The sequence below is a fragment of the Roseibium sp. MMSF_3412 genome (genome assembly GCF_030733265.1).
Classification (GTDB): Bacteria; Pseudomonadota; Alphaproteobacteria; order Rhizobiales; family Stappiaceae; genus Roseibium.
Genome location: NZ_JASHJI010000023.1, coordinates 56,348 through 103,048, shown reverse-complemented (window position 1 = coordinate 103,048; position 46,701 = coordinate 56,348). Strand labels below are relative to the sequence as shown.

The 46,701-nt window shown below is 59.2% G+C and carries 43 protein-coding genes and 1 pseudogene (1 of these 44 running past the window's edge); 22 read left to right on the top strand and 22 right to left on the bottom strand.

Annotated elements, in window-relative coordinates:
* Positions 1–687 (top strand): annotated as a pseudogene (locus RBB49_RS26865) (hypothetical protein); the annotation flags it as partial.
* A gap of 27 nt (positions 688–714) precedes the next feature.
* Here RBB49_RS26865 and RBB49_RS26860 read toward each other — a convergent pair.
* From RBB49_RS26860 to RBB49_RS26845, 4 genes are all read right to left on the bottom strand, one after another.
* The gene (locus RBB49_RS26860; RefSeq protein WP_306146045.1) at positions 715–1,215 is read right to left on the bottom strand and encodes a hypothetical protein; all 501 of its coding nucleotides are present in this window, start codon (positions 1,213–1,215) and stop codon (positions 715–717) included.
* A gap of 103 nt (positions 1,216–1,318) precedes the next feature.
* The gene (locus RBB49_RS26855; protein WP_306146044.1) at positions 1,319–1,489 is read right to left on the bottom strand and encodes a hypothetical protein; all 171 of its coding nucleotides are present in this window, start codon (positions 1,487–1,489) and stop codon (positions 1,319–1,321) included.
* An 11-nt stretch (positions 1,490–1,500) separates the two neighbouring features.
* A complete protein-coding gene (locus RBB49_RS26850; protein WP_306146043.1) occupies positions 1,501–2,631 on the bottom strand; it encodes a type III PLP-dependent enzyme in 1,131 nt (376 codons plus the stop codon).
* Between the two features lie 553 nt (positions 2,632–3,184).
* Entirely contained in the window at positions 3,185–4,075 is an 891-nt protein-coding gene (locus RBB49_RS26845) for a LysR family transcriptional regulator (RefSeq protein WP_306146042.1), read from the bottom strand.
* A 105-nt stretch (positions 4,076–4,180) separates the two neighbouring features.
* On the opposite strand from RBB49_RS26845, the gene RBB49_RS26840 reads away from it, so the two are divergent.
* The 5 genes from RBB49_RS26840 (at position 4,181) to RBB49_RS26820 (ending at position 7,246) form a co-directional block, all read left to right on the top strand.
* On the top strand, positions 4,181–4,471 hold the full coding sequence (locus RBB49_RS26840; RefSeq protein ID WP_306146041.1) for a putative quinol monooxygenase: 291 nt from the start codon (positions 4,181–4,183) through the stop codon (positions 4,469–4,471).
* 61 nt (positions 4,472–4,532) lie between these two features.
* The gene (locus RBB49_RS26835) at positions 4,533–5,543 is read left to right on the top strand and encodes a zinc-binding alcohol dehydrogenase family protein (protein ID WP_306146040.1); all 1,011 of its coding nucleotides are present in this window, start codon (positions 4,533–4,535) and stop codon (positions 5,541–5,543) included.
* A 74-nt stretch (positions 5,544–5,617) separates the two neighbouring features.
* On the top strand, positions 5,618–6,169 hold the full coding sequence (locus tag RBB49_RS26830) for a thioredoxin family protein (RefSeq protein WP_306146039.1): 552 nt from the start codon (positions 5,618–5,620) through the stop codon (positions 6,167–6,169).
* A gap of 14 nt (positions 6,170–6,183) precedes the next feature.
* Complete coding sequence (locus RBB49_RS26825) at positions 6,184–6,564, top strand: VOC family protein (RefSeq protein WP_306146038.1); 381 nt, start codon at positions 6,184–6,186, stop codon at positions 6,562–6,564.
* Positions 6,565–6,658: 94 nt separating this feature from the next.
* On the top strand, positions 6,659–7,246 hold the full coding sequence (locus RBB49_RS26820; RefSeq protein ID WP_306146037.1) for a YceI family protein: 588 nt from the start codon (positions 6,659–6,661) through the stop codon (positions 7,244–7,246).
* A 6-nt stretch (positions 7,247–7,252) separates the two neighbouring features.
* Here RBB49_RS26820 and RBB49_RS26815 read toward each other — a convergent pair whose 3' ends face one another.
* Positions 7,253–8,251 (bottom strand): hypothetical protein, encoded by a 999-nt coding sequence (locus tag RBB49_RS26815; protein ID WP_306146036.1) that lies wholly within the window; start codon positions 8,249–8,251, stop codon positions 7,253–7,255.
* Between the two features lie 157 nt (positions 8,252–8,408).
* A complete protein-coding gene (locus RBB49_RS26810) occupies positions 8,409–9,368 on the bottom strand; it encodes an EF-hand domain-containing protein (RefSeq protein ID WP_306146035.1) in 960 nt (319 codons plus the stop codon).
* A gap of 253 nt (positions 9,369–9,621) precedes the next feature.
* Between RBB49_RS26810 and RBB49_RS26805 the strand changes: the two genes are divergently transcribed.
* Together RBB49_RS26805 and RBB49_RS26800 are read left to right on the top strand one after the other, a co-directional pair.
* Positions 9,622–10,350 carry a response regulator gene (locus RBB49_RS26805; RefSeq protein WP_306146034.1) on the top strand — a complete coding sequence of 243 codons (729 nt, stop codon included), beginning with the start codon at positions 9,622–9,624 and terminating at the stop codon, positions 10,348–10,350.
* Complete coding sequence (locus RBB49_RS26800; protein ID WP_306146033.1) at positions 10,347–11,789, top strand: ATP-binding protein; 1,443 nt, start codon at positions 10,347–10,349, stop codon at positions 11,787–11,789. The genes RBB49_RS26805 and RBB49_RS26800 overlap by 4 nt, the downstream gene beginning before the upstream one ends.
* A gap of 4 nt (positions 11,790–11,793) precedes the next feature.
* On the opposite strand, the gene RBB49_RS26795 is transcribed toward RBB49_RS26800, so the two are convergent.
* The 5 genes from RBB49_RS26795 to RBB49_RS26775 form a co-directional block, all read right to left on the bottom strand.
* Positions 11,794–12,993, bottom strand: a complete 1,200-nt coding sequence (locus RBB49_RS26795) for an alpha/beta fold hydrolase (RefSeq protein WP_306146032.1) — start codon at positions 12,991–12,993, stop codon at positions 11,794–11,796.
* Positions 12,994–13,386: 393 nt separating this feature from the next.
* A complete protein-coding gene (locus tag RBB49_RS26790; RefSeq protein WP_306146031.1) occupies positions 13,387–13,794 on the bottom strand; it encodes a cupin domain-containing protein in 408 nt (135 codons plus the stop codon).
* 16 nt (positions 13,795–13,810) lie between these two features.
* Complete coding sequence (locus RBB49_RS26785; RefSeq protein ID WP_306146030.1) at positions 13,811–14,722, bottom strand: DMT family transporter; 912 nt, start codon at positions 14,720–14,722, stop codon at positions 13,811–13,813.
* 11 nt (positions 14,723–14,733) lie between these two features.
* Positions 14,734–15,078, bottom strand: coding sequence for an antibiotic biosynthesis monooxygenase (locus tag RBB49_RS26780; RefSeq protein WP_306146029.1), 345 nt, complete (start codon positions 15,076–15,078; stop codon positions 14,734–14,736).
* A complete protein-coding gene (locus RBB49_RS26775; RefSeq protein ID WP_306146028.1) occupies positions 15,075–15,407 on the bottom strand; it encodes an NIPSNAP family protein in 333 nt (110 codons plus the stop codon). Before RBB49_RS26775 ends, RBB49_RS26780 begins: the two co-directional genes overlap by 4 nt.
* 79 nt (positions 15,408–15,486) lie before the next feature.
* On the opposite strand from RBB49_RS26775, the gene RBB49_RS26770 reads away from it, so the two are divergent.
* The 3 genes from RBB49_RS26770 to RBB49_RS26760 all read left to right on the top strand — a co-directional run bounded on the left by RBB49_RS26770 (position 15,487) and on the right by RBB49_RS26760 (position 17,626).
* Complete coding sequence (locus tag RBB49_RS26770) at positions 15,487–16,182, top strand: helix-turn-helix transcriptional regulator (RefSeq protein WP_306146027.1); 696 nt, start codon at positions 15,487–15,489, stop codon at positions 16,180–16,182.
* 74 nt (positions 16,183–16,256) lie between these two features.
* Entirely contained in the window at positions 16,257–16,823 is a 567-nt protein-coding gene (locus RBB49_RS26765; protein WP_306146026.1) for an MAPEG family protein, read from the top strand.
* A 161-nt stretch (positions 16,824–16,984) separates the two neighbouring features.
* Positions 16,985–17,626 (top strand): LysE family translocator, encoded by a 642-nt coding sequence (locus RBB49_RS26760; RefSeq protein ID WP_306146025.1) that lies wholly within the window; start codon positions 16,985–16,987, stop codon positions 17,624–17,626.
* A gap of 488 nt (positions 17,627–18,114) precedes the next feature.
* Here the strand turns inward: RBB49_RS26760 and metH are convergent, their stop codons facing one another.
* The 3 genes from metH to RBB49_RS26745 all read right to left on the bottom strand — a co-directional run bounded on the left by metH (position 18,115) and on the right by RBB49_RS26745 (position 23,960).
* Complete coding sequence (metH, locus tag RBB49_RS26755) at positions 18,115–21,843, bottom strand: methionine synthase (protein WP_306146024.1); 3,729 nt, start codon at positions 21,841–21,843, stop codon at positions 18,115–18,117.
* 193 nt (positions 21,844–22,036) lie between these two features.
* Positions 22,037–22,948, bottom strand: a complete 912-nt coding sequence (gene metF, locus RBB49_RS26750; RefSeq protein ID WP_306146023.1) for a methylenetetrahydrofolate reductase [NAD(P)H] — start codon at positions 22,946–22,948, stop codon at positions 22,037–22,039.
* 1 nt (position 22,949) lies between these two features.
* Complete coding sequence (locus RBB49_RS26745; RefSeq protein WP_306146022.1) at positions 22,950–23,960, bottom strand: metalloregulator ArsR/SmtB family transcription factor; 1,011 nt, start codon at positions 23,958–23,960, stop codon at positions 22,950–22,952.
* 287 nt (positions 23,961–24,247) lie between these two features.
* Between RBB49_RS26745 and RBB49_RS26740 the strand changes: the two genes are divergently transcribed.
* Positions 24,248–24,886, top strand: a complete 639-nt coding sequence (locus RBB49_RS26740; RefSeq protein ID WP_306146021.1) for a VOC family protein — start codon at positions 24,248–24,250, stop codon at positions 24,884–24,886.
* A 36-nt stretch (positions 24,887–24,922) separates the two neighbouring features.
* Here RBB49_RS26740 and RBB49_RS26735 read toward each other — a convergent pair whose 3' ends face one another.
* The 4 genes from RBB49_RS26735 to RBB49_RS26720 all read right to left on the bottom strand — a co-directional run bounded on the left by RBB49_RS26735 (position 24,923) and on the right by RBB49_RS26720 (position 30,624).
* Positions 24,923–25,789 carry a hypothetical protein gene (locus tag RBB49_RS26735; protein ID WP_306146020.1) on the bottom strand — a complete coding sequence of 289 codons (867 nt, stop codon included), beginning with the start codon at positions 25,787–25,789 and terminating at the stop codon, positions 24,923–24,925.
* A 20-nt stretch (positions 25,790–25,809) separates the two neighbouring features.
* Positions 25,810–26,817 (bottom strand): hypothetical protein, encoded by a 1,008-nt coding sequence (locus RBB49_RS26730; protein ID WP_306146019.1) that lies wholly within the window; start codon positions 26,815–26,817, stop codon positions 25,810–25,812.
* 153 nt (positions 26,818–26,970) lie between these two features.
* Complete coding sequence (locus tag RBB49_RS26725; protein ID WP_306146018.1) at positions 26,971–29,337, bottom strand: mechanosensitive ion channel domain-containing protein; 2,367 nt, start codon at positions 29,335–29,337, stop codon at positions 26,971–26,973.
* A 201-nt stretch (positions 29,338–29,538) separates the two neighbouring features.
* On the bottom strand, positions 29,539–30,624 hold the full coding sequence (locus tag RBB49_RS26720; protein ID WP_306146017.1) for a DUF2336 domain-containing protein: 1,086 nt from the start codon (positions 30,622–30,624) through the stop codon (positions 29,539–29,541).
* 508 nt (positions 30,625–31,132) lie between these two features.
* Here RBB49_RS26720 and RBB49_RS26715 point away from each other — a divergent pair.
* Positions 31,133–31,369, top strand: a complete 237-nt coding sequence (locus tag RBB49_RS26715) for a hypothetical protein (protein ID WP_306146016.1) — start codon at positions 31,133–31,135, stop codon at positions 31,367–31,369.
* Between the two features lie 159 nt (positions 31,370–31,528).
* Here RBB49_RS26715 and RBB49_RS26710 read toward each other — a convergent pair whose 3' ends face one another.
* Positions 31,529–35,047 carry an indolepyruvate ferredoxin oxidoreductase family protein gene (locus tag RBB49_RS26710; RefSeq protein ID WP_306146015.1) on the bottom strand — a complete coding sequence of 1,173 codons (3,519 nt, stop codon included), beginning with the start codon at positions 35,045–35,047 and terminating at the stop codon, positions 31,529–31,531.
* Positions 35,048–35,193: 146 nt separating this feature from the next.
* Between RBB49_RS26710 and RBB49_RS26705 the strand changes: the two genes are divergently transcribed.
* On the top strand, positions 35,194–35,673 hold the full coding sequence (locus RBB49_RS26705; protein ID WP_306146014.1) for an Lrp/AsnC family transcriptional regulator: 480 nt from the start codon (positions 35,194–35,196) through the stop codon (positions 35,671–35,673).
* A 250-nt stretch (positions 35,674–35,923) separates the two neighbouring features.
* Here RBB49_RS26705 and RBB49_RS26700 read toward each other — a convergent pair whose 3' ends face one another.
* Positions 35,924–36,205 carry a PepSY domain-containing protein gene (locus RBB49_RS26700; RefSeq protein WP_306146013.1) on the bottom strand — a complete coding sequence of 94 codons (282 nt, stop codon included), beginning with the start codon at positions 36,203–36,205 and terminating at the stop codon, positions 35,924–35,926.
* A gap of 146 nt (positions 36,206–36,351) precedes the next feature.
* On the bottom strand, positions 36,352–37,620 hold the full coding sequence (locus tag RBB49_RS26695; protein WP_306146012.1) for an FAD-binding oxidoreductase: 1,269 nt from the start codon (positions 37,618–37,620) through the stop codon (positions 36,352–36,354).
* Positions 37,621–37,732: 112 nt separating this feature from the next.
* Between RBB49_RS26695 and RBB49_RS26690 the strand changes: the two genes are divergently transcribed.
* The 6 genes from RBB49_RS26690 to RBB49_RS26665 all read left to right on the top strand — a co-directional run bounded on the left by RBB49_RS26690 (position 37,733) and on the right by RBB49_RS26665 (position 44,475).
* Positions 37,733–38,707, top strand: coding sequence for a sodium:proton symporter (locus RBB49_RS26690; protein ID WP_306146011.1), 975 nt, complete (start codon positions 37,733–37,735; stop codon positions 38,705–38,707).
* A 60-nt stretch (positions 38,708–38,767) separates the two neighbouring features.
* On the top strand, positions 38,768–39,538 hold the full coding sequence (locus RBB49_RS26685; RefSeq protein ID WP_306146010.1) for a DUF2259 domain-containing protein: 771 nt from the start codon (positions 38,768–38,770) through the stop codon (positions 39,536–39,538).
* A 154-nt stretch (positions 39,539–39,692) separates the two neighbouring features.
* Entirely contained in the window at positions 39,693–40,361 is a 669-nt protein-coding gene (rpe, locus tag RBB49_RS26680; protein ID WP_306146009.1) for a ribulose-phosphate 3-epimerase, read from the top strand.
* Between the two features lie 220 nt (positions 40,362–40,581).
* The gene (locus RBB49_RS26675; RefSeq protein WP_306146008.1) at positions 40,582–41,337 is read left to right on the top strand and encodes an FkbM family methyltransferase; all 756 of its coding nucleotides are present in this window, start codon (positions 40,582–40,584) and stop codon (positions 41,335–41,337) included.
* A gap of 153 nt (positions 41,338–41,490) precedes the next feature.
* Entirely contained in the window at positions 41,491–43,101 is a 1,611-nt protein-coding gene (locus RBB49_RS26670; RefSeq protein ID WP_306146007.1) for an APC family permease, read from the top strand.
* Between the two features lie 57 nt (positions 43,102–43,158).
* Positions 43,159–44,475 (top strand): MFS transporter, encoded by a 1,317-nt coding sequence (locus tag RBB49_RS26665; RefSeq protein ID WP_306146006.1) that lies wholly within the window; start codon positions 43,159–43,161, stop codon positions 44,473–44,475.
* A 22-nt stretch (positions 44,476–44,497) separates the two neighbouring features.
* Here the strand turns inward: RBB49_RS26665 and RBB49_RS26660 are convergent, their stop codons facing one another.
* Positions 44,498–44,980, bottom strand: a complete 483-nt coding sequence (locus RBB49_RS26660) for an NUDIX hydrolase (RefSeq protein WP_306146005.1) — start codon at positions 44,978–44,980, stop codon at positions 44,498–44,500.
* A gap of 167 nt (positions 44,981–45,147) precedes the next feature.
* On the opposite strand from RBB49_RS26660, the gene purB reads away from it, so the two are divergent.
* Positions 45,148–46,476 carry an adenylosuccinate lyase gene (purB, locus tag RBB49_RS26655; RefSeq protein ID WP_306146004.1) on the top strand — a complete coding sequence of 443 codons (1,329 nt, stop codon included), beginning with the start codon at positions 45,148–45,150 and terminating at the stop codon, positions 46,474–46,476.
* 143 nt (positions 46,477–46,619) lie between these two features.
* Positions 46,620–46,701, top strand: partial view of a metallophosphoesterase gene (locus RBB49_RS26650; protein ID WP_306146003.1) — the start only. The gene runs 668 nt beyond the window's last position; the window shows 82 of its 750 coding nt (coding positions 1–82); the start codon lies at positions 46,620–46,622; its stop codon lies off the right edge, out of view.

Genomic DNA, 46,701 nt, shown 5'->3' with positions numbered 1-46,701 from the left:
GGTTTCGCCGCTGCACTCTTCGGCGCGGCCTTGGTAGCTGTCGGTTTCGCCGCTGCACTCTTCGGCGCGGCCTTGGTAGCTGTCGGTTTCGCCGCTGCGCTCTTCGGCGCGGCCTTGGCAACTGCCGGTTTCGCCGCTGCACGCTTCGGGGCCGCCTTGGCTGCCGCAGGTTTCGCCGCCGCGCTCTTCGGCGCGGCCTTGGTAGCTGCCGGTTTCGCCGCAACACTTTTTGGCGCGGCCTTGGCCGCAGCCGGTTTCGCCACTGCACGCTTCGGGGCCGCTTTGGCTGCTGCCGGTTTTGCAGCTGCGCTTTTGGGAGCGGCCTTGGCCGTGGCAGGTTTTGTCGATGTGTTCTTTGGTGCGGCCTTGGACGCGGTCGGTTTCGCCGCTGCACGCTTTGGCGCCGCCTTGGCTGCCGCGGGTTTTGAAGCTGTGCTCTTTGGCGCGGCCTTGGGTGCTGCCGGTTTGGACGCAGTGTTCTTTGGAGCTGTTTTGGATGCCGCAGCTTTCGTTGCCGCCGGTTTGCGCGCTGCCCGCGTTCTTGACGCGGTCTTTTTCGGCGTGCCGCCGTTGGTCTCGTCGGTCATTATCTGGTCTCCAGTCCTTTTCGCCGCCCGATTTCATTCGGTTGATCTGCAATTTGGCTTCACCAAACCAAGGCGCACATATTGCGCTTCACAGACTTAAATTCAAGTCATCGTTGGAACAGCTGGTCTAGTGTTGCTGTTCGAGCTCGTCTCCCGAACCTTCGTCAGTGTCCTCAGAACTGGTATCGATAGACCCGAGCAGGTGGGTAAAAAAATCCTCATCGTTTGAAACAAAGATGTTACCTGCATAATCAAACGTGTAGACATCGTCGGATCCGTCGCCCAGAAAACAGTAAAACCAACTCGCGCCAGAGTGAGCAAAGACGACTACCGTTTCGGGAGGGTAAGACCACCCCTTCGGATTGTCCTCGAAATCAAAAACCGTTGTTTCATCATATGGATAGTAACCAGCTGCAGACAATTGCTCAGTGAGAAGGCAAGGCAATTCATAGTCCCGAAAACCCGGTTCTTCATCAATGCCGAACCTTTCAAGAAAGGCGATGAACTGCTTTGATATTCCCGGAAACTTGTCTTTTATTTCAGTGATCGTTTCGCGGCTCACAGGAGCATTTTCACGATAGCGGCCTTGCAGTCTGATTTCTTCAAGAAGCTTCTCAGGAAAGATCATTTTGAAAACCTGTGACATGGCTTGGAAAACAGTAGCTAGTTCCAGCAATCATGGCAGGCTTGTCAATGGACCAAGCGCACCGAAAGCAATTGCACATCGGTTTTCAATTGGTACAAGGCACACCACTATCGTGCACAGTCTGAAGCTGTCCGAAAACCGTGTGCCAGTCCAGCCGTTCGCACGTCTTGAGGTGACGGTCTTCGCCGAAGCTTTGATCGAGCAGGACCTCACGGGCGCTGAAATGCTCCAGCGCCTCGTTCACGATCGTGATCATGATGTCCAGCCCTAGATGACGTGTGATGCCAGCGGCGCGAAACCGTTGAAACCGACGGACGAATAGGTCGTGGTATAGGCGCCGCAGGCCTCGATCAGAACCTTGTCGCCGATGGACAGGCTGACCGGCAGTTCATACGGCGTTTTCTCGTAAAGGACGTCAACGCTGTCGCAGGTCGGTCCGGCCAGGACGCAAGGAGCAGTGCTGTCACCGTCGCGCGGCGTGCGGATCGGGTAGCGGATCGCCTCGTCCATGGTTTCAGCCAGCCCGTGGAACTTGCCGATGTCGAGATAGACCCAGCGAATTTCCTCATGCGCGGACTTCCTGGATATCAGAACGACTTCAGCTTCGATCATGCCGGCATTTCCGACCATACCGCGGCCCGGTTCGATGATCGTGGACGGCAGCCGGTTGCCGAAATGCTTCGAAAGCGCCTGGAAAATCGCCTCGCCATAGCGCGGCACGCCGGGCACGTCCTTCAGGTAGCGGGTCGGGAACCCGCCGCCCATGTTGACCATCTTCAGTTCGATGCCGCGCAGCGCCATTTCCCGGAAGACGCCTGCCGCCATGGCGAGAGCGAAATCCCAGGCTTCGAGATTGGCTTGCTGGGAGCCGACATGGAAGGAGACGCCATAGGCTTCGAGACCGAGCCGGTGGGCGTGCTCAAGAACGTCGGGTGCCATGTCCGGGTCGCAACCGAATTTGCGCGAAAGCGGCCACTCGGCACCGACACCATCGCACAGGACGCGGCAGAAGACCCGTGATCCCGGTGCAACGCTGGCGATTTTTTCGACTTCTTCGATGCAGTCGACGGCAAAGAGCCGGACGCCATGGTCAAAGGCACGCGCAATGTCCTTCTCCTTCTTGATGGTATTGCCGTAGGAAATCCGCTCTGCATCGGCCCCGGTTTCAAGCACCATTTCGATTTCGCCGACGGACGCGCAGTCGAAGCACGAGCCAAGGCTTTCCAGCAGCGACAGGATTTCCGGCGCGGGATTGGCCTTCACGGCGTAATAAACGGACGTATCCGGCAGGGATCTGGCGAATGCGTGAAAGTTGTCGCGGACGATATCGAGGTCGACAACAACGCAGGGTCCGTCATCATCGCGTCGTCGCAGGAAGTCGCGGATGCGCTCGCTCATGGGGATTACCCCTTTCAAATCTGGCTACAGACGCGCGAATTCCGGTTGGCGCGCTGCAGTTCTCGTCGCAGGGTGCTGCAATGCGCACCGGGCCTCCCCCGGGATGGAACCGGAGGCCGGGTTGACTGCAGCGACGGTTGGGCGATTGCAGCATCATGAATGCACACAAGCGCTTTCCCGCGTCGGGAATGCCGTTGATTGGATCGGAGATACCGAGCCGCACGTCGGGCAAGGATGTAACAAGTGCCTCTTCAGTGACGCCGGAGATTGGAAACCCCGGCAGAGACCAAAAAAGCCCTCTTACGTCGTTGCTTTAAGCCGTCCGGATCTGCTGCCCGCCCCTTGGCGGTTTTTTTGGCAGCGGCCCCTTAAGAGATGTTGTTCGAACACCCCATGAACGACCTCGGGCACGTGCGAATTTGGGCGAGCGCTATATGCGCTTGTTTGGGATGCCGCGCAAGTGAAATTTCAGGTGGAGACGTATTTTTTTTGAGACCGGTTCAAACCGGCAGGAAGCAGACCTTCAGGACGGAAGGAATTGTTCAGAATGTACTCAATGAAGGGCCCTGATCGTCTTGGTGAGATGGTCGGCAAAAACACGGACCCGGCGCGGCTGTGCCCGGCTCGGAGGAAACAGGATCTGCAAGGGCGAGCCCGGCGGTTCGAAGTCGGGCAACAGGGCAATCAGACGTCCGTCTCGAATGTCATCGGCTGAATCGAATTCCGACTTCAGTGCGATCCCCCGCCCCTCCAGGGCCCACTCACGCACAAGGGCGCCGTCATTGGCAATCAGGTTGCCGGACACCGTGACGACGTGCTTCACGCCACCTTTCACGAACGTCCAGGAATTGTCGATATTCTGTCCAAACCGCATCAGCAGGCAATTGTGGTCTTTCAGATCAGCAGGCGCTTCGGGTGCGCCGTGTGTTTGAACATACGCCGACGATGCACACAGGATGCGCTTGCGCGAGCCCACATGCCTGACCCTCAACGAGCTGTCGCTGATCGATCCGAATCGGACCGCAAGGTCGATCCCGAGACCGACAATATCGACATAGCCGTCCGAGAGATGGAGATCGATCGAAATCAACGGGTGTTCGGCCTGAAACCTTGCAATAGCACCGGAAATGACATGGCGCCCGAGATCTTCGGGCGCGCTCACACGGATGAGCCCGGACAGCATGGTTGCGCCCGTCCGTATCCGGCTGTCGAGTTCCTCGACTTCGCTGAGCACCGTGCGCGCGCCTTCAAAGAGCGCCCGCCCCTCTTCCGTAAGGCTGATGGATCGTGTCGTCCGGTTGAGAAGGACGACTTCATAATGCGCTTCGAGCGCTGCCAGCCTTTCCGAAACGGTTGTCGGCGACAGCCCGGCTTCGCGCGCCGCCGCGGCCAGGCTGCCTTTTTCAACGATCAGCAGAAACAGGGATATATTGTCGATAAGCATTATACGGATTTTCCGGATTGTCTCTGCGCATACTGCCGGTTTATCCGAAACGGTCAAGGAATTAGATATCGCATTGAACACAGCACCGGACACGGAGAAGCAAACATGACCCAACTCACCATCGTCGCCAACATCAAGGCCAACCCGGACAAGATCGACCTCGTGAAAGCCGAGCTCCTCAAGCTCATCGAGACAACCCGAAGCGAAAACGGCTGCATCAATTACGACCTTCACCAGGACAACGAAAACCCGGCCCATTTCATGTTCTACGAGAACTGGGAAAGCCGGGAACTCTGGCAGATCCATATGAATGCGCCGCATCTGGCCGCCTACATGCAGGCAACCGAGGGCGCTGTCGCGGAATTCACGCTGAACGAGATGACCGTGATCGGCTGACCCGGCGAACACGCCTCCACTCAACCTGAAAACGCACGTGAATCACTTTGAGAACAAGACAATGAAAGCCGTTGCACTGACTCGTTATTTACCGATCGACAATCCGGAAAGCTTCATGGATGTCGATCTTCCGAAACCCGTGCCCGAAGGACGCGACTTGCTGGTCGCAGTCAGGGCCGTTTCCGTCAATCCGGTCGATACCAAGGTGCGAGCGCCCAAGGACACGGTGGAGGAGACACCGCGTGTTCTTGGATGGGATGCGGCCGGTATCGTTGAAGCCGTTGGCCCGGACGTGACGCTGTTCAAACCGGGTGATGAGGTTTACTACGCCGGCGACATCACCCGTGCCGGTTCGAACTCCCAATACCAGCTCATCGACGAACGGATCGTCGGTGTAAAGCCGAAGACCCTCGGCTTTGCCGAAGCAGCGGCTTTGCCGCTGACAACCCTGACGGCCTACGAATCCTTCTTCGACCGTCTCGGGATCGACCGCGATGGCGGCAACGCGGGCGACAGCATCCTGATCATCGGTGCAGGCGGCGGTGTCGGTTCAATCGGCATCCAGCTTGCCAAGGCGGCCAGACTGAAAATCATTGCAACCGCATCGCGTCCGGAAACCTCCGCCTGGGTGACGGAGCTGGGTGCGGACCATGTCGTCAATCACAGAGAAGACATGGTCGCACAGGTTCGCGCCCTCGGTTTCGACACTGTCGACCACATCGCCATTTTCAATGACATGCGCCATTGGGATACGGCGGTGGAGCTCATCCGTCCGCAGGGCGGCATCGTCACCATCGACGACACCAATCTGCCTATGCCGATGGACAAGATGAAGATGAAAGCCGCAAGCCTTCATTGGGAGTTCATGTTCGCACGCGCCATGTTCCAGACACCGGACATGATCGAGCAGCACAAGCTGCTGACCTATGTCGCGGGCGAGATCGACGCCGGTCGGATCCGCACGACGCTCGATACGGTTCTTTCACCGATCAATGCGGAAAACATGCGCAAGGCGCATGCGCTCATTGAAACGGGCACCGCAAAGGGCAAAATAGTGCTTGAGGGATACTGAGCGCGGGTTGGCGCGGCCGGGTGACCGGCTGCGCCTGATCTGCCGGAGGCTTCAGCCAAAAGAGGGACATTCACATGGCCGCATTGCAACCGCCTGTCTGCGACTTCGATTGGCAGGCTCCCGATTTCACCCTCTTGGGCACCGATGGCAGGCATCACAGCCTGAGCGAGGTGGCCGGCGAGAATGGCACGCTGGTCATGTTCATCTGCAATCACTGCCCTTTCGTGCTGGCGATACTCGACAAGATCCTCCGCGATGCACAAGAATTGACGGAACACGGCATCGGCGTTGCCGCGATCTGCTCCAACGACCCCGTCTCCTACCCGGCGGACAATTATGAAAACATGCAGCTGATGGCCGAAAGACACGACTTTCCGTTTCGCTATCTGCACGATGCGGATCAGACCGTTGCAAAGACCTACGACGCCGTCTGCACGCCCGATTTCTTCGGTTTCAACAAGGATCTGGGCCTGCAATATCGCGGCAGGCTCGATGCAACGCGCATGGGCGCCTCGCCTGCGGACTTGCGCCGCGATCTCTTTGAGGCCATGAAACAGATAGCGGAAACCGGTCGCGGTCCTGAAGATCAGATCCCCTCGATCGGCTGCTCCATCAAGTGGAAATAAACCCGGGCGGAAACATGCAGATCCACCAACTCAACCACGTCAACCTGCGCACCACGCAGCTGGACACCATGATCTCCTGGTACGAGGACGTCCTCGGCCTCACCTCCGGCCCCCGGCCGGACTTTCCCTTTCCCGGAGCCTGGCTCTACGCCGGAGACACGGCCTTCGTGCATCTTGTCGGCCTGGATGGCGACGCGGGAACAGGATCTGAGGTGGAACTGAAACTGGAGCACTTCGCCTTTTCAGCCACCGGGGCTGAGGAATTTGAAGAACGGCTGCGCCAGCGCGGTGAAACCTACCGCAAGTCCGAACTGGCGGCTCTCAACCTCGTTGCCATCAATGTCTGGGACCCGGACGGCAATCACATCCACGTTGATTTTCGCACCAACGTCTGATTTCGGCCTCGAATTCTGTTGCTTCCTGCAAGGCCCGCTCTAGCTATCAGGTCGGTTGCTTGACCCAGATTGACCCGTTGAACGGAGGCCGGACATGATCCGAATTCTTGCAGGCTCTGCTGCCCTTGCGCTTGTTGCCACGTCCGCATTGGCTGAACCGCACCGGTATGAACTCGACCCGACCCACACGACGATCGCGTTCATGGTCGATCACATCGGCTATGCCGATACGCTTGGCGTATTTCTCGAGTTCGAGGGCGGTTTCACCTACGACATGGACACACAGGAACTCTCCGAAGTCGAGATCACGGTGAAGACCGCCAGCGTTCAATCCTTCAACGAAGCGCGGGACAACCATGTCCGCAACAAGGATTTTCTGGACGTTGAACAGTTCCCCGTGATGACATTCACAGCCGACAGCGGAACGCCGACGAGCGAGACGACCGGAACCGTGACGGGCAATCTGACGCTTCTGGGCAACACGCAGCCGCTGACGCTTGATGTCACCCTCAAAAAGGCTGCCGATTATCCCTTCGGGCACAAGCGCTTCACGCTCGGGATCAGCGCGCGCGGCACCGTCGAGCGCAGCGCTTACGGCATGACCTACGCCGTCGACAACGGATTTGTCGGCGACGCGGTCCAGTTGATCATCGAAACGGAGGCCATGCGCGTCGACGGGTAACGCCTGTCAGACGGCCTTGTCCATGAGCGGCTGCAAGGCCGGATGAATGTTCGGGCTTTCTTCGCGAATGAACCGCAGCAGCGCCTTTTCATTTTCATGAAGAACACCGTCGCGCCCGATGCGCTCGACCAGCCACGAGGCTTCGTCTTCGCTCACCGTTTCATTCGCGGCGATTTCCGCTTCCATGGACGCGCCCCTTGCCGCGAAGGGATCGTTGACCGCGTAGGAATCGCGAATACCGCTGACACCGCCGCTGATCATCTTGCGGAAGAAACCGCCGAGACCGCGCTCGTATCCGCCGGGCTGGTTCAACCAGTCCTCGCGTGCCAGCGCGACGTCGCGCGACGGCGGCGTGAACCCGGACATGGCCATCAGATGATTGGCGACCGCCTTGGAAAAAAGCTCCGACCAGGCCGGCGCGTTTTCAGCTTCGATCGTGGCGTCGTTCAGGTCGAACAGGATCTCCGCCTCTGCCTTTGAAATCGCGACACCGCCGCAGCCTGACCCGGCATAAAGAACCCGTCGAAGGATCTCCACTTCTCCGTCCGAAATGACACCGGGTTTCAGCTCATTGCCGGCCCGCGTCGCGCCCTTGCCGGAGATGACGGACGCGCTGACTGCCTTAAGGGCAAACTGCTCAAGGCTCTCCGGGGCCTCGCGGGCCTTCTCAAGCACATGCAGCACCGCATCGAGCTCGGTTCGGCTGCAGACGTGGCCATCCGCCTCGATCTGGGCAATCAGCCACGCCGCGTTCTCGTCTGAAACGTAGCCTTCCGGCCGCGCCTGATTGACGAGGATGTCAGCGACTGCCTCGGGAAACAGCTCGTACCATGTGCTGGCGTAAGTCAGCTCTGCATCGTTCAGCCGGAACAGCGCGGCACCTTCATCAAGGGAGACAGCCATGTCGCCATAGATGAAGCGGCGGAGCGTGATTACATCGTCCTCACCGACATTCCCGGAGGCGATCTTCGCGGTGACAAATTCATTCAAATCGGGCTTGGCCATGATTTCCCCCTTGGAGACTTTGACGAGGACTTTCGCCCGAAAACCTTGATATTCCGGTAACAAAAAAGGGAGCCACAAAGGTGGCTCCCTTATCGTCTTCCCGCACTTGGGGGCATCGAAACGCGGGAAGACAGATCGGTTTCACGTCAAGGGAAAATCAGCCGCGGTGCTTCTTGCCCTTGCCGCCTTTCTTGCCGCCCTTGAAATCGGCCCTGGTGATCACGCCGTCCTTGTTCCGGTCCGCGCGTTTCATCAGGTTGTCGAGACGTTTTCCGGCTTCTTCCTGGGTGATACCGAGACTGCCGTCTTCATCGGCACGCTGGAACATGTCGACAATCCGGTTTTCGTTGACGGCCAGCCACAAAGGACCGAAATCCTCAAGCGTGAACGAGCCGCTGGAATTCGTATCGGCCAGCGCGAACAGTTCGGCACGCCGGGCGTCGAAATCTTCCCGGGTCACGGACCCGCTGCCATCGGTGTCGAACAGGGCCATGAACATGCGGCCCTGACCGCCACGGCCCCGCCTCTCGCCGCGTTCGCGGCGCTCACCACGTTCTGCGCGCTGCTGGCGTTCGCCGTTTTCAGCGCCTGCCTGGTTGCGCTGGCCGCGAACACGTTCAACGGTTCCGTTGCCATCGCGGTCAAGCCGGTTGAACATCCGGTTCGCAACGACATCGACCTCTTCCTGCGTCACGGTGCCGTCGCCGTCGCTATCCAGGAACTGGAACGCCCGGACCATGCGGTCACCGGAGCGGTCCAGGAACTGGGCCTTGAATTCCTCAAGGCTGATCTCGCCGTTTGCATCGGCATCCGCCGTGGTGAAATCACTCGTCCTGACTTCGGCGATCTCGGCTTCGGTGATCACACCATCCTTGTTGACGTCAAAACGCTCGAAAAGGCGTTCGGCGCGCTGCTTGTGGCCGCGACCATGGCCACGCCCCCATTTGCCGCGCTCACCCTTGTGCGCGACCTGCTCGTTCTGCACCTGCTTTATCTGCTGGCCCCCGTTCCCTGCCGCATCGCCGCTTTGTGCGAATGCGGGCAGACCGGCCGTCAGCGCGGTTCCCGCGACACTCGCAGCCAAAGCGGTGATTGCAATTTTCCTGAACGGTTTCATTCAAACAACTCCTTGGTTCGTCGATGAAGCCAACGTAGGTGTCATTTGTCGCAGAAATACCCGCCGCACAGGCCTTAAGTGTCGCCATCTGTCCCCATTCGGCCCGGCGACACATTTTGTTACAAGTTCCGCTCGAAAACTGCGCTGCCTGTTATTATTTTTGCAGTAGAAACAGACACATTGCCGGCCGGAATGCCGCTCTCGCGCATTTTCGGCCCAGTCACACACGGCAACCGCAAGACAGGAGAGGCGCGTGAGCGACCCCAGTCCGCATATCCTGGTGGTGGACGATCACCGCGACATTCGAGAAACGCTGGCCCGCTATCTCGTCAAGAACGGGCTGCGCGCGACGGCTGCCGAAAACGCCGCGCATGCGCGCAAGGCGCTGAAGGCTGCATCGATCGACCTTGTCGTGCTCGACATCATGATGCCGGGTGAAGACGGGCTTTCCCTGTGCCGCCATCTTGTCGAAACCGGGTCGATGCCCGTCATTCTCCTGACGGCGATGGCCGACGACACCGATCGGGTCATCGGGCTTGAAATCGGTGCGGACGATTATGTCACCAAGCCCTTCAATCCGCGCGAGCTGCTTGCCCGTATCCGCGCGGTCCTGAGGCGCACCTCTCTGGTTCCCAAGGAACGTGATCCGATCGAGCACGAGATGCTCCATTTCGACGGCTGGGCGCTGAATGTCTCAAGGCGCGAACTCGCCGACCCGCACGGAAACGAAGTGCCGCTGTCCAGTGGCGAGTTCCAGCTGCTCTGCGCCTTCTTGAAGCGCCCCAAAATGGTTCTCAATCGCGACCAGCTTCTGGATCTGACGACGGGACGCACACCCGGTGTGTTCGACAGGTCGATCGACAATCAGGTTTCGCGGCTGCGGCGCAAGATCGAGGCAGACCCGAAAGACCCCCGGATGATCAAGACTGTCTGGGGCGGCGGCTACATGTTTACCGCCGAGGTCAGAGACCAGGTGGAATGAAGTTGCCCGCCTTTCTCACAAAAATCTTGCACGCCTTGTGGCCGAAGTCCCTGGCCTCGCAACTGATCCTCCTGCTCCTGGCCGCAATCTTCGCGGCGCAGGCCCTGAGCATCTGGATTTTCCACGATGAGCGGCGGATCGCTCTGGTCGCGGCTGCAAGAGACAACCTGCTGGCCAGGTCCGTGTCGGTTGCCGAATTGCTGGAAGATACCCCGCCTGGCCTGCAGGATCGGGTCCTGGAAGCCAGCAGCAGCCGGTTTGCCGTTTTCTGGCTTGGTGATACGCCGCTTGCACCGGCTCCGGGTACATCCAGGTTTGAACAACGGCTGCAGGGCTACATGTCCAGCCGCCTGCACCATGATCAGACGGTTCATCTCAATATCCTCGCCGACGAAAAACGCGGCCCCAAAGTCCGGAGGGACAGGGACGGCGATCAGGATGATGCGAGCTGGCGGTCGGTCCCCAAACGGGAACGTCCCAAAAATCTCCGCAAGATCATGAACAAGCCGGAAGACCTCTCGCTCTCCATCCAGATGACAGATGGGCGCTGGCTCAATGTTGCCACAAGCTACCGCCCTCCCCCGGGCGCGTATATTCCCTTGCTTGTTCAACTCGGCATAACCTCGGTCCTGACGGTTCTGATCATCGGGTTTGCAGTGCGCAGGGTCACAAGGCCGCTGAAGACCCTGTCCGCGTCCGCGGAGAAATTCGGCCGGGGCGAGGAACTGGAACCGCTTGATCCGAGCGGGCCGCGCGAAGTCAGGGCGCTGACCTCGTCCTTCAACGACATGCAGGACAGGCTGACCCGTTTCGTGAAGGACCGCACGCGCATGCTGGCCGCGATCAGCCATGACCTCAGGACGCCGATCACCTCGCTCAGGATCAGGGCCGAATTCATCGACGATGATGAAAACCGCGAGAAGATGATCGAAACCCTGGACGAAATGGCCGCCATGACCGAGGCCACGTTACGCTTCGCCAGGGACGAGGCTCATGCGGAGGGCGCTGAAGAAACGGACCTCGGCGCGATGCTGGAAAGCCTGGCGGGCGACCAGCAGGATCTCGGACATGACTGCAGCGTGACATCAGGTCATCCGATCATGCTCAGCTGCCGGCCCGTCGCGCTGAAGCGCGCCCTGCGCAACCTGATCGAGAACGGCATCCGCTACGGTGGAAAAGTGTCAATCGAAGCGCAACAGACGGACGGCGAGATCGTCATCCGCGTGTCAGACACCGGACCCGGCATTCCCGAGGACCGGCTGAAGGACGTGTTCGAACCGTTCGTGAGACTTGAGGAATCCCGAAGCGAGGAGACCGGCGGCATTGGGCTCGGCCTTGCGATTTCGCGCTCAATCATCCACGCGCATGGCGGCACGATCACGCTGCAGAACGGACGAGACGAAGGGCTGGTGGCAGAGGTGAAACTGCCGACCAGGTAGGACGCTATGCGGCGGGTTGGTCCCGCTCAAGAAAGTCCAGCTGCGCATCGACGATCTGCCGCCAGGCCGGGTCTGACGGCAGGTAGACGTGGTTGTTGCTTTCGACCTGAAGAAACTCTGCGCCTGCGATCCCGGAGGCAAGCAGCCGGCCCTGAGAGACCGGATGAACGGCGTCCGCGCTTGCATGAATGATCAGGGTTGGCACCCGTACCCCTGGCAGAAAACCGGAAACGTCGAACCGGTCGAAGGCGGTTCTGATTGCAGCTGCATTTTGTGCCGAAGTCGAGGCGAGCTGTATCTCGACCATATTGTCCCTTTCCTCCTTTGAGGCTCCCGGACAAAAGATCGACATAAACGCCATCATGAAAGGGCTATCGGGTTTTCCCCAGCCGGAACGGATAAGCGCCATGAGCGCGTCGGCTTCCTCGCTTGCGTATAGATGATCGCGGCGTGCACGCCCTTCGACGAAGCCGCCATACAGAATGAGCCGGTTGACACGCTCGGGATAGGTTGCCGCAAAAGCGATGGAAATGGGAACACCCTGGGAAGCGGCAATAAGCGGGAACGTTTCCAGCCCTGCCGCGTCGACGACCGCCTTGAGATCGGCGACATAGTTCTTGATCTCCGTTCCCTTCAAGATGGCATCGGACAGCCCGGTTCCCCGTTGATCGTAGCGCACGAGGCTATACCGGGAGCTGAGTTCCTGGAGGTAGGGGCCCCAAACCGGACTGGTCCAGTCCTTCTCAAGATGGGTCAGAAAGTGCCCTGCCCTTACGACGGCAGACCCTGCGCCCGATCGGGCATAGGCAATCGAAGTGCCGTCGTCCGACTGCGCGAAATGAATGGTCTGCATGCGTTTTGCCGGCCTGTTGGCGAATGGCACTTTGTTTGGCGCGGTTGTGCGGAGCGGTGCAACCAGTTCAAGACCCCGGCGCTGTACGGTCCGGATGATCGATTGCGTCTTGCCGTTGTCTCCAACGGCGGTTCTCGCCGCATTGATCCTGGCGCTGATTGTCGCCTCCGAAACGATCCTGCCCTTCCACACACGCTCAATGAGCGCGTCTTTCGAAACAAGTTTCCCGGCGTTTTCAGCGAGCAGACACAGCAGTTCAAACACCTGCGGTTCGACCGGGACTTCCGCTCCAAGTCGCTGAAGCTGATAGCTATCCGTATCAAGGACGCAATCTGCAAATTCGTAGCGCACCCAGTCCCCCAGTGGCTGTGTCCCAGGCTGGCAACAATAATGGAAGCGAATATCCGGTGCAATTTCCAGATGGAAAATGAAGGAAAACACAAGACATTCTAAAGGGTTTCTTCAAGCGATGGCTGCCTTGTTCCCGCATGCTCTCTTCATCAGATCAAGGAGCAGGACAATGACCGGACAGACAAGCCCATACCGAACATTGAAAAACGGATCGATCGACCTTGCCTACTACGACAAGCGCGCGCGTGCCATTCGCAGCGAGGATACTTTCAAATCCTGCGAGAGGTGCATGGTCGCGCTGCGGACGGCATCCGATCGCCTGTTGGCGGCTTACCGGACAGTTTTCAGAGCACCAGCCAAGGTCACGAAACACATGGGCAAGTCGACCACGCTTCATGCCTTGACGTATGTCGCCTCGTCCACCGGTTCGAGCCAGTCGGCCACCGTGCCATCAAGGCCTTCCTGTATCGCCAGATGAACCATCGCGGTCTGCGGGCCGGCACCATGCCAGTGCTTGACGTCAGGCGGGATCCAGATCACGTCGCCCGGAAGGATCGGCAGCTTGTCCTGCCCCCAGAGCTGCACAAAACCGGCCCCATCCAGAACCTGAAGTGTCTGTCCGAGCGGGTGCGTATGCCAGTTGGTGCGTGCACCCGGCTCGAAGGTGACTTTCAGCGCCCTCACCCGGGCCGGCGCCGGCGCTTCAATGACCGGTTCCTGCCAGACCGTTCCGGTGAAGTAATCGGAACTCGCGCGCTTGCTCGGCCGGGAACCGGCCTTGTAAACGGTCAGAAAACTCATCAATCCACCTCGCCCGTTACGTCTCCGTCTTCAGAGACTTTGAAGCCCGCCCACTTCGGGGCCAGTTGATCAGAACAACACCCGAAATGGCAAGGCATATCCCGGCAAGCGTCTCCGCATCCAGTCTTTCCGACAGGAACACCACCCCGAGAAGGACCCCGACCCCGGCGCGAAGATAGGCCTGACTGGCCGTCCCCATGGCCCCCAGCGTGACCAGCAGACGGAAATAAATCAGGAAGGCCAATGCCGTGCAGACGGTTCCCAGAATGATGGCCGAGGTCCAGCCGGTGACACCCGGCTGCAACGTCCACGGAGCTTCGGTGAGAAGACTGAGGGGCACAAGGACCGCCGAGGAGCATATCAGCATGCCCGTCGCCGGAACAATCGGCGGAACCCCCTTGAAAAGCTGGCCGCGCAGCGCTGCCACGCCATAGAGCGCAGCGCTGAGGAAGACCGCCAGCTGGGGAACGATATTCTGTCCGAGATCCCGCAGCGCTCCAACCCCGATGATCAGGACCACCCCGCTGAAGCCGAGCAGCGCGCCGGCAAGCTGACGCCCGCCAACGGGCTGCGACCGTTTGAGCAGAAAGAAAGAGATCGCGAACACCCAGAGCGGAGACGTGGAATTGAGCACGCTGGAGACCGCGGTCCCGGCATATTGCTGGCCCCAGGCAAGAAGCAGCCACGGACCGGTGCCGTTCAGGAGAGACTGAACGAAAAAGAGCCGCCAGCTGTTTCCGTCCAGAGGCAGCCGGATACCGCGAAGCGTCATGACCAGCAACAGGATGGCGGACGCAAGCGTGACCCGCAGCGCCATCAGGGTCGCCGGCGGGATCGTGTCCAGCGCCAGGCCGATCCACATATAGGAAGAGCCCCACAGGAGCGCGAGAAACCCCAGCAGCAAATAGTCGAAAGAGCGATTCTGCATTGAAAGCGAAATCAGCCGTGCAATGCGCGGCTGTCCTCCGGCGCTTCGTCGCGCTCCTCCATGCCGTAGTCCCGAAGGACGTGGGCGACGCGCAGGCGGTAGTCGCGGAAGTAGCTCGTCCGGCCTGCCTTCTGGGCCTGCCGGTGTTCGGTCAGGCGGCGCCATTCGTTGAGCGCGTCCTCGTCGCGAAAGAACGAAATGGACAGCAGCTTGTCGGGATCGGTCAGGCTCTGGAAGCGTTCCACCGAAAGGAACCCGTCGATCTGCTCAACGAGCGGCCGCATTTTGGCTGCCATATCGAGATAGTTCTGTTTCTTGTCGGCATGCGGAACCACCTCGAAAATAACGGCAATCATTCGGACCTCTCCCCTATCCCATGCGGTGCGGAGGCCAGTTTTAAGAAGGTACGATCTTCCCGCAAGATGAATTTTTCCTTTTGCGCAAACGCGTAGTTCATTTGTCCGAGAGGATCGGCTGCGAGCCGTTTCCGGTAGGCCTCGTATGCGGCAAGATTTTCGATCGAATAAACGCCATAAGCCAGGGTTGTCGATCCTTCGTGAGGGGCAAAATACCCGATGAGATCGGCTCCGCAGCGGGGGATCGCCTGCCCCCAGTTGCGTGCATATTCCTCAAATGCCGATCTTTTGGTCGGGTCAATGTGATAGCGAATGAAACATGTGATCATTCTGTCGTCCTTTCCGGTTGGCCTTCGGGTGCGTTTGTGACATGGTCTGGAACATGAATGTTTCGATGGAGATCGAACAATGAAAGAAGGGCCGGACATTGCCCTCATCGGTGCGCTGATCGGAGATCCGGCACGTGCCAATATTCTTGGTGCGCTTTTGGGGGGCAAAGCGCTTACGGCGACCGAACTTGCAACCGAAGCCGGAATAACCGGTCAGACCGCAAGCTCGCATCTGAAGAAGCTGGTCGACGGCGGTCTTCTGGCCCAGGCCAAACAGGGGCGGCACCGCTATTACAAGCTCGCCGGCGCCGAGGTTGCCTCGGTCCTGGAAGCGGTGATGGGTCTGGCGGCCCGCAAGGGGCACCTGCGCGTGCGCACCGGACCGAAGGACCCGGCAATGCGCGCGGCCCGCGTCTGCTACGATCACCTTGCCGGTGATATGGCGGTTCGTATCTTTGACAGCATGCAGTCGCGCGGTTTCCTGAAGGTTACACAGGAAAAGAGCGGCCTTGGCCTGACAGAGCAAGGGGAAGCCTTTGTCTGCGACCTCGGGATCGACCTGGAAGACCTGAAGTCTTCTCGCCGCCCCCTTTGCCGGGCGTGCCTGGACTGGAGCGAGAGACGAAGCCATTTGGCCGGGTCACTGGGTGCAGCGTTCCTGGCAAAGTTCCAGAATGAAGGCTGGGTAAGGCGCGAGAGGGATAGCCGTGTGATTCATATTTCGCCGACCGGACATGAAAGCCTCGTCAGGCTTTTTCCATCCCAGACGAACTGAATCGGTCGCCTTGCCCGGCGCAAGTTACCACCCACCACGATCAATTTGACAAACTCTTCAGGACCTCTTGGAACGTGTCTGATCTGAATGCAAACAAGAAAAAAACAGCCCTGATAATCAAGGCATATCCCGTCGCACTCGTCTTCATGAGCCTTGCGCTGAACCTTGCGGTTTTCAGCATTGGCAGCCCGGCAATTGCCCTACCCTCGCATGACCTTGTCACGCTAATGGCCATTGCCTGTCTCTTGCTGCTCCTCAACCACACCTGGCTGATGACCAGCACCGAGTTGACGAGATTGGAATACAACATTCGGGCAACGCCCGAAGAGTGGAAAGCAAGCGGTATTTCAAAAGACGAAGTCACTGAGACCGGGTTTGCAGAGCTTCAGCGGCGCCACAACGCGCACAGAAACGCAACGGAAAACACGACACTCTTCGTTTTGCTGGCCATTCCGTTTCTGCTGATTTCTCCGTCCGCATTGGCAGCAGGCGTGTGGCTGATCGGTTTCGCGATCGGACGGCTTGGCCACACCTACAGTTACCTGTCCGGTAACAGCGGTGCACGCGGCTTGTTCATGAGCGTTAGCCTTTTGTCTCTCTACGGTCTGGCCGGGTATATGGCGATCGCTTTGATCTTTTGACCGAACAAACCAGGATGCCCACTGGCGTTCGAGCAATGTGCGCGGCGATTGCGCTGCACCAATCGCAGTGCCTCCATTGCGATCATAGTTCGACCTTGGCCGAAGCATCAACCCGGTTGAAAGCCCTATGCTTGCGTCCTTCGCAAGCATAGGAGGTCGGAATGGATCAACTCTCATCGTATCTGCCGGGAATTTTACTCGCTTATTCGGCGTTCCTGCTCGGGATCATCAGTCCGGGGCCGAATATCCTTGCGGTCATGGGCACATCCTTGAGTGCCGGACGCAAGGAGGGCATTGCTCTTGCCACCGGTGTCGCGGTCGGGTCGCTTACATGGGCGACGCTCACGGTGCTTGGACTGTCGGCGGTCCTCGCCACTTACGCGTCTGCGCTCACCGCGATCAAGATCGCCGGTGGATTCTATCTCCTCTGGCTGGCCTACAAATCATTCAAAGCCGCACGGGCCGACAGCGTCATTGCCGCAGATGAACCGCAAGGAGAGCGGATCAGCCGGTCGGGCTATATCCTTCGCGGGTATCTCATTCAAATGACCAACCCGAAAGCCGCCCTTTCATGGATCGCCATCGTCGCGCTCGGAATGCAGCAGGGGGCGCCGCTTTGGGTCGGCGCCGTCATCATCGCGGGCACCTTTGTGCTGTCGCTGCTCATCCATGTGACCTACGCCATCCTGTTTTCCAGCCCCGCCGCAATCAGGACCTATGCAAAAGCCAGGCGCACCATACAGATGGCCCTCGGCTGTTTCTTTGCCTTCGCAGGCGCAAAACTGATCTTCAGCCGCACCTGATACGCTTGCCGGATGACAAAAAACCCGGCTTTCGCCGGGTTTTTTATAGGTGGGCGGACGCTAGGGGCAAAGCAGCGCCCGGTTTCCGAATTTGTCATTCTTGTTGGGGCCATTTCGGGATTGGCCCGGCTTCAGGAGGCGCGAACCGTCCCCTGAAACTTCGGTGACGCCTTCCGCCGGACCCGGCCGGACCAACGCGGCAATCAAGCTGGGCGGTCCCGGTTTCGTTCCTGCGGCGTCTGACCAGGATCGTCCTGGCTACGTGCACAGTCCTTTGTTCTCCTTGAAGGATTTCTTGTTTTTCGAATCCGTTTGACACCTCAAATGGTAGCGCACTCTGTGCACATTTCAAGAACGCACTGGGTGCATAATTCAACAAAGTGCAAATAAGACTGCTAAGCCGCTCAATTCGCTCAACAAAAAAGTTTACCTCCTGTGGATGGACCACAGGAGGTTGAAGAATTGCGGCTCTGTTTTGCAGATGAAGACTACTCCGCGGCGACCATGCGCGCCGGTTCGTAGTTGAGGATAGGGGCGAGCCAGCGCTCCGCAAGCGGAACGTCCCAACCCTTGCGTGCCGCGTAGTCCTCGACCTGGTCTCTCTCGATCTTGCCAACACCGAAATAGTGACTGTCGGCATGGGCGAAATAGAGACCGGACACCGATGAACCCGGCAGCATCGCCCTGCTCTCGGTCAGTTGAATGCCGGTGAGACGCTCGGCATCGAGGAGATGGAACAGGGTGTCCTTCTCCGTGTGATCCGGCTGCGCCGGATACCCGGGGGCCGGACGAATGCCATGGTACTTTTCAGCAATGATATCGTCGGTGCTGAGGGTTTCACCCGCCGCATACCCCCAGAGATCTTTCCGCACGATCTCATGCAGTTTTTCGGCGAAGGCTTCGGCAAGCCGGTCCGCAAGCGCCTGGGACAGGATCTTGTTGTAGTCATCGCTTTCGCGGGCATACCGGGCCGCGAGTTCATCCTCACCGTGACCGGACGTGACCGCAAAACCGCCAACCCAGTCCTCTACCCCGCTTTCAAGAGGTGCGACGAAATCGCTGAGTGCAACGTTTGCACGCCCTCCGGCGCTGCGCACCATCTGCTGGCGCAGCGTATGGAAAGTGCCAAGTTCCTCCGTACGGCTCTCGTCGGTGAATAGGCGAATGTCATCGCCGACGGCGTTCGCCGGCCAGAGACTGGCAACGCCGCGCGCGGTCAACAGCTTCTTCTCGACAATCTCGTCCAGCATCCGCCGGGCGTCGTCATAAAGCGCTTTTGCGGCCGGGCCGTATCTGTTGTCTGTCAGAACACCAGGAAAACGTCCCTTGATCTCCCAGGTCGCGAAGAACGGCGTCCAGTCGATCATCGGCACCAGTTCCTCGAGCGGAAAATCGTCGAACACCGTCTGGCCGGGCTTTTTCGGCGCGACCGGCGGCTTGCCCGCAAAGTCGCATTGGAATGCGTTTTCGCGCGCCTTGGCGATCGAGGTCCGCTGCTGGTTTCCGCGGCTTGCAGCATGCTTTTCGGCAATGTCGGCGTATTCGCTACGCACATCCGCGAAATAAGGCTCGCGCGCGCCTTCACTCATCAGTTTGGTGGCAACGCCAACCGCACGGCCTGCATCGGTCACATAGATCGCCTGACCGCGCGCGTAGTTCGGATGGATCTTGACCGCCGTGTGGATCTTTGAAGTGGTCGCGCCGCCGATCAGAAGCGGCAGGTTCATGTTCTCACGCTCAAGCTCGGCCGCCACATGGCACATCTCGTCAAGCGACGGTGTGATCAGGCCGCTCAGGCCGATCATGTCGACCTTCTCCGCCTTCGCGGTTTCCAGGATCTTCGCAGCCGGAACCATGACGCCGAGATCCAGCACCTCGAAATTGTTGCACTGAAGCACGACGCCGACGATGTTCTTGCCGATGTCATGGACATCGCCTTTCACCGTTGCCATCAGGATCTTGCCGGCGGAAGACTGACCCGTCAGTCCGAGCTCCTCTTTTTCCTTTTCCATGAAGGGCATCAGGTAAGCGACCGCCTTTTTCATGACGCGCGCGGACTTCACCACCTGCGGCAGGAACATCTGGCCGGACCCGAAGAGATCGCCCACCACGTTCATGCCGTCCATCAGCGGCCCTTCGATCACGTGGAGCGGACGGTCGAACGCCTGGCGGGCCTCTTCCGTGTCCTCGACGACAAAATCGTCGATCCCGTGAACAAGCGCATGTTCCAGGCGTTTGGCGACACCCCAGCCGCGCCAGGTCAGATCTGCTTCCCGTTTCTTGCCGCCCTCGCCTTTCCAGCGTTCGGCAGCGTCCAGCATCCGGTCGGTTGCGTCGTCGCGGCGGTTCAGCACAACGTCTTCGCAGTGCTCGCGCAGGTCGGCGTCGAGATCGTTGTAGACCGCGAGCTGGCCGGCATTGACGATGGCCATGTCCATGCCGCGCTGGATGGCGTGATAGAGGAACACGGAGTGCATGGCCTCGCGCACCGCCTCGTTGCCGCGGAAGGAGAAGGACAGGTTCGAGACGCCGCCCGATACGTGGGCGTGCGGCAGGTTCTCGCGTATCCAGCCCGTCGCCTCGATGAAATCGACCCCGTAGTTGTTGTGTTCTTCAATGCCCGTCGCCACGGCGAAGATGTTCGGATCAAAAATGATGTCTTCAGGCGGGAAACCCACCTGTTCCGTCAGGACCTTGTAGGACCGGGCACAGATTTCCGTCTTGCGTGCCTGCGTGTCCGCCTGTCCCGTCTCGTCGAACGCCATGACCACGACGGCCGCGCCGTAGCGGCGGATCAGGCGCGCCTGTTCGATGAAGGCCTCTTCGCCTTCTTTCAGGGAAATGGAATTGACCACCCCTTTTCCCTGAATGCACTTGAGCCCTGCCTCGATGACGCTCCACTTGGAACTGTCGATCATGACCGGAACCCGGGCAATATCCGGCTCGGCGGCAACCAGGTTCAAAAACGTCACCATGGCTTCTTCGGAATCGAGCAGGCCCTCGTCCATATTCACGTCAATGATCTGGGCACCATTTTCGACCTGCTGGCGGGCAACATCCAGCGCGGTCGCATAGTCGCCCTCCTTGATCAGCCGGCGGAACCGGGCAGACCCGGTGACGTTTGTGCGTTCGCCAATGTTGACGAAGTTCGTCTCCTTGGTGAGCACGAAAGGCTCAAGACCGGACAGGCGCATGTGCCTGTCGATCTCGGGGATCACCCGGGGCGTCTTGTCCGCAACAGCATCGGCAATCGCCTTGATATGGGCGGGCGTGGTGCCACAACAGCCGCCAACGACGTTGACAAGACCGGCGGACGCAAACTCCTCGATCAGCCCGGCCATATGCTCCGGGCTCTCGTCATATTCGCCGAATTCGTTGGGCAGTCCCGCATTCGGATACGCGCACACAAGCGTGTCCGCAACGCGGCCAAGTTCATCGACATGTGCGCGCATTTCCTTGGCGCCCAGCGCACAGTTGAGACCGACGGTGAGAGGAGCCGTATGCCGAATGGAATTCCAGAACGCTTCCGGCGTCTGTCCTGAGAGCGTGCGGCCGGAAAGATCCGTGATCGTTCCGGAAATCATCACCGGCAGGATCTTGCCGGTTTCCTCGAACACCTCATCGATGGCAAACAGGGCCGCCTTTGCGTTGAGCGTGTCGAAGATGGTTTCCACGAGAAGAATATCCGCACCGCCTGCAATGAGGCCGCGTACCGCGTCGGCGTAGGATATTCTGAGATCATCAAAAGACACCGCCCGGTAGCCGGGATTGTTGACGTCGGGCGAAATCGAGGCGGTCCGGTTGGTCGGGCCAAGTGCACCGGCGACGAAACACTGACGTGCCGGGTCGGCCTTCATGACCTGGTCGCAGGCTTCGCGCGCGAGCCGGGCACTTTCAAGGTTCAGCTCATGGGCGAGCTCTTCCATGCCATAGTCCGCCTGCGCGATCGTCGTCGATGAAAACGTGTTGGTCTCGATGATGTCGGCCCCGGCCTCAAGATAATCGACGTGGATTTTCCGGATTGCATCGGGCTGGGTCAGGCTCAGAAGGTCGTTGTTGCCCTTCACATCGCTCGGCCAGTCGGCAAACCGGTCGCCCCGATAGCCTGCCTCGTCGAGTTTCAGATCCTGGATTTCGGTCCCCATTGCGCCGTCAAGCACGAGAATACGGGTCTTGGCGAGGTCACGAAGGCGCTCGAAGGCGTCGGACTTGGTCACGGGTTCTTCCTTCCAAAGGGTCCGGATTGGACTTGTCAGCTGCTTTTTGCAAAGCGCTGGAAAATTCACGTTTCCTGCGGCGGCGAGCCGGACTGCAGCGGCATCAGCGCTTGAGAACGGCAACCAGTGCGCCGCAGACCCCGCTCCCTGATCCATTTGAACAGGACAGCGGGAACGGGATACTTCTTGCCGGTCAGGCCGCCATGTTTTCCGGTGCCTGCTGCCCCATGCCCAGCATGTGGCAGATCGCGTAGGTCAGGTCGGCCCGGTTCATGGTGTAGAAGTGGAAATCGTTGATGCCGCGGTCGACCAGGTCCATGACCTGCTCGCAGGCAATCGACACACCGACCAGCTTACGGGTTTCCGGATCGTTATGGAGACCGGTGAACCGGCGCGCGAGCCACTGCGGGATGCTTGTGCCGCACTTGGCGGAAAAGACCATGGTCTGTTCGAAATTGTGGATCGGCAGAATGCCGGGCACGACAGGAACGTTGATCCCGGCGGCCGCGATCCGGTCGAGGTAGTCGTCGAACAGGTCATTGTCGAAGAAATACTGCGTGATAATGCGGTCTGCTCCGGCATCGACCTTGCGCTTCAGATTGTCGATCTCGCTCTGCCAGCTGCCGCTTTCCGGGTGCTTTTCCGGGTACCCGGAAACGGAAATATCGAAGTCGGCGATTTTCTTGATGCCGGCAACCAGATCGGATGCATAGGGGTAGCCGTTATTGTGCGGCGTATAGCGTGACCCGATCCCTTCCAGCGGGTCGCCGCGAAGCGCAACCAGGTGGCGCACGCCCAGATCCCAGTAGTCACGGACAATTTCGTCAACTTCCGTTTGAGACGCCCCGACGCAGGTCAGATGCGCTGCCGGCAGCAGGTCGGTTTCATTGAGAATCCGCTCAACGGTCTTGTGCGTCCGTTCGCGCGTGGACCCGCCGGCACCATAGGTGACCGAAACAAAAGACGGATTGAGCGTTTCCAGTCGTTTGACCGTGCTCCACAGCGTTTCGGCCATCTTGTCGGACTTCGGAGGAAAGAACTCGAACGACGCCGTTATCGGCGACAAGGCGGCCTGGTGGGAGCGGCGGGCGGAAAAATCAGTCATGTCAGGCGACCTCTCGGGACGTGTCGCGCGCGGGCCAATCGGTGACGACGCGGCGGTCACGTGCAAGCCAAAGCGTAACGGTAAGGTTGTTGTCGGTGTTGTCTCCCGGAACAAGGTCGGTCACCTGTTCCAGATCAAGCTCCAGTTCTTCCAGCCACCGCTCCATCTGATCGTGAGCGAAACCAAGGCGGCGATGCGCATGGCTTTCGCGAAGGAATTCCAGCTCGTGAGGAGCGAAATCGACGATCAGCAGGCGCCCGCCGGGACGCAGAGCCCGTGCTGCTTCGGTAAGCGCACGCGCCGGTTCATCGAGAAAGTGAAGAACCTGATGGATCGCGACGACGTCAAAGGACCGTGGCGGAACGTTGAGCGCATATACATCGCCGTGGCGCACCTGAGCATTGGTCAGATGGGACCGTGCAAGATTGGCCCGGGCAACGGCAAGCATGTCATGGGACGCATCGATGCCGAGCGCCGAATTGTACTGATCGGAAAAGACCTCAAGCAGGCGTCCTGTTCCGGTTCCAAGATCGAGAAAGGACTGGAACGGCTTATCCCCGAGCGCTGCGCGCATTGCAGCCTCGACGTCTTCTTCCGAAACATGCAGGGACCGTTCCCGGTCCCAGGTGAGCGCGCGCGCGGCGAAGTAGGAAGCCGCTTCCTCCGCCTTGGCCTTGCGGATCGCCTTGAAACGCTCCTGATCGGCCGCGAGCACCGGATCTTCCTTGGAGATGCGTTCGACGAGGCCCCTGGCAAGCTGACCTTCGGGGCCGTCCGCAAGGCGGTAATAGACCCAGGACCCTTCCGGGAACCTTTGAATAAGGTCGGCTTCGGCAAGGAGTTTCAGGTGTCGGGAGATACGCGGCTGGCTTTGCCCGAGGATCGCCGTGGCGTCCTTGACCGTGAGTTCGCTCTCGGCAAGCAACGCGATCAGGCGAAGCCGCGTCGCCTCGCCCACAGCGCGCACGGCTGCAAGAGTGTCTTCCACGGAAAGAGTTGCATCGTCTGTCATTCGGTCGCCTTGCGCCTCTCAGGCATCAATGTCGATATAAAGATATCTTTATATCAATCTGATTTGAGATGCAAGCAAAGGAAACAAATGCGACGCGATTTTGTCGGTTTTCGACGAAATGCGCGGATTTCCCACTTTCTGAGCCAAAATGAAAAGTGCAGAACGGATTGCCTGCCCTCCGGCTTTCGTGGAATATCGCACCCCAACGTCCGCGGCTTTCGAAAGCCGAAGAAGCCGAAAATCCCGCCAACTGCGCCTCACCCGACCATCAAAGGAGACTTCAGTGCATGCTCAAGCTCGACCACATCACCGTCATTGCCCCGACACTGTCCGAGGGTGTGGCACATGTGCGGACGTGCCTGGATCTGGACGTGCCATTCGGCACGCGTCACCTCTACATGGGGACGCATAACCACAGGCTGCAGCTCGGCAAGACAGTCTATCTGGAAATCGTCGCGCTCGATCCCGGCGGCATCATGCCGCCGAGGGCACGCTGGTTCGGACTGGATGACCAGAAGAAGGTCAGAGAATACTGGGACAATGGCCGTCGGCTCAGGGGATGGGTCGCCAGCAGCAAATCCTTTGATATGGTCAATTCCGGGGATCGGCAGATCTTTGGAGAAGAAGTCGCCCTTCCGTTTGATGCCCCCGAGTTCGCGTTCACAATCCCCGCAGACGGAAGCCTTCCCCTGAACGGCGCCGCACCTTCACTCATCGACCATCGGGATGACCCGACCTCCATGAGCGAAATACCCGATCTCGGTGCAGACCTCGTTTCGATCACCCTTGAGCATCCGGAACCGGACAGGGTGACGGCACTTTACGAAAGGCTTTCCATCGACACGCCGCCTGTTGTCGTGAAGGGACTTGAGTTGAAGTATCGCGCAGCCATCGCAACACCCTCGGGACCAAAGGAACTGACCTGACCGGCCAGACCGGCGACCTGCCTCAAGCTATTCCTGTCACGATCCGTCCGGGGCAAGCATATGGTCGAACTTGCCGTCCTGCACGCAGGACGGAAGATCTGACTGCGGGATAAGCTCGGTGCCGACAAGTTCCCGTTCGTAGAGCTTCTCAATGTCGCTCGTATCGACGGTCTGACCGTGAACGACGGACTCCAGTTTGGTCCGGAACGCTTCGATCCCGCCCATGGAAGAAAAATGCCACCCCGCATCTGCGACGATCTTCACCGGTCTGCTGATCCCGCTGAGATTGTTGTTCCGTATCCTCAGGAACGGTTGTGCGGCAAAGCCCGGTACGAAGGACTTTTTTGTCATCCGTGCCTTTGTCCGGCGAAGTTGCTGCGGCGTGGTCAGATACTTCTTTTCGATCATCCGTGAGCCGAGCAGCCATGTCTTTCCCGGGACGACCCGGTTCAGATGATGCTTGTGGAGACTCTGTTCAAAAACCAGCAGTCTGCCCTTGTAGAGCTGCCGCGAAAGCACGCTTTCAAGTACGTCTGCGCGAATGATTTCATCGACGTCCGACAACAGGAGCAGGTCGTCCGGGCCGCAACCTTCCAGACCTTGAAGGACGCAGTTGCGCTGATAGTTTTCGCGCTCCCAATCCTTTTTGCGCCGGTTCTTGTAGACACCGAGCGCGGGCGGCAGTTCATCCGGAAAGCGGATCTGAAGATCGATGATCTTGTCTTGCCAGGCCGAAAACCGTTCCCTGTTCTCGTCAAAGTAAAACGGTTTGGGAGACCCGCGCTGCGTCTGATCCGCCTCAACCAGGACAAACCGGTCGACGAGATCTCCCATTTCCCGCAACCGGATCTCCAGGAGGTCGAATTCGTTGTGAAAGACAAAACAGTCGCAGAGCATCGTCATCCATGTTGTCTGGCATTTCGCTAGAGGCTTTTCCAGAGCCTGAACTTCGCCCTTAGAAACTTTTCCTGCACAAAACGCTTTGCCTTGAAGGAATGCGCCAGATGCAGGTCTTTCGCTGAATAGGTTCCTGAGAGAAACGCACTTTCAAACCGTTTCATGACGGCTTCGGGCCGGTAACCCGCAATGGAGTTTTTCGCGAGGTCGCAATCTGCGGGATCGGGAACGTACTCCGTCAAGAGCCGCAGCAGGTCGCGCCGCGTGCGGTAGTTCCAGTCCCGTTTCGGTGTAAGGCAGACGTGATTTTGATCCATGCCCCCTGCCCAGCTGAACACCGGCTTTCCGAAAAAGTGGAATTCAGCAATGGCAAGCCCGAAGCTTTCGCCGATCTTCTTCGCGTTGAGACCGGCATCGCAGGTCTTGATGAAGCGCGACTTTTCAATCGGATCATACACGGGCGGCAGGAAATGCGCCCTGGGGTGTTCCAGGAATTTTTCCGTGTTCACGAACAGGAAGTGCAAATTGGAGCGCAGTTCCAGTGCCTCGGCGACGGCCTTCAGGGCAAACGGAATGTTAAACTGATCAAATCCGCCGTAGCGCCCGACCACAAACGCATCCTTTGCGATACCAAGCTCTGAACGCAGGTCTTCTGAAGCTTCCGGCAAATCGACAATATGCGGAACAGCCGGCGCCTGCCCGCCTGTCATCCAGTCGGAAAGCCAGTCGGACACGTAGGCATAGACATCGCCATGAGGTTCGAAATGCCGGAACACAACATGCACCCCGGTCCGTTCCGCGCTTAACCCCAGGTCCCGTGCGCGTCCGTCACGGATGAAATAGCCAAAGTCGAGTTGGTGGGCTTCGCTGAACCGGCGCGGATCGGTTCCGGGCGGAATCGGAACAAGCTGCAGCGATTTGCGAAATTTCTCGACGACTGCAGGCGCACTGTGTGGTTCGCTGTAGAAGACGACGGCCTCGTGCCCCAAAATGTCCTGGCTGCCCCGGGCGTAGTCATAAAGCGCAACGCTCATCCCGCGCTCATTGATGGCGCCTGCCTGAAATCCAATCCGCATTCCGGTCCCGCATTTAAAGTTGCGGGACCGATATCGGATTTGGAGAGCAAGGTCCATGGACTCGCGAAACATTCTCCGCGCGTGGCGTCGGTTTCAGCCTGTCCGACAAGGTCAGAGCTGGTCTGCCCCGCCGTCCGCGCTCGGGTCATCCGGGTCGAAAATGCCAGCTGCACCGCCGGCAGCAGCCGCCTGGATCGCGGCCTTGACGGCAGCCTGCGCGTCAGCTGGCGAAACCTCCCCGGCTTCTCCGCTCGTTCCACCCTCGCCGGCAACGCGCACCGTGACCTGGCGATGGGCAAACTTGATGCCGTTTTGCTCGAACATATCGCGCAGTCCGGCATAAACGATCTTTCGCAGTTCGAATTGCTTGCCTGGCTTGGTCGTGAACTTCACGCGCGCGATCATTGCTGAATCTTCCATCGACATGATGCCCTGGGACTTCAGCGGTGCCAGGAACATCGGCCCGTAATATTCGTCCTGAAGAAGTTCCTTGCCGAAATTCTTGATCAGCTTGCGCATCTTTTCGACATCCGTGTCGTAGGTGACCCGGAAGGCGAGTTTCATCACAGCCCAGTCCCTGGAGAAGTTCTCGACCTGCTGGATTTCGCCAAAGGGAATGGTCGTCAGTGCACCCCGGTGATGGCGAAGCTGCATCGACCGGATGGAGATTTTCTCCACCACGCCTTTCGCGCTGCCGATGTCGATGTATTCGCCTTTGCGGAAGGCATCGTCGAGCAGGTAGAAGGCGCCGGAAAAGATATCCCGGATCAGGGTCTGCGCGCCGAAACCGATGGCCAGGCCGACGACACCGGCACCGGCGAACAGGGGCGCGATGTTCACGCCGAGTTCCGACAGGACCACCATGGCCCCGATGACGACGATCGTGATGAGCAGGAAGTTCCGGAAAATCGGCAGCAACGTGGCGATCCTGCTTTCCCCGGCCCCGCCAACTTCAACCTCCTCGTCTTCTTCTGCGGGTGCTTCCTTCGCGATCTGCCGGTCGATGACGATCTTGACCGACTCATAGGCCATATAGCCGAGGAAGGTGACGAGAAGGACCTCCACGAATGACCCGATCAGCGAACTGCTGCCAGCCAGCGGAAGTCCCCACCAGGAGGCCAGGATGTCCACGGATCCGAAGAAAACGATGATCACGGCGCCCCTGTCGAACAGGTCCCGGAAGGGCGACCGTTGCGCCTCGCGCTCGGCGGCTTCCGCACGTGCCTGGGCCAGGGCGCTCTCGACGTCTTCCTGATGCCCCTCGCTTTCATCCGCCCGCTGGATATCCTCGGCGATCTTGGCCTGCGCGTCGGCGGTATCGAGACGCGGCAGCAAAAGCTTGTCGATAACCAGAACAAGGAGCCCGTAAACGATTGCCGCCAGGAGCATCACCTGCAGGGGCGCGCCAACCAGACCGGTCGCGTCGGGAAGATCGAGAAGGATGCGGACAGCCGAAATACCCCAGGCGATGAGGAAATAAATCACAGCGACGAAATGCCAGACATTCGCCAGCACTTTCCGCCAGATCGGCGCTTCGCTGCCGGCCTCGCCGCGGATCAGCCCGGCAATGACCTTTCGATAGGCAACGGAGATCCCGATGAGGATGATCATGGAAAGCGCCGATGCCGCGATGAGCGCGATCTTGTGGGCGTCCGCCGACAGTCCGAGGCGCTCCATCCAGAGGCAAAATCCGACGGCAAACAGCGAAACCGCGCCACCGACCACCAGGGCCCTGTAGAGACTGCCGGCCTCCTCGCTTGTCAGGTTCAAAAGCCGATGACTGTCCGCATCCGGCACGAGAACATTCAGGAAGATGATCCGCAGAACCGCAAACGCCGAGATGACGCTGAACACCACCAGAGCGGTCTGGTTCGCAGCCTGAAGACCCGATCCGACCGTCAGATAGACAACAACGGCGACGCCAAAGAAGAGAGCAACGCCGACGAGCATCAGGAGAGCACGCAGGTAAAGATAAATGATCTTGTCCGACCGGCTGTAAACGTCCTCCCGGTACATGCCCATGAACTGGCGCCGGCCCCAGCGGGCCAGAAGTGTCATGGCCAGCAGACCGAAAATGACCCCTGCGAGGATGTCGACGAGTGCGGACGGCATCCAGCTCAGGCCAAGCCCTTCGCCTTCGGCGCGCAGCGTCGACAGCATTGTCTGGTGAATATCCGGTATCTCTCCGAGGATCGTCCGGAAGACGTCGCGCGCCGAAACGGCATGATCGACAAACTCGTCGACGTTCTGGATCAATCCGGCTTCCTGCGCTTCAACCGGGGGCTCCTTGGCTGCCTCATCTGCGCCGCTTTCGCCGTTTTCCGTCTTTTCCGTCGCTTCACCGGTGTCGTCACTTCCCGATGCGATACCGGTGACAACACCTGTTATTCCTTGCGCTTGCGCAGATGGCGCTCCCGGATGGAACCCGGTGGAAAAAAAGATCAGTGCCGCTGCCAGGCAGATTGTGGCGCGCCTCATGATCTGACTAATGGCACCCTTTTGGAGTCGGATTTTGTTCGTATGCATTTTAGCCCCATGCGAGTCGCGTTGTGTCCCCCGCCTCTGTTAAGCACGGTTCCGCAATATTTTAAAGAATCGTTAAATCCCGCATGGCCATTAGCGCAAAAAAGCCCGGCGATCGCGCCGGGCCTCATTCTGAATTGAAATCCCACGCTGTCGTCAGGCGACGACCTTCTTGTCCCAGAGGGCCATTTTCCGCTTCGCTTCGGAGACGGTCATGCGGCTGAAAAGCGACATCGCCGCCACACGTCCCTCCGGCGTAAGCCGGTGCCGCCACGGACCGATCGACAACAGCCCGCTGACCGATATGGACGAAAACCCGAAGCTTTTTGCCAGAACAATAAACGGTTCCGGGTTTGGGCTGACCATGCAATGACTGAGTTCCTCGATCTCGACCCGCATCATGAATGCAAGCGTGGACACCGCTTCGGCGAAACGGTCCTCGGAGCAGAAACGCCGCAGCGCGGCTTCGTTCACCATCCCGCGTTTTGCAAGCAGCAACACGCGCGCCCTGGCTGTCTTGAAGTCGTACTTGCCAAGCCAGTACTGGTTTGACATGTGCTGAGCGGCAATGTCGGCGGCCTCGCCAACCCGCTCGGCCTCCTCGCAGCGCCCCGCGTCGCGAAGCTTTTTGCGGACTTCTTCGCTGGCTATTGCCACAAGATCTGCGATGTGCGCTTCGGCAAGGTCACCGCGCTCACTCAAAAAGTTCTGCAAGGTTGCGTCCGAAGCCGCATCGTTGATGAGCAACTTCATGGACGCATCGGACAAGGTGGCGCCATCATTGCCGGCGACCTTGCGCTTTACCTTCAGATCACCCTGCTGAACCAGAATGTCGGTCACGCCTTCGGAAAGCACTTCTCGTTGCGCAATGGCAAGACAGTGCGAATTGCCGCGCTTCTCCGCTATCTTGATGAGGTCGTTGTCATTGAGAACGGTCGAGCGTACCAGAATAGGTTCGGCAATCGAGATCTCGTCATCCGCGAGACGGCAGATCGTTTCACGCGGTCCCCGCTTCAGCCCCGACATCTGCTCGGCGACATACCGGCGAACCTCGGCTTCCACCATATCCACCAGGCGCAGCAGCACGCTGTCATAAATCCCGACCTGTTCGTCGGAACAGCGTTCGGAAGTCAACGCAAACAGCGCGGCGACATGTTTGGCCAGTTCCGCCTTGCGGGCGTTTCCTGCTTCCCCGGTAAGCTCCGAAAAGTTCACCAGTTCTGTTTTCAACGCTTCACTCATGCTTCGACACCAGTTCCTACACAAACGCCACCTAGGGCTCTGATATCGAAGATGATTTGGAGAATTAAAGAAGAAACCAACAGGTTTGAACGGAATGTAACTGTCTTTTTGACAAATTTACCGAAAATTCGACTTTCATTGCCCAAAGCCGCTGCAAGCTTTTGAATTGCATGGAAATTTCAAAATTTTTCTAACAAAATCCAACCCGCAAGAAAGAGGAAAAAAATTGTAAATTCGATCGAAAAAAAGATGCTGCACCTGCGAACTGAAGACACCTTGTTTACACGTCTGCACGCCGTCAAAGCGCCACCGGCAAGCAATTCAGTACTTTTTGCAATGTCGGGCCTGTCAGGACCGCTCTTTTGCACAACGGCCCGACGCAAAGGCTGAAGCAATCGCGCGTCCTCGCTACAGGAGTAAATTTAAAAATATTTTCCTTTTTTTATTGAACCGGGCCGGACTCCCTCTAAATTAAAAAGATAAATCTTTTTTTATTCAGGAGGAGCGCATGCCTAAAGTGACCCCCTTGCCCGTCCCGCACAGGCCAAGATCTGCCGCCGCAACCTCGCCGGTCCGGCTGCTTGTCGACGTCTTGCAAAACTGGCTGGCAGACAACAGGCGGCGCCGATCCCTTCGGCGCATTCCGACCGAGCTCTTGAGCGACGTGCTCCCCGACGAAGATATCCGCACCCATGAACAGCTGCGCCGCGCGCCCAAACGCGTTGATACAGGTCTGTGGTTCTGACGGCGCGATCATCGGTCAGCGCATCCGTAAGGGCTTACAGGGTCTGCGCAGCGCCTGTGGCCTGGAAAACACCCGTCGGAGCCGCCAGGGCACATGCCGCATGTACCGCACCACGCGTGCGCGAATTAGCGACGGCAACGACAGGGACGCGATGCGCCCCTACTCGGCTGCTTCCAGGAACTGGGCCTGGGTGTCGCGATGATCGCCGCCATTATCCGTTTTGTTCAGCTGCTCCAGGAGGACCTGCCGCTTGTCCATCGCTTTCTTCAGGTTCGCTTCCTTTACGGGGCCGAAGCCTCTGACCAGATCCGGAATGCGGGCAAGCTCCACGAGCAGGCCGTAATTCACGAACGGCAGACGGTTCAGGATTTCAGCAATGTCGGCCTTGTACTGTTCAATCAGGGCCCGCTCCGCACGCCTTTCCGCAGTCTTGCCAAAGGGATCGTACCATTTCCCCCGGAAACCCTTGAACCTTGCCAGCAGCTTGAAAGCGCTGAAGATCCATGGCCCGAAGGCGATCTTTTCAGGGCGCCCCGTTTTCGGATCGATCCGGTGGGCCAGAAGCGGAGGCGCCAGATGGACCTTGATCGCCTTCGGATCCTCGAAGCGCTGATGCACCTTCTGCCGGAAATCCGCGTCGGAGTAGAGGCGTGCGACCTCATATTCGTCCTTGTAGGCCATGACCTTGTAAAGCATGTCGGCAACTGTCTGCGTCAGCCGCAATGTGCCGGTGCCATGTTGCGTGTCGGCCTCTTTGACGGCCTGAACCAGCTCCCGGTAAACCGCGGCATAGGCCGCATCCTGGTAAAGCGTGAGTTCGTTTTCGTGGAGCGCTGTCTTTTCGTCGAGGCTCAGCGCCCTGGGCGTTTCTTGCGACGGAAGCGCTGCAAGAAGTTTTTGCGGGTCTGCCGCCAGCACCCGCCCGGCACGGAAGGCTTTCACGTTGTTGGCAACGGCAGCGCCGTTAAGCTCCAGCGCCGTTTCGATCGCATAACCGGACACCGGCAGCGCTCCGCTCTGATACGCCATGCCGACCAGCAGCATGTTGGCAAAAATCGCATCGCCAAGAAGCTTCTCGGCAATCTCCGCCGCGTTCATCGCAAGATAGGTGCCGGAAGCCTCCTTCAGTGCCTTGTCCATGCGCTGTTCATCGAAGGACAGCGTCTGCTTGAGCACGAATTCGGCCGTGGGCGCTACCTTGGTGTTAGCGACCGTCAGGGTGTGCCCGCGCTGCGCGAGCGCAAGCTGGTCCGCATTGGTCGCCACAACAAGGTCGCTTGCAATCAGAAGATCGAGGCTTGCCGTGGGAACGCGCGGCCCTTCGATCGACCGGTCGCTCGCCGCGAAACGGATATGCGAGGTTACGGGTCCGCCTTTCTGGGCCAGACCGGTCATGTCGAGCGTCGAAGCCTGCTTGCCGTCCACATGGGCCGCCATTGCCAGAACGGCACTGATCGTGGTGACGCCCATACCGCCGATACCGGCAACGAGCGCATTCCGGGTCCGTTCAAGCGTGGCCAGCGCCGGCTCGGGCAGCGCGTCGACCATCGCTTCAATGTTGACATCGGCCTTTTTCGGCTTGCGGAGCGCCGCGCCGTCAATCTCGACAAACGAAGGGCAAAAACCCTTGATGCAGGAGAAATCCTTGTTGCAGCTCGACTGGTTGATCACGCGCTTTTCGCCAAAGGGTGTTGCAAGCGGCTCAACGGAGAGGCAGTTCGACTGGACCGAACAGTCGCCGCATCCTTCACAAACGCGGTCGTTGATGAATAGCCGCTTGTCCGGGTCCGGATAAAGCCCGCGCTTGCGGCGGCGCCGCTTTTCGGCAGCACAAGTCTGATCGTAAACGATCACGGACACGCCGTTGAACCCCTGAAGGTCCTTCTGAACATCCATCAGCTCGTCGCGATGGTGAATTTTTGTGCCTTCGGCCAGCGGCGTCCAGGAGCCGTAGGCCTCCGGATTTTCCGAAACAACGGCGATACGCTCGACACCTTCCGCTTCAAGCTGCCGCGTGATCTGCGGAACGGTGAGCTGACCGTCGACCTGCTGGCCGCCTGTCATGGCGACAGCGTCGTTATAGAGGATCTTGTAGGTGATCGGCACTTTCGAGGCCAATGCCTGGCGGATCGCAAGGATACCGGAATGGAAATAGGTTCCATCGCCGACATTGGCAAAGACGTGGCTGTCACCGGAAAACGGCTGTTGGCCAACCCAGAGAACGCCCTCGCCGCCCATGGCGATCTGACCCTCGGTGGTACGGCCCGCCATTTCGGTCATGGCATGGCAGCCGATCCCCGGCATGGAACGCGAACCCTCGGGTGTCTTGGTCGATGTGGAATGCGGGCAGCCCGAGCAGAAATAGGGAATGCGCGCGGCACGCTCTGCATGTCCCTGCGCCCACATGACCTGTTTCGTCATCCGGTTGGCAACCGCGCCCATTTCCTCCGAAACGACATCCTGCGGCAGCCATGCCATCAGCCCCTTGATCAGTTCGGCGACGGAAAGCTCCAGAACATCGGAAAGGAACGGCGCGCCGTCCGGACGGCGCTTGCCCCAGATTTCAGGACGGCTCATCTCCGGCCAGTGGTAGGAAATCGCCTTGATCTGGGTTTCCATGAACGCGCGCTTGTGCTCGACGACGAGCAGGCGCTCGGTGCCACGGGCGAAGTCGCGCAGTCCCAGAGGCTCCAGCGGCCAGGTCATGGCAACCTTGTAGACGGCAAGGCCGATGGATTTGGCAAAATCTTCGCTGATGCCCATCAGATTGAGCGCCTGAAGAAGGTCTCTGTAAGCCTTGCCGGACGCAACGATCCCGAGTTTGGCCTGTCCCCTCGTTCCGAATGTCACGCGATCCAGGCCGTTGGTGCGCACATAGTTCTGCGCTGCCGGAATCCGGAGGTCGCGCACCAGCCGTTCGGTCTCCAGACGGTTGCCGAGAAGCAGATCCCGGTTCTGGCGGTAGTCTTTGCGCGGATCGCCTTCCAGCGGACGGACAAGCCGGAGCCTGTCGGGCGAAACGTTGATGGTCGCTGATGCGTCCATTGTGTCCGCGACGCAGATCAGGGCCGTCCAGAGGCTGGTGAACCGGGACATTTCGAGCCCGTGGAGACCGTAATCCAGCACGTCCTGAATATCGGACGGGTTGAGCACTGGGATCTCCGCGTGCTCGAAGAAGAACTCGCTCTGGGCCGGAAGGATGGAGGACTTGGCAAGATGGTCGTCACCGGCCAGCGCAAGCACACCGCCGTTCCGATCGGTTCCAGAGGCATTCGCCTGGCGAAGGACATCGCCCGCACGGTCGACACCCGGTGCCTTTCCGTACCAGATACCGAAGACGCCATCATACTCGGTCGGGCGGCCGACACCGCCCTCACCGCGCAGTTTCTGGCTGCCCCAGACGGCCGTTGCGCCCAGTTCCTCGTTGACGCCGGGTTTGAAAACCACGTTGCTTCGCTCAAGATGCCGGTGCGCGCGCATCAGTTCCGTGTCGTATCCCGCGAGAGGAGATCCGCGATATCCCGAGATGAAACCGCCCGATTTCAGACCGGCCTGGCGATCCAGCGCGGCACGTTCAAGTGCAAGCCGCACGAGCGCCTGAATGCCGGTCAGATAGACCTGTCCATCCGTTGCGACATATTTGTCTTCCAACGACACGGTTGGCATATGAACGTTCATCCAGCGTCCTCCTGAAACGTCGACCTTGGCGGCTGCACCTCTCCGCTCGCCATCTTCAGATAAATATCATCCTTTTCTCGTGCAGTTTCTGTGCTATCGTACCGCTTCCATTCCCAGAAAGCGCATAAAATTTCCCCATATCAGCCATGACCGATAAAAATCTTCTCGACCCTTCCGACATTCGTGTTCTGCGAGTCCTGCAACGCGACGCATCGCTCTCCATAGCCGAGGTTGCCAAGGAGGCCGGAATGAGCCAGACGCCCTGCTGGCGGCGGATCAAGCGTCTGAAGGAACAGGGAATCATCCGGCAGATCACGGCGATCGTCGACCGGGAATCCGTGGGGCTGGGATTCGTCGCCTATTCCTTCGTCAAGCTGGCAGTGCCCAGCCGGGACAACATGGACACGTTCGACAAACTCGTTCATCACTGGCCGGAAGTCGTGACCTGCGAGCGCATTACCGGTGCCGTCGACTACCTCATCAAGGTGGTCACGGACGACATCAAGACCTATGACAATTTCCTGCGCCTGAAACTGCTCGACAACACGCTGGTCTCGGATGTGCAGTCGCGCATTGTCGTGAACACGGTCAAGGACACGGTCGCGCTGCCACTCCGGGAAAACTAGCGCTGTCAGAAGCCCCGGGCACGCCTGCAACGCCCGTCACAGGAACAGGCGGCTGCGATGGCGGTCCTTCATTTTCAAGCCTTTCGCAACGCAGAGGAGGCGCAAGCCGGTCAAATCCGAAGGACATGGAAATGGCTTCACCCCGTGGCGTCAGCGTGCTTGACCGGGCAGGAAGCCCGCTCCACACACCCTTCCTGACGGGATGTTGCCATTTCGCATGCCATTTCAGTCTCATTTGTGGGTCCATCACCTAGTCCAGCTCGACCTTGATCACCTGCCCGGACTGCGGGTCCACCTTGATCTCGTACTTGGTCCCTTCCAGGACGGCTTCGACCTCGATCCGGTTCCGCTCAACGTCAATTTCACGGATTTCGTAGCCGCCTGCTTCCAGGGAACCGGCAATCTCGGAAACGGACTGCCCCAACGTGTCACCGACCTCAAACTGGGCAAAGGCTGCCGAACAGGTTCCGATGGCGATGGCGGCGGCGAGCAACCCGGTTTTCGCCGGACTGAATGCGTTCAAATGGATCATGACTGATCTCCTGACTGGTACCGGCACCGTGCCGGTCAATGACCTCAAAATGGGGAGCGCCCGCGCGCTGCCAAATTAAAGATAGTCCATGAATGGCAGGCCCTTAGCACAGGACCAATACGCCAGAGACCGCATCCTGAGCCGGATCAATCGGCAAATCGCGCCGCTGTGAAGGCGCTCAGATCAAACCCTGTCTCCCTGCCGGCAATCTGCTCCGCCAATAGCCGTCCGGTGACAGGACCGAGCGTGAACCCGTCATGGCCGTGGCCGAAATTGAGCCAGAGACCGGGCGTTCTCCGGGACGGACCGCAGACAGGCAGGGAGTCCGGCAGACACGGCCTCGATCCGAGCCACGGTTCCTCCTGGAGCGCCCGCCCGAGCGGCAGGAGCTCCGAAGCCCGCCGTTTCGCCAGCTTGATGATGTTGGGATTGGGCGGCGCATCCCGGTCGGCAAGCTCGACACCGGTTGTCAGACGGATCCCCTTGTCCGTTGGCGTGAGCGCAAAACCGTTGTCCACGTCCACCACGGGCCTGGACAGCGAGGCTCCGGTCTGAGGCTGGAAATGCATGTGATAACCGCGCTTGGCAACCAGCGGAAACTCTTCCCCGAATTTTTTCAAAAGGTCGTTGGACCATGCCCCGAGGGCAATCACGGCATTCCCGGCAAGAAGGGTTCCGCGTTCGCTTTCCAGCGCCCAGTCTCCGTGATGCCGCTGAAGCGTCAGGGCATCGCCGCGGAAGTATTCCCCCCCTTCCTGGATGAAACCCCGCCAGAATGCGTCAACGACGGCGCCCGGGTTGGTCACCGAGCAGCTCTCAAGCCAGTGAACGGCCTTGAAGTTAGCCGATTTCAGTCCAGGCTCGAGCGCGCGCGTTTCTTCAGACTGAAGTTCGTCGTAAGTGACGCCGAACACCCGGGCGTAGTGACGTTCAACCTCGCCATGGCGGTATGAGGCATCGCTGCGGTAGAGATAAAGCCACCCACCCTTCCGGTAAAAGCGGTCGGCAATGGTTGATTTCGCAAGGTCGAGGTGATCCTCCGCAGCAAGCGCTCTCAGCGGTGCGATGGCCCTGGAATAGGCCTCGATGCCGCGAGGGCTGCCCGCTGCGTGATACTGCCGGAGCCAGGGCAAAAGCTCGAACGTCTTCTTGAGGTTGAGCGAAACAGCACTCGACATGCCGAGAGCGATTTTGACAAGCTGGACGGGGTTGGTCGGTATGGCATGCGGAGTAAAACCGTTGCACTGAACGATCCCGGCATTGCCGAAGGAAGCTTCTTCACCCGGATGTGCCCGGTCGACCAGGGCGACGTCCAGCCCCAGCCGCCGCAAATGGATGGCGGTGCAGACACCGACAATGCCGGCGCCAAGCACCACAACATCATGAAAACGTGGCTGACCTGCCTTGTTTGTCATACACATACCCGAAGCATGTCAGGCGAGCCGATCTGACTGGCATCGGCGCTCCCGTTCGGTTAAGTAGCGCAAGGTGTCCGCATCACCTCGCGGTTTCAGGAGACGACTTTAGATGATTCGAATGCTCGCGGCAGGATTGGCCTTCATCGGCCGTCACGGAACGACCGCGCTCGCAGTGAGCATCTTCATCGGCCTGGCCCTGCCGGCCTTGTCCGCCTATCTGCGGCCTTACCTTGAATTTGCCGTTTTCGGTCTGCTTACGCTTGCGTTTCTGCGCGTCGATCACAACGCCATCAGGACGCGCCTGAAGCGGCCCGCCCTTTTGATCGCCGCACTCGTCTGGATGATGCTCGGGGTACCGCTTCTCACCTATCTCCTTTTGACGCATACAGGACTTTCACAGCTCGGACCCGACGTCGCGCTTGCGCTTTTCATCTCCACGGCCGCGCCACCGGTTCTGGCAGCGCCCGCCTTCATCTACCTGCTCGGCCTCGATGGCACGCTCAGCCTGGCCCTTTCGGTCGCCGCCATGATCGTGACGCCCCTCACCGTCCCCTTTGTCGGCGGCCTCATGCTGGGTGACGCCCTGCCCCTGAGTGTTGGCGGCCTCGCGCTGAAGCTGTCGATCCTGCTTGCAGGGGCATTCGTCATTGCCATGGTCCTGAAGAGGATCTTCGGCAGGGAACGCCTCGCCCGAAGCGGCGATCACATCAGCGGATTGAACGTGATCGTGCTGCTCATCTTCGCGATCGCGGCCATGGACGGGGTCGCCGCAAATTTCCTGTCGCAGCCGCTTTTCATGCTTGCGATCACCGCGTTCACCTTCGCTCTTGCACTGACCCAGATCTTCCTGTCGCTTGTCTTGTTCGCACCGGCAACGCGGGAAGATGCCTATGCCATCGCGCATACCTGCGGAACCCGGAACATGGGCCTGATGGTCGCCGCCTTCGGTGGCGTTTTGCCGGAATTCACCTGGCTCTGGTTCGCGGTTGGCCAGTTCCCGATCTATCTGCTGCCGATGTTCCTGAAACCCTTCGTCAGGGTTTTCTGCCGGCTAAACGCGGATTCTGTGACGCAGCGGACCTGAAACCGGAACCGGATGCCACTAAGATTGGGGCAACCAAAGTCCCAGTCGAAGGATTACACAATGCCAATCAGTCTCCGGTTCTCACGGCTTTTTCGTCAGGCGATCCTCTGCCTGCTCCCGGTCCTCGCGCTCATCGGCTCCGCACCTTCATCTGTCCGCGCCGGCGATACGGCCGAACTGGAAATTTACGGCTTTTCCAGCCACGGGGACTTTTTCGCCTTCGAACAATATGGATGGCAGGACGGCTCCGGCTTTCCCTATTCGGAAATCTTCGTCCTGGATGTCCGATCGGACAGCTGGGTGAAACCTTCGCCTTTCCGCCGCGTGGATGAAGTCGATGAGGAAAATGGCTACGATCCGGAAGATGCTCTTGCTGAAACCCGCACGCGGAACCAGCAGGCGGCACATGCGCTTCTCGACAAGACCTCCATCTTCGGGAAGGGGAAGACGGTTGCCTTCAATCCAGCGACGGAACTGGGTTCCAACCCGTATCACATCAAGGTCGCGCCGCGGCTGCCGCTTTTGCAGGGCGAGACCTCGATAGACCTCACCTTGAACGAGTATCCTCTCAAGAACGCCGAATGCGCCGGGTACGGTGTTGAAACCAGGGGCTTTCGCCTGACAATGGTGAGCAACGGCGTTACCCGCACCCTGAACAACGACACCAGTGTGCCCAAGAGCCGGCGCTGCCCGTTCTCTTATCGGATCGAACGGGTATTCACCTTCTACCCGGAAAAGGGACCGGCGGTGTTTGCGATCTTCGTACAGATGGAGAGCCTGGGTTTCGAAGGCCCGGATCGCAGATATCTGGCAATTACGGGGCGTCTTTGAAGACCGCAGCGCTTCTACACACGTGAAACGGGCAATTGTCGCCTGTCATGTAAAAAGAATTTGAAACAGACAACCCGCCGTGATAGCCGCCCACTCAGATCAGTCGGCCCGGCCTCTTGCGATCCGGACCCTCGGACACTGCGGGAGCCTTGCAATGCCACGTGACATCAAAATCGCACCATCGATCCTTGCCTCCGACTTTTCCAAGCTGGGACAGGAAGTCCGCGACGTCGTGACGGCGGGCGCGGACTGGATCCATCTGGATGTCATGGACGGGCATTTCGTGCCCAACATCACCTTTGGCCCCGACGTTATTGCAAAACTCCGCCCGCATTCGGACAAGATATTCGACACGCACTTGATGATTGAGCCGGTCGATCCCTACCTTGAGGCCTTCGCCAAGGCCGGGTCAGACATCATCACGGTGCACGCCGAGGCGACAAAGCATCTGGACCGCACGCTGCAGGCCATTCGCGATCTCGGCAAGAAGGCGGGCGTGTCTCTCAACCCGTCGACACCCGAAAGCGTTCTGGAATACGTCCTGGACCGCCTCGACCTGATCCTGGTCATGACCGTGAACCCAGGCTTTGGCGGACAGAAATTCATTCAGTCCCAGGTGGAAAAGACCCGCCGCATCAAATCCATGATCGGCGACCGCCCGATCGATCTGGAAATCGATGGCGGCGTGACCCCGGAAACGGCTCCTCTTGTCGCAGGTGCCGGCGCGAATGTGCTTGTTGCCGGATCCGCCGTTTTCAAAGGCGGCACGATCGACGCCTACACGCAAAATATTGCCGCGATCCGCACCGCCGCCTCAGCCTGAGGCTGTAAGACGACGGAAATACAACGCTTAGATCTTTCTTCACCTTGAATAACCGCTTCGACGGTCAATCAACGCGCCTTAATTGTTTGGAAACACCGCTGCGACAGCTTCTATTCCCTAAGGGAATTTCAAGTAGAACAGGGTGTGGGGCGAAGTGTTACGTACTAGAAGTTTATCAAGCCTTCTGATTGACCGGGGGCTCTTTGCCATTGCGGAGGCCATGCGCAACAGGGCAAGCCGCAAGAAGGGCTTCACGCATATCTGCGTTCCCATGAACGATGTCATCGGCATGCGCCTGTTCAGCACCGGCAGTTTTGAACAGACACAACTGGATGGTGTCCAGGACTACCTCGATGAGACAACCATCGAAGACGACGCGATCTTTCTCGATGTTGGCGGCAATATAGGCGTTTATTCGATCCTGCTGCGTGACTATTTCGCAGAGGTTTTCGCTTTCGAGCCCAATCCGGTCACCTTTGAAGTGCTTCAGGCCAACCTCGCTCTGGCCGGTGGCGGCAACACAACGGCAATCAACAAGGCGCTGTCGGACACGCAGGGCGTGGTTCCGATCTTCGTGCCCCAAAACGGAAATCTGGGCTGGGCAACGCTCGACGAGACCCATCACGAGATACCTGTGAACCGCGCTGATGTAGCCTGCACCACGCTTGATGAATTTGTCGCGTCGAACGGGCTCGAGCCCGGCAAGATACGGCTGATCAAGATCGACGTGGAAGGGCACGAGACCAGCGTTATCCGGGGTGGGGAAAAGACACTGTCCGAAAACAGGCCAGCGCTTTTGTGCGAGGTTCTGAGCGACAGCAGCGGAACCGATCTGCTCTCCCATCTCAAAGCGCTCGGCTATACCAGTTTCGAGGTTTTCAAACGCGATATCAGCAACGTTTTTTCAACAAGGGTTCGGCGTACGCAGTTCGATCTGTCCGGAAACGGGAAAGCGGCGTTGGTTCTGGCGACCTGAACAAACGCGGCGCTTGACGCAGAGCCCGCAGCTCGGGCCGCCAGTTCCCGCCCGACATATCTTAACAATCCAAATCCCGGCTTCCCGTTGCGACCTTCCCTCGGCTAAGCTTCCCTCACAAGCCGAAGTCTGTGGGGGAACATCTTGGCGCACATGCATCGCAGCATCGGGCTTCTGGGTCTGACCTTCGTCGCGATAAGCGGCATCCTCGGATCCGGCTGGCTGTTCGCACCGCTTCTTGCCGCGCAGGCCGCAGGCCCTTCGGCGATCCTTGCCTGGCTGATCGGTGGCATCGCCATGCTGTTGCTGGCTGCAACCTTTGCCGAGATCTCCGCAATTCTACCCGTCCCCGGCGGCATCGGCCGCGTTCCGCATTTTTCGCACGGGTCCGTCGTGTCCATGGCGATGGGCTGGACGGCCTGGGTCGGATACAACACCGCCGCGACGATCGAAGTCGAGGCAGTGCTGCGCTATTCCGCCACCAATGCGCCCTGGCTCTACGCGCCCGATGGACAGCTGACACCGGGCGGTCTCGGTGTCGCCTGCGTGCTCCTGATGGTCTTCACGGTGCTGAATGCATTCGGCGTCAAATTCTTTGCCCGCATCAACACGGCCCTTACCTGGATCAAGATTGTCGTTCCGTCGCTCCTGGCAGCCGTCATTATCGCTTCGGAATTCCGCTTCGAGAATTTCAGCAACTACGGTGGATTTGCCCCGGAAGGCCTGAAAGGCATCCTTTCGGCGATTTCGAGCGGCGGCGTGATCTTCGCGCTCCTGGGCTTCAGGCATGTCATCGAGATGGCCGGTGAAGCCCGCAATCCGAAAATCAACGTCCCGCTCGCACTCGTCCTGAGCCTTGTGATCTGCCTGTTCATCCTTGGAGCCCTGCAGATTGCCTTCCTTGGCGCACTCAGCGGCAAGGATCTTGAAAACGGCTGGAATGCGCTGCACTTCTCCGGGGAACTTGGCCCCATGGCAGCACTGGCAACTGCTGTCGGTGCTCTCTGGATCGTCAGCCTCCTGGACACCAGCGCCCGGATTTCGAGTTTTGCCTCAGGCCTCGTCTCGGTCGGCTCCAACGCGCGGCTGGGTCTGGCAATGGCGCAGAACGGTCTGTTTCCAAAGTTCATGGAAAGCCTCTCGCAACGCGGCGTGCCCCTGTTCGCCTTGCTCGTGAATTTCGTCGTTTCCGCGATTTTCTTCTTTCTGCTGCCCTTCAAGGAAGTGATTGCACTCAACACGTCATCGATCGTGCTTTCCTTTGTCGTCGGACCGATTGCCGTCATGGCGTTCCGCCGCCTTCTGCCCGACACGCCAAGAGCTTTTCAACTGCCTGCCGCACCCGTCACCGGCTGTCTCGCTTTCATCGTCGCCAGCCTGATCATCTACTGGAGCGGCTGGGACACGCTGAGCCACCTCGGCATATGTCTGGTGGTCGGGTTTGTGCTCCTGCTGGTGCGCAACGCCCAAGGCGGGTTCGACAGTCTCGACTGGCGCGAAGCGTCCTGGCTGGCTCCCTATATCGCCGGTCTTCTTCTGCTTTCCTATCTTGGGTCCTTCGGCAGCGGATTGGACCTGATACCGCTCGGTCCGGACATGCTTGCCGTCGGGCTCCTGGCTACCGTCGTCTACGTTTTCGCCATTCGTCTCAGTCTCAACAAGGCGAAATTCAAGCGTTACCTCGCTGAGGAGTTCCTGGATGAAATTGAAGAATACGACCTGCCGGAAGATGCTCCGGCGGAAAAACCGGACCTCAGATTCTAGGTGATGGCTTTAAACTCGTCACTCGCGGAGAACAGAAAATGGTGGTTGCTCGCGGCCATGAGTGGCGTGCTTGGCCTGATTGTGCTCGACGAGACCATCGTCACCGTGTCTCTGCCCTCTATGGCCAGGGAACTCGGCTTGTCGCTCTCCGCAACGCATTGGGTGGTCAATGCCTACCTGCTCAGTTTTACCTGTGCCGTCGCGCTGGCCGGACGCATGGGCGATCACTTCAGCCGGCGCAGCTACTTCACCGCGGGTGCGATCCTGTTCGCGATCGCTTCTCTTTTGGCGGCGATCGCCACCAGCGGCGCCATGCTCATCGCCGCCCGGGCGCTTCAGGGTGTCGCCGCGGCACTCATTTTTCCCACATCGATTGCGATCCTGACGACGGCGTTCAAGCCGGAAGAACGCGGCGTCGCCTTCGGATATCAAACGACGGTTGGTGCCATCTTCATGGCGTCCGGTCCCCTGATCGGCGGCTTTCTGACCGAAACCGTCTCCTGGCGGATGATCTTCTGGATCGGCATTCCCTTTGTCTTCGCGATTGTTCTGCTGCTCTGGCTGGTCTGGTCGCAGGATTACGACGCGAAAAAAACCAGTCAGAGCAGGCCGTCCGCGAAGACGGACAAATTCGGACCCGCCTTTCTGATCCTGGCGCTGCTTGCCCTGGTCACCAGTGTCATGCAGGGACCTGACTGGGGTTGGTTCTCCCCGCTCACAATCAGCCTCTTCCTGCTCGGATGCGCACTCGTGACCGTATTCCGGCACTGGGAGTTGACGCACCCGGCGCCGATCCTTGATCTCAACCTGCTGAAGATCCCCGAATTCAGAGGCGGCGTGATCATCTTCGCAATTTTTCAGTTCGAGAAAATAACGCTTTTCGTGTTTGTCGCCCAGTTCCTGCAAACCACTGTCGGCATCTCGCCGATCCTGTCCGGGGCAGCCGTCTCGCTGGCTATTTTGCCGACACTTGGAACGTCCGTGCTTGTTGGTAAACTGACGGACAAGCTGGGGTCGCGCCCTGTCCTCATGCTCGGCGTCGCAGTGCACGCCGCGGCCATCCTGCTGCTTGCGATAGCATCAATCCGGGAGAACTATCTCCTGACGTTTCTTCCGCTGCTCCTGTGGGGCGCATCGATGCCAAGCATCGCCATTCCCGTTCGCCGCGTGCAGATGAATTCCGTTCCCCAGGAAAAGCATGGACAGGCGAGCGGCATCAACCTGACCCTGCAAATGCTCGGCGGAAGCCTTGGGCTTGCGGCCATGAGCGCGCTTCACGCTGGCATCCCGAGTTATGCCGTGCTCTTCGCGGTTATTGGTGCGACGACCTTACTGGTGTTGCCCGTAGCGATGCGCACCATAGAACGCACCTGATCCCAGGCAGAGGCGTCACGACTTAGCTGAGGCGCGACTTGCGCCCGGTTGGCGAATCGGAGCCCGAAATCCGCTCCCTGAGTCCGGTCGGGTAAAGCTCAAGCCGCTTGGCATCCAGTTCCGCAAGCGACGCCCACTTTGCGAGCCCGTCGGTTTCATCGCTCTCTTCAAAAACCAGGCTGTCCTGCCGGTAGAACCGGTTATCGGTGAAGTGGGCATGGCACACAAATACGATTTCGTGCCCGGGAACCCCGTGATGTTCGTAGAGGTTCTCGATCACGAAGTGGGAATCGAGCAGTGTTATGTGGGCGCCAAGTTCTTCCAGAAACTCCCTTTGCAGCGCATCGCGCCAGGGTTCGCCGAATTCAACGGTTCCACCCAGCGGCCGCATTCCGGTCGCCCGGCCTGCGTCGTCGAAAACATCCGACAACAGCAGCGCGTCGTCCTGCCAGATCAGCGCGAGCGCCTTGACCGTGATCGTGTTCGCGGGACGCCAGATCGGCATGGGGGTCTCCGTTGTTCTTCGCGCGAGTGGTTTCGCCTTGCGTCGTGCATAAAATTCACCGGCCAGATGCGGCTCGCAAGCAAAATCCGCATCATTGGATTGAAGGGCGCGCCGCCCTCTGCTATGCCGCAGCCAGGTTTCCCCCGCATAAAGAGGTTCTGCCCGCGATGATCCCGCGCTATTCCCGTCCCGACATGGTGTCCATCTGGTCTCCGGAATCGAAGTTTCGCATCTGGTTCGAGATTGAAGCCCATGCCTGCGATGCGCTTGCGGAGCTCGGCGTCATCCCGAAGGAAGCCGCCGCGACGATCTGGGAAAAGGGCGGCAACGCGACATTCGACATCGACCGCATTGACGAGATCGAGCGAGAGACGAAGCACGACGTCATCGCCTTCCTGACGCATCTGGCGGAAATCGTCGGCCCCGATGCCCGTTTCGTTCACCAGGGCATGACGTCTTCCGATGTGCTCGACACCTGTTTCAACGTACAGCTGGTCAAGGCGACCGATCTGCTGCTCGCCGACCTCGATGCCCTCCTCGACGCGCTCAAGCGCCGGGCGATGGAGCACAAGGATACGGTCTGCATCGGCAGGTCCCACGGTATCCACGCCGAACCCGTCACATTCGGTCTGAAAATGGCCGAGGCCTATGCGGAGTTCGACCGCTGCAAGACCCGTCTCCTGGCGGCCCGCGAGGAAGTGGCGACATGCGCCATCTCAGGTGCTGTCGGCACGTTCGCCAACATCGACCCGCGTGTTGAAGAGCACGTTGCCAGGGCAATGGGCCTGACCGCCGAGCCGGTCTCGACCCAGGTCATCCCGCGCGACCGCCACGCCATGTATTTCGCCACGCTCGGCGTCATCGCCTCTTCGGTCGAGCGCGTCGCCACCGAGGTCAGACACCTGCAGCGCACGGAAGTGCTCGAAGCGGAGGAATTTTTCTCCAAGGGGCAAAAGGGCTCCTCGGCGATGCCGCACAAGCGCAACCCTGTGCTGACGGAGAACCTGACCGGCCTTGCCCGCCTCGTCCGCGGCTATGCGATTCCGGCGATGGAGAACGTTGCACTCTGGCACGAGCGCGATATCTCGCATTCGTCCGTGGAACGCATGATCGGACCGGACGCGACCGTCACGCTCGATTTCGCCCTCGCCCGGCTGACCGGCGTTATCGACAAGCTGATGGTCTATCCGGAACGCATGATGGGCAACATGGACCGTCTCGGCGGGCTGGTGCATTCGCAGCGCATCCTGCTTGCGCTGACGCAGGCCGGGTCCTCTCGCGAGGACGCCTACCGGCTCGTCCAGCGCAACGCGATGAAGGTATGGGACAGCTACCAGGTCGCGGGCGCGGCCTCGGTCGACTTCCTGACCGAACTCCTGAATGATGCCGATGTGCGGAACTATCTCTCCGAAGACGAAATCCGCGACCGGTTCGACCTCGGCTATCACACCAAGAATGTCGACGCGATCTTCAAACGCGTGTTCGGGGAAAGCTGACGCGCTTTTTTGGCCGGCTGCGTTGCCGTCCCGGACTTGATCCGGGACCTTATACCAATCTCAACAAATGAAGCCCCGGTTCAAGATCGGGGCGGCATCGTGAAAATGACCTGATTGTTGATGTCCCTTTGCCGGAGCTGTTCATGAAAATTGCAGTCATTTCCGACATTCACGGCAATCTGCTTGCCCTGGAAGCCGTGCTTGAAGATCTCAAACACGAGAGTC

What these genes read in the sequence shown, in the direction of transcription:
- RBB49_RS26690 (WP_306146011.1), top strand. Translation starts at nt 37,733, where the DNA reads ATGATTCGAATGCTCGCGGCAGGATTGGCCTTCATCGGCCGTCACGGA.
- RBB49_RS26660 (WP_306146005.1), bottom strand. Translation starts at nt 44,980, where the DNA reads ATGCCGATCTGGCGTCCCGCGAACACGATCACGGTCAAGGCGCTCGCG.
- RBB49_RS26745 (WP_306146022.1), bottom strand. Translation starts at nt 23,960, where the DNA reads ATGACAGACGATGCAACTCTTTCCGTGGAAGACACTCTTGCAGCCGTG.
- RBB49_RS26740 (WP_306146021.1), top strand. Translation starts at nt 24,248, where the DNA reads ATGCTCAAGCTCGACCACATCACCGTCATTGCCCCGACACTGTCCGAG.
- purB (WP_306146004.1), top strand. Translation starts at nt 45,148, where the DNA reads ATGATCCCGCGCTATTCCCGTCCCGACATGGTGTCCATCTGGTCTCCG.
- RBB49_RS26825 (WP_306146038.1), top strand. Translation starts at nt 6,184, where the DNA reads ATGCAGATCCACCAACTCAACCACGTCAACCTGCGCACCACGCAGCTG.
- RBB49_RS26780 (WP_306146029.1), bottom strand. Translation starts at nt 15,078, where the DNA reads ATGATTGCCGTTATTTTCGAGGTGGTTCCGCATGCCGACAAGAAACAG.
- RBB49_RS26835 (WP_306146040.1), top strand. Translation starts at nt 4,533, where the DNA reads ATGAAAGCCGTTGCACTGACTCGTTATTTACCGATCGACAATCCGGAA.
- RBB49_RS26845 (WP_306146042.1), bottom strand. Translation starts at nt 4,075, where the DNA reads ATGCTTATCGACAATATATCCCTGTTTCTGCTGATCGTTGAAAAAGGC.
- RBB49_RS26790 (WP_306146031.1), bottom strand. Translation starts at nt 13,794, where the DNA reads ATGAGTTTTCTGACCGTTTACAAGGCCGGTTCCCGGCCGAGCAAGCGC.
- RBB49_RS26695 (WP_306146012.1), bottom strand. Translation starts at nt 37,620, where the DNA reads ATGACAAACAAGGCAGGTCAGCCACGTTTTCATGATGTTGTGGTGCTT.
- RBB49_RS26840 (WP_306146041.1), top strand. Translation starts at nt 4,181, where the DNA reads ATGACCCAACTCACCATCGTCGCCAACATCAAGGCCAACCCGGACAAG.
- RBB49_RS26770 (WP_306146027.1), top strand. Translation starts at nt 15,487, where the DNA reads ATGAAAGAAGGGCCGGACATTGCCCTCATCGGTGCGCTGATCGGAGAT.
- RBB49_RS26735 (WP_306146020.1), bottom strand. Translation starts at nt 25,789, where the DNA reads ATGACGATGCTCTGCGACTGTTTTGTCTTTCACAACGAATTCGACCTC.
- RBB49_RS26855 (WP_306146044.1), bottom strand. Translation starts at nt 1,489, where the DNA reads ATGATCACGATCGTGAACGAGGCGCTGGAGCATTTCAGCGCCCGTGAG.
- RBB49_RS26775 (WP_306146028.1), bottom strand. Translation starts at nt 15,407, where the DNA reads ATGATCACATGTTTCATTCGCTATCACATTGACCCGACCAAAAGATCG.
- RBB49_RS26715 (WP_306146016.1), top strand. Translation starts at nt 31,133, where the DNA reads ATGCCTAAAGTGACCCCCTTGCCCGTCCCGCACAGGCCAAGATCTGCC.
- RBB49_RS26685 (WP_306146010.1), top strand. Translation starts at nt 38,768, where the DNA reads ATGCCAATCAGTCTCCGGTTCTCACGGCTTTTTCGTCAGGCGATCCTC.
- RBB49_RS26860 (WP_306146045.1), bottom strand. Translation starts at nt 1,215, where the DNA reads ATGATCTTTCCTGAGAAGCTTCTTGAAGAAATCAGACTGCAAGGCCGC.
- RBB49_RS26760 (WP_306146025.1), top strand. Translation starts at nt 16,985, where the DNA reads ATGGATCAACTCTCATCGTATCTGCCGGGAATTTTACTCGCTTATTCG.
- RBB49_RS26710 (WP_306146015.1), bottom strand. Translation starts at nt 35,047, where the DNA reads ATGAACGTTCATATGCCAACCGTGTCGTTGGAAGACAAATATGTCGCA.
- RBB49_RS26810 (WP_306146035.1), bottom strand. Translation starts at nt 9,368, where the DNA reads ATGAAACCGTTCAGGAAAATTGCAATCACCGCTTTGGCTGCGAGTGTC.
- RBB49_RS26800 (WP_306146033.1), top strand. Translation starts at nt 10,347, where the DNA reads ATGAAGTTGCCCGCCTTTCTCACAAAAATCTTGCACGCCTTGTGGCCG.
- RBB49_RS26675 (WP_306146008.1), top strand. Translation starts at nt 40,582, where the DNA reads ATGCGCAACAGGGCAAGCCGCAAGAAGGGCTTCACGCATATCTGCGTT.
- RBB49_RS26820 (WP_306146037.1), top strand. Translation starts at nt 6,659, where the DNA reads ATGATCCGAATTCTTGCAGGCTCTGCTGCCCTTGCGCTTGTTGCCACG.
- RBB49_RS26720 (WP_306146017.1), bottom strand. Translation starts at nt 30,624, where the DNA reads ATGAGTGAAGCGTTGAAAACAGAACTGGTGAACTTTTCGGAGCTTACC.
- RBB49_RS26700 (WP_306146013.1), bottom strand. Translation starts at nt 36,205, where the DNA reads ATGATCCATTTGAACGCATTCAGTCCGGCGAAAACCGGGTTGCTCGCC.
- RBB49_RS26705 (WP_306146014.1), top strand. Translation starts at nt 35,194, where the DNA reads ATGACCGATAAAAATCTTCTCGACCCTTCCGACATTCGTGTTCTGCGA.
- metF (WP_306146023.1), bottom strand. Translation starts at nt 22,948, where the DNA reads ATGACTGATTTTTCCGCCCGCCGCTCCCACCAGGCCGCCTTGTCGCCG.
- rpe (WP_306146009.1), top strand. Translation starts at nt 39,693, where the DNA reads ATGCCACGTGACATCAAAATCGCACCATCGATCCTTGCCTCCGACTTT.
- RBB49_RS26730 (WP_306146019.1), bottom strand. Translation starts at nt 26,817, where the DNA reads ATGAGCGTTGCGCTTTATGACTACGCCCGGGGCAGCCAGGACATTTTG.
- RBB49_RS26830 (WP_306146039.1), top strand. Translation starts at nt 5,618, where the DNA reads ATGGCCGCATTGCAACCGCCTGTCTGCGACTTCGATTGGCAGGCTCCC.
- RBB49_RS26850 (WP_306146043.1), bottom strand. Translation starts at nt 2,631, where the DNA reads ATGAGCGAGCGCATCCGCGACTTCCTGCGACGACGCGATGATGACGGA.
- RBB49_RS26815 (WP_306146036.1), bottom strand. Translation starts at nt 8,251, where the DNA reads ATGGCCAAGCCCGATTTGAATGAATTTGTCACCGCGAAGATCGCCTCC.
- RBB49_RS26785 (WP_306146030.1), bottom strand. Translation starts at nt 14,722, where the DNA reads ATGCAGAATCGCTCTTTCGACTATTTGCTGCTGGGGTTTCTCGCGCTC.
- RBB49_RS26665 (WP_306146006.1), top strand. Translation starts at nt 43,159, where the DNA reads ATGAGTGGCGTGCTTGGCCTGATTGTGCTCGACGAGACCATCGTCACC.
- RBB49_RS26670 (WP_306146007.1), top strand. Translation starts at nt 41,491, where the DNA reads ATGCATCGCAGCATCGGGCTTCTGGGTCTGACCTTCGTCGCGATAAGC.
- RBB49_RS26725 (WP_306146018.1), bottom strand. Translation starts at nt 29,337, where the DNA reads ATGAGGCGCGCCACAATCTGCCTGGCAGCGGCACTGATCTTTTTTTCC.